We start from the raw sequence: 42,074 nt of genomic DNA, 5'->3' as shown, positions 1-42,074 counted from the left end.
CCCCCCCCCCCCCCCCCCCCCCCCCCCCCCCCCCCCCCCCCCCCCCCCCCCCCCCCCCCCCCCCCCCCCCCCCCCCCCCCCCCGGCGGCCGGGGCGCCGGTCACGGGACCCCCGGACCTCGGCGCGACGCCGTCAGGCCGGTGCACGACGGTCGCCGGCCGGTCCGGCGACGTGCCCGGCCCCGTCCGCGGGGAAGGCCAGGCCGGTCAGCTCCTCGGAGAGCCGCCAGATGCGCGCGGCGTCCTCGGCGCTGCGCAGGGTGCGGTACAGGCGCTGCTCGGCCGGCGGGCCGCTCACGTGCCAGAACCGGCTGGGGCCGTAGAACCGGCCGCCGACGGCGTCGGGCGCCGTCGCGGCGAGCAGCGCGGGGAGGGCCGCGGTCTCCGGCGTCCCCGCGATGCCCAGCGCCGACAGCCGGCGGATGATCCGGAGCTCGCGCCCCTCGTCGGCGCGGCCGATCTCCGGCCGCGCCGCGAGCAGGCTGGTCGGGGCGACACCGGGGTGGCTCAGGGTGCTCGTGATGCCCCAGCCGTGGGCGACGCTGCGCCGGTCGAGCTCGAGTGCGAACAGCCCGGCGGCGATCTTCGACTGGCTGTAGGCGCGCATCCCGTCGTAGGACCGCTCCCAGTCCGGGTCGTCCCAGTTGATCGCGTTGCTGTTCGCCGCGATGCTCAGCTGCGTCGTCACCCGGGCACGGCCGGCACGCAGCAGCGGCATCAGCCGCGCCACGAGGGCGAAGTGGCCGAGGTGGTTCGTGCCGAACTGCAGCTCGTGCCCCTCGGCCGTCGTCCGGCGCTCCGGCGGCGTCATCACGCCCGCGTTGGCGATCAGGACGTCGATCGGGCGGCCCTCGGCGAGCAGGACGCCGGCCAGGTCGTCCACCGACGCGAGGGAGGACAGGTCGAGCGCGTGCAGGGTGATCCGTGCCCCGGGGACGCGGGCGCGGATCTCCGCCGTCGCCGCCTCGCCCTTGCCGCGGTTGCGGACCGGCAGGACCAGGTCCGCACCGGCCTGCGCCAGGCGGCGGGCCAGGACCAGGCCGATGCCGTCGCTGCCTCCGGTGAGGACCACCCGCTTGCCCGACAGGTCGGGGACGGGGATGTCGATGGTGCGGGCCATCTCGGGCTCCTGTGCTCGTGGGGTCGGCGCTGTCCGCGCCGTGTCCCCACCGTCGGCGTTCCGGCCGGCGCGAGGCAGGACCTGCCGATCCCCCCGTCCGGGCCCCGCGAGAGGGGGATCAGCGGGCCGTGTCTGCGCCGGCGCCGCGCCGATAGACACGGCAGCGACCGCCCCGGCCGGGCCGGTCGCACCCCATCCCCCGAGGAGACACGTGGCCATCGACCGCACCGGGCTGGCGGAGTTCCTCCGCCGACGCCGGGAAGTGCTCCAGCCCGAGGACGTCGGCCTGCCCCGCGGGCCGCGCCGCCGGACCGCCGGCCTGCGCCGCGAGGAGGCCGCGGCGCTGTGCTTCATGTCGACCGACTACTAGTCCCGCCTCGAGCGCGAGCGCGGACCGCAGCCGTCGGAGCAGATGGTCGCCGCCATCGCGCAGGGGCTGCACCTGTCCGTCGACGAGCGCGACCACCTGTTCCGCCTCGCCGGGCACCAGGCGCCGCCCCGCGGCGCGGCGAGCGAGCACGTCAGCCCCGGGCTGCTGCGCATCTTCGACCGGCTGGGCGACACCCCGGCCGAGATCGTCACCGAGGTCGGCGAGACGCTCCGCCAGACGCCGCCCGGGGTCGCGCTCGTCGGCGACGCGATGCGCTACACCGGTCCGGCGCGCAGCCGGGGCTACCGCTGGTTCACCGACCCCGCGGCGCGGGACCTGTACCTGCCGGAGGACCACGCGCACATGTCGCGGACCTACGCCGCCGGGCTGCGCGCGCTGCTCGCGATGCGGGGACCGGGGTCGCGGGCCGCGTACCTCGCCGGGCTGCTCCTGGAGGAGAGCGAGGAGTTCCGCTCGCTGTGGGAGGTCCACGAGGTCGGGATCCACCTCGAGGAGCGGAAGCGCTACCGACACCCCGAGGTCGGCCGGCTCGACCTCAACTGCCAGACGCTGGTCGACCCGCACCAGTCGCACCGCCTCATGGTCTACACGGCCGAGCCCGGCACCGAGAGCCACGAGAAGCTCGAGGTGCTCGCGGTCATCGGGGCCCAGAGCCTCACGTCCTCGGGCGCCGGCGGCGAGGGGTCCGGGGGCCCGCGATGACCCGCCTGCTGCACCACCTCGGCCGGGCCACGGCCGCCCACCCGTGGCGCACCCTGACCGCCTGGGTGCTGCTCGCCGTCGTGGCCACCCTGACCGCCGGCGCGCTCGGCGGGACGCCCCAGGACGACTTCGACGTCGAGGGCGCCCGCGCTCTCACCGGCGTCGAGTCGCTGCGCGAGCACTTCCCCGGCTCGGGCGCGGCCGGCAGCTCCGCCCAGGTCGTCGTCCACGACCCTGCGGGCGGTGAGGTGAGCGACGCCGACGTCGCCGACCTGACCGCCCGGATCGCCGAGGTCGACCACGTGACGTCGGTGTCGCCGCCGCGCTGGTCCGACGACCGGGACACCGCCCTGCTCGGCGTCGTCCTCGACGTGCCCGTGACCGATCCCGACCTCGCCGGCGGCCGCGGCGTCGAGGCGCTGGAGGAGGCGGTGGACGGGGCCGCCGGCGGGCTGCGGGTCGAGCTCGGCGGCGAGCTGCCCAACACGTCCGCCGAGGAGGTGCAGGGCACCGGCGAGATCGCCGGCGTGGCGGTGGCCCTCGTGCTGATGGTCGTGGTCCTCGGCACCGTCGTCGCCGCGGGGCTGCCCCTGCTGGTGGCCCTCGCCGGGCTCGGCGTCTCCGCGGCCGGCATCAGCCTGCTGGCCGCCGTCACCGACGTCAGCAGCACCGCCCCGACGGTCGCGGTGATGGTGGGCCTCGGCGTCGGGATCGACTACGCCCTGCTGCTGGTCACCCGGCACCTGGAGTTCGTGCGGGCCGGCGTCCCGGTGGTCGAGGCCGCGGGCCGGGCGACCGCCACGGCGGGCCGCTCCGTGGTCTTCGCCGCGGCGATCGTCCTGGTCTCGCTGATGGGCCTCCCGCTCGCCGGCATCCCCATGTACACGACGTTCGGGTTCGCCACCGGGATCGCCGTGGTGGCCGTCGCCGCGGCCGCGCTGACGCTCGTCCCGGCGCTCTGCGGCCTCCTCGGCCGCCGGCTGCTGCCGCGCCGGGAGCGCCGCGGCCTCCCGCCCCGTCGGCGCCGGCCGGTGCGCGAGCCGTGGTCCGCGCGGTGGGCGGCGGCGGTCGCCCGCCGGCCGGTGCCCTGGGCGCTCGCCGCCGTGCTCCTGATGGGCGCGCTCGCCCTGCCGGCCCTCGACATGCGCACCTTCCCGCGGGACGTGTCGAACAACCCGGCCGACAGCACGACGCGACAGGCCTACGACATCGTCACCGCGGAGTTCGGGGAGGGGGCCAACGGGCCCCTCACCGTGGTGGTCGACCGCGCGGAGGTCGGCGACGCGGGCGTCGCGGCGGCCGCCGCGCAGCTCCGGGGGACCGACGGCGTGGTCGCCGTCAGCGAGCCGGTCGTGTCGCCGGACGGCGCGGTCGCCGTGCTCGAGGCGCAGCCCGCCTTCGGCCCCGCCGACGAGCGCACGCCCGGACTGCTGGAGCGACTGCGCGCCGACCTCGACGGAGCGGAGGTCACCGGCAGCACCGCCATGTTCACCGACATCGCCGGGATGCTGTCGGGACGGCTGTGGCTGGTCGTCGGCTTCGTCGTCGCCGTGTCGGTGCTGCTGCTCGCGGCGATGTTCCGCTCGGCCGTCGTGCCGCTGAAGGCGGCCGCGCTCAACCTGCTGTCGATCGGCGCCGCCTACGGCGTGGTCACCGCGGTGTTCCAGTGGGGCTGGGGGAGCGGGCTGATGGGTCTCGACGCGGCCATGCCCGTCTCGAGCTGGCTGCCGATCCTGATGTTCGCGATCCTGTTCGGCCTGTCCATGGACTACGAGGTGTTCCTGCTCTCGCGGATCCGGGAGCACTGGCTGCGCAGCGGCGACGCCCGGGCGAGCGTGGTGCGCGGCGTCGCCGGCACCGGACGGGTCATCTCGACCGCCGCCGCCGTCATGGTGGTCGTCTTCCTCGGGTTCGCCACCGAGTCCGATCTCGTCGTCCGGCAGATCGGCCTGGGGATGGCGGTCGCGGTGTTCCTCGACGCGACCGTCGTCCGGATGGTGCTCGTGCCCGCCACGATGAGCCTGCTCGGCCGGCGCAGCTGGTGGCTGCCCGGCTGGCTCGACCGGCTGCTGCCGCGGATCGAGGCCGAGGTGGCCGAGGACGCCGGGGACGCGGTCGGGTCGCCGGCGCCGGGCCGGGACCGCGAGGAGGACCTGCAGGGCGTGCGCGGCTGACCCCAGCCGTGTCCCGGGCCCGGTCCGCTCGACGTCGTCGGGTGGGCCGGGCCCCGGCACGCGGTCACCTCGGGCGGCGGGACGCCCCGGCCGTCAGCCGATCGACAGCGCGGTGCAGCGCCACACGCCGTGGTTGCCCTCGAGCCGGGCGGCGACCGCGTGCGCCCGGCCGGCCCGGCGGGCCACGGCGCTGATCTCCGCGACGCCGTCGACCGGCTCGCAGACCGACACCGGCCCGAGCAGGAGCGGTCCGGCGCCGTGGCTGCACCACGCCGGCCGGCGCCCGGCCAGCAGGGCGGCGTGCACGCCCGGCGAGGTCAGCCGCTGCACCTGACCCATCGGGCGGCGGCCGGCGAGCGCCTCGAGCACGGTGGTGAACAGCAGCCGCCCTGCCGCGCGCGGGTCGGGCAGCCCGGCGCGCACCGACCACGCGGGGCCGAGCAGGTCGGGCCGGCGCGCGGGCCCGCCGTCGGCCACCGGGCGGGGGCCCGGGCGGTGCGGCGGCCGTGGTGGCGGGGTGGTCGGGTCGACCAGCACGGCGGCGGGCCCGCGCAGCGGCGGGTGCAGGGCCGGGACGAGTGTGAGGCGCGGGGCGGCGACGGCCGGCTGCGGGCCGGCGGGGGAGGCGGCGGTCACGGAGGCTCCCGGGGTCGGGTCGGAGGGGCGGGCCGGGGGAGCGGCCGGGACGGGGCGGTGCAGGTGGTGCGGGCTGGCGGTGCGGGCAGGTGGTCCGGCGGGTGGTTCAGGCGGGTGGGCGCAGCACCTGGCCGGGCAGTAGGAGGTCGGGGTCGGTGCCGATGACGTCGGCGTTGACCGACCACCACCGGCCGACCGCCTCGGCCACCTCGGCGTCGGCCGGCTCGCGCCCGGTCCGCTCGCGGAGGTCGGCCTCGGCGATCGACCACAGGCACTCGCCGCGCAGGACGACGTGGTCGCCCGGTGCGGGGAGGGGCCAGTCGGGGACCGGCGTCGTCGGAGTGCCGGTGGGGGTGGCCGCCGGCGCGGTGGGCCAGTCCGGCACGACGGCCGGTGTGGTGGCGGCGGGCGTGGCGGCCGAGGCGGTGGCGGCGGCCGGGACGACGGCGGCCGGGACGACGGCGGCCGGGCCGGTGCAGCCGGTGAGCACCGGCGTCGCGGCGAGACCGACGCCGAGCGCGAGCGCGGCGGCCCGCCGGCCGGCGGCGGGCACGACCACCCGCAGGACGAGCGCGGCGGCCGCACCGGCGAGTCCGGGGAGCGCTGAGAGGGCGGTGAGCACCAGCCCGAGCGCGCCCCACGCCCACGTCAGCCACGCGGCGGCCGCCACCGCGGACAGCAGCACGGCCTCCGGGCCGGCCGTGTCGACGGCGTGCTGGAGGCTCCCGGCCGAGAGCCAGGACGTGTCCGGGGTGAGCACGGCCAGCACGGCCGCCACCGCCGCCATCGCCGCCGTCGTGACGACGAGCCGACGCATCGACATGTCTCCTCCTCTGCACGCGTCGGCGTACTAGAGCAGACAAACGCACGCAAACGCAACGAATGCTGTGGATCTACGCTCCGGTCATGCGCTGGCAGCAGCTGTTCACCGACCTGCAGGCGGAGTTCGAGGAAGCCGCCGCCGCGGAGGAGCGCGCCGAGCTGCCGTCCCGGTCGCGGGCCGAGACGGCGGCCGTCCGGCTGGTCGGGCGCCTCGGCGGCGCGGTGGGCGCGCGGGTGTCGTTGCGCTGCCGCGGGGCGGGCGAGGTCGCGGGCCGCCTCGAGGAGGTGGGGCCGGACTGGGCGCTGCTGACCGACGACGCCGGGCGCGAGGTGCTGGTGGCCCTGCCGGCGGTGCTGGCGGTGTCGGGACTGGTGCGGTCGACGGCGGCCGCGGAGCCGGCGTCGCCGGTGCGCGCGGCCCTGGACCTGCGGCGGGCGCTCCGCGGGCTGGCGCGCGACCGCGCCGCCGTGGCCGTCGTCCTGGACGACGGCGCGGTGCTCACGGGCGCGGTGGACCGGGTGGGCGCGGACTTCGTCGAGCTGGCCGAGCACGCGCCGGAGGACTTCCGGCGGGCCGGGGCCGTGCGCTCGGTGCGCGCGGTGGTGCTGGCGGCGGTGGCCGTGGTGCGGACGCTGACCCCGGGCGCCGCCTGAGGTCAGCGGCGGGAACGCCGTCCGCGGGTGGGGCCGGCCTCGGCCGGTGTCTCGGCCTCGGCGTCCCCGCCCGCCGCGGGGGCGTCGGCGGACGCGAGCTCCTCGGCGGCGGGGACCGCACCGGCGCGCGCCTCGGCGTACTTCCGCTGGATGAACCGCTCGAGCTCGTCGACCTCGACCCGCCACTGGCCGCGGCCGCCGATCTGGATGGCGATCAGCTCCCGGCGCCGCACCAGCGCGTAGGCCTGCGACCAGGAGACGTTGAGGACCTCGGCGACGTCGTCGAGGGTCAGGAATCGCGGTGTGGGCATGGCTCTCCGTCCGGTCGCCGCCAGTCTGTCAGCACCGCGACCGTCCGCGTGCATCCCGTCCACACCCGAACGTGTGGACAACCCGTGCGTCCATCCGCACCCGTACCGCATCATCTGCGTCCGACCGCGCGGGATGCCGGTCGTCACGCCCGCCGGTGCGGGGGAGCCGCACACGGCTCCGGGGACTGAGAGGAGCGCCCGGTGAGCGCTGCCACGCGCACGGTGCCGCCGACGGCCACGCCGGCCACGGGGACGGCGGCGGGCCCGGTGCCGCGCCGCGTCCGCCCGCCGCGGTGGCTGGACCTGCGGCTGGTCCTCGGTGTCCTGCTGGTGCTGGGGTCGGTGCTGCTCGGCGCGCGGGTGGTCGGTGCCGCCGACGCGACCGTGCCCGTCTGGTCCGTGGCCGCCGACCTCGCCGCGGGCACCGAGATCCAGGCCGCCGACCTCGTCGCCGTGCAGGTCCGGCTCGGCGACGCCGCCGGCGCCTACCTGTCCACCGGCACCGACCCCGCCGGCCGCACGCTCGCCCGGGCGGTGCGGGCCGGAGAGCTGCTGCCGCGCGCTGCCCTGGAGGAGCCGGCCGACCTGGTCCAGGTGGCCCTCCCGGTGCAGGCCGGCTACGTCCCGCCGGGCCTGACCCGCGGCCAGGTCGTCGACGTGTACGGCGTGACCGACCCCGCCGGCACCACGACCGGCGAGGGCGTCGTCCCCGTGGTCGAGGGAGCGACGGTGCAGGCGGTCAGCGGGCGCGCCGAGGGCGTGCTGTCGACGGCGACGACGACGGTGCAGGTGGTCGTCGGCGTCCCCGCCGCGGACGCGGCCGCGGTGCTCGGGTCGATCGGCGGGCGGCCGCTGGTCGTCGTGGTGCACGGCTCGGTGGACGGCTCGGTGGACGGTGCTCCCTCCGCGGCGCGGCCGTCGGCCTCCCCGTCCCCGGGCGCCCCGACGACGGGCGCCTCCTCGACGAGCACCCCGACGAGCACCCCGACGACCGGCGCGCCCGCCGCGGGCGGTCCGCTGCCGGCGCCCGCCGCGCCGTCGACGACGGCCGCGCCTCCCGTGGTGCAGCCCGCCCCGGCGCCGGTCGCCGGCCCGGGCGCTCCCGCCGGGCCCACCCTCTGATGGCGCTGCAGGTCGTCACCGCGGTCACCGGCGCCGCCTGGGAGGCCGCGCTGGTGGGCGCGCTCGACCGCGCCGACCACGGCGTCACGGTGGTCCGCCGCTGCGTCGACGCCTCCGACCTGCTGGCCACGGCGGCGACAGGCACCGCGCAGGCGGCGCTGCTGTCGGCGGACCTGCACCGGCTCGACGTCGACGCCGTCGCCCGGCTGCAGGCCGGCGGGGTGGCCGTCGTCGGTCTCGTCGACCCCGGCGACGACCGGGCCGGCGACCGGCTGCGCGCGCTCGGCGTGACGACCGTGCTGCCCGCGGACGCCGCTCCGGAGGAGGTGGTGCGGGCCCTGCGCGAGGCCGTCACCGGCGGTCCGGCAGGCGGGCACGACGTCGCCGACCCGCGTGCGGCGCTCCCGGGAGCCGGCGGGGACGGGCCCGGACCGGCCGACCGGCGGCCCGCCCGCGGCCGGGTCGTCGCGGTGTGGGGACCGACCGGGGCGCCCGGGCGGACGACGGTCGCGGTCGGCCTCGCCGACGAGGCGGCCCGGCTCGGCGTGCCGACGCTGCTGGTCGACGCCGACGTCTACGGGGGCGTCGTCGCGCAGGTGCTCGGGCTGCTCGACGAGTCGCCCGGGCTGGCCGGAGCCGCGCGGCAGGCGGCCGCCGGCACGCTCGACGAGGCGGCGCTGCTCCGGCTCGCCTGGTCGGTGCGGCCGCAGCTGTCGGTGCTCACCGGGCTCGCGCGGGCCGACCGCTGGCCCGAGCTGCGGCCCCGCGCGGTGGGCGCCGTGCTGGACGAGGCCCGCCGGGTGGCGGACCTGACCGTCGTCGACTGCGCCTTCAACCTCGAGGAGGACGAGGAGCTGTCCTTCGACACCGCCGCACCACGGCGCAACGGCGCCACCGTGACGGTGCTCGAGAGTGCCGACGAGGTGCTGTGCGTGAGCGGCGCGGACCCGGTCGGCCTGCAGCGCACCATCCGCGCCCTGGGCCAGCTGCGTGACCTGCTGCCCGAGGTGGAGCCGGTGGTGGTGGTCAACCAGGTGCGCCGCGGGCCGGTGCCCGGGGACGCCCGCCGGGAGATCGGGGAGGCGCTCGAGCGCTTCGCCGGCCGGCCGGTGCGCGCCTTCCTCCCGGCCGACCGCGGTGCCACCGATGCGGCGCTCGCCTCGGGCCGGACGCTCGCCGAGGTGGCGCCGGGCTCGCCGCTGCGGGCGGGCCTGCGGGGGCTGGCCGCCGCGCTGGCCCGGGTGCCCGAGCCGGCACCGGGACGCCGCGGGTGCCGCCGCCGGCGCGCCGGGTGACCCGCACCCCCGGCCGGGACGGGGACCGCCGCGTGGACTGGGGCGCCGCCGCCCGGCCCCGTAGCGTGGGGCACCGATCCGGAGGAGGACGATGGCCGAGCGGCTGACGACCCTGGACGCGTCCTTCCTGTACCTGGAGGACGCCGGGGCGCCGATGCACGTCGCGGGCGTGCTGGTGCTCGAGCCGGTCCAGGGCGGCCTCGACGCGCTCGCGGAGCTGCTGGAGGCGCGGCTGCCGCTGGTGCCGCGCTACCGGCAGCGGATCGTGCTGGTGCCCGGGCGCCTGGCCAACCCGGTCTGGGCCGACGACCCGGACTTCGACGTGGCCTACCACGTGCGGCGCTCGGCGGTGCCCCGTCCCGGCACCCGGGCGCAGCTGCTGGACCTCGTCTCCCGGGTGACCTCGCGGCCGCTGGACCGCGACCGGCCGCTGTGGGAGGTCTACCTCGTCGAGGGGCTCGAGGAGGGCCGGGTCGCGGTGGTCACCAAGACCCACCCGGCGCTGGTCGACGGGCTGGGTGCGGTGGACATCGCGCAGGTCCTGCTCGACACCACCCCCGAGGCGTCCGTGCCTGCCGCGGACTCCTGGGTGCCGCGCCGGCTGCCGGGCCGGGTCGGTCTGGTCCGCGACGCGCTCGTGGAGTCCGTGCAGCGGCCGACGGCGGTGCTGGAGAACGCGCGCGCGGCCGTCGGGGACCTGCGCTCGACCGCCGCCCGCGTGGCCGGGGTGGCCGAGGGGCTCGCCCGCGCCGCGCGCTCGGCGATCCTCGCTGCCCCGCACGGCCCGCTCGGCCGGACACTGGGCACCCAGCGCCGGGTCGCGGTGGCGCGCGCCGACCTCGAGGACCTCAAGGCCATCCGGAAGGCGCACGGCGGCACGGTCAACGACGTCCTGCTCACCGTGCTGACCGGCGCGCTGCGCGACTGGCTGCTCTCGCGCGGGGAGCCCGTGCTCGGCTCGACGGCGGTGCGCGCGCTGGTGCCGGTGTCGGTGCAGGGCGAGGAACAGCGGGCGCCCGGGGGCAGCGTCGCGGCCTACCTGGTCGACCTGCCCGTCGGGGAGCCCAACCCGTGGGTGCGGCTGGCCCGGCTGAGCTACGCCATGCGCGGCGTCACCGACTCGGGCCGCTCGGTGCGCGCCGACGCGCTCATCGCCCTGACCGGCTTCGCGCCGCCGACGCTGCACGCGCTGGGCGCCCGGGCGGCGCGGGGCCTGTCGCGGCGGATGTTCAACCTCGTCGTCACCAACGTCCCCGGCCCGCAGCAGCCCCTCTACGCCGCGGGCAGCCGGATGCTGGAGGTCTTCCCCGTCGTGCCGCTGGTCGGCGGCCAGGCGCTGTCGGTCGGGATGACCAGCTACGACGGCTCCGTGTACGTGGGCCTCAACGCCGACCGCGACGGCGTCGGCGACGTCGACGTGCTGGCCGACCTCGTCGAGCAGGAGGTCGCGGCCCTCGCCGAGTCCGTGCGCTGACCTGCTGCACGCGGCCGGCGCACGGGCGCGGGATACCGTCGCGGTCCCTGACAGGAGAGGAGCGGCCGGGTGCGGATCTACCTGCCGGCCACGACCACGGTGCTGCGGCGCCTGGTGGACGAGGGCCGCCTCGCCGGACCGCACACGGCCTTCGCCGTCACCGCCCGGCTGCGCGGGTACTACGTGCTCAGCGACGCCGCGGCCGACGTCGAGGAGCTCGAGTACGCGGCGCTGCTGGCGGCCGCCCGGGCGAGCCTGCGGCTGATCGACGTCGACCCGGGAGCCGCCCGGCGCCGGGTGGTGCTGGCCGCCGACGTCCCCGACACGGCGGTCACCGAGGTCGACGACGCCGACACCGACCCCGGCGCGGTGCGGGTGACCGGGGACGTCGCGCTCGCGGACGTGGCCAGCGCGCACGTCGACGGGGCCGACGCGGAGGACGACGTCCGGGCCGCGGTCGGTGTGGTCCTGGAGGCCGACCTCGGCAGCGACGAGGCGCAGTTCGTCGTCGACCAGGCCGAGGGGCACGAGCTGGCCTGGTACGCGACGCAGGAGATCGGGCCGGCGCTCGACCTGCTCTGACCCACCGGTCACGGCCCGCCGCCGGGGGCGTGCCGGGCGACCTGGACCCGCTGCGCGACGCCGGCGGCGACCAGCCAGCCCGATCCCGGGCGCACCGGCACCGGCGTGCGCGGCAGCCGGATGCCGAGCAGGTCGGCGTCGCCGGGACCCGGGCACAGCAGCAGCCCGCTGCGGCTGCGGCGCAGGTCGGCGACCGGGCCGCGGAAGGCGCCGGACAGCTCACCGGCGGTGCCGGCGGCGAGGGTGACGACGTCCCGCCCGGGGAGCCCGGCGCCGGTGGCGGCGAGGAGCACCGGTGCGTCGGCGAGGGGGCCGGCGTCGTCGACCACGAGGACCCCGGGACCGCCGTCGAGGGCGTGCAGCCAGGCGTGCCAGCCGGCGACGTCGTCGGCGGCGAGGGCCACCGCGCCCGGTGCGACGACGGGCTGCCGGCCGCGGACGAGCTGCGCCACCGGGACGCCGGAGCCCGCGAGCGTGCCGGCGACCGCCGTGAGTGCGCCGGTGCGGCCGCTGCGCGGCGGCCCGACGACGAGCAGCCCGCCGCCGCGGCGCAGGTCGGCGTGCAGCACGGTCCCCTCGTCGCCACCCGGTCCGAGCGGCACCGCGGCGAGCGGGTCGTCGCCGGCGCCGCCGGGCGGCAGCACCGGCGCCGGCGGCAGCTCGGGGATGCGCAGGGCCGTGGTCGCGGCCGCCCCGCGGTACGGCCCGGGAAACGGCGCGGGCAGCGGTCGCGGGAGGGCCAGCTGGCACTCGAGCGCGTCCTCGCCGAGCAGCGCCCGACCCGGCGGCCGGGAGGCGGGGACGGCGCGCACCGGCACGCCGGCGACGGCGTAGTCGGCGCGGTCGGGCAGCGGGAGCACCAGCCGGGTGCCGGCGACCGCGGCCAGCCGCCCGCCGGGGACCGCCCGGTCGGCGGTGAGGACGCCGGTCAGGCCCGCCGCGGCGCCGTCGCGCAGCAGCCGCAGCAGCTCGGCCGACCCCTGTCCCGGCAGGGCCTCGTCGAGCTGCGCCATCAGCGACTCGACGCCGTCGACGAGCAGCAGCACGGGGGCCCGCCGTACTTCGGGGACGCGCGGCGGGCCGCGACCGACTCCGCGAGCCGGGCCAGCAGCCGGACGGTGCGCAGGGCGTCGCCCGCGCCGACGACGGTGCCGGTGTGCGGCAGCCGGGCCGCCTCGGCGGCCAGCGCGCCGCCGCCGTGGTCGAGGACGTGCACGTGCAGCCGGTCCGGTGTGAGCCGGGTGACCGCCTCGGCGAGCACCGTCCGCAGCAGGGTGGTGCGGCCGCTGCGGGGCCCGCCGACGGCCAGCCAGCCCCCGCCGCCGGTCAGGTCCAGGGCGAGCACCTCGCGGGCCTGCCGGTCGGGGCGGTCGACGAGGCCCACCGGCAGGCGGGTGCCCGGGCCGGCCGGGGCCGGGAGGTCCGCGGCGGGCAGCCGGTCGGGCAGGGCCGGCTGCCAGGGGCGGTGCGGCGGTGCCCCGCCAGCCGACCCGGCCGCCCGCGTCACGGCCTCCGCGATGCGGGCCAGGTCCGTCGCGCCCCGCGGCGTCCCCGGCCCGCCGTCGGAGGCGGGCCCGGGCGGCCAGGGCCGGCGGCGCACGGTGGGACCGGTGGCCCGCGGCGGAGGGGTGCTCGCCACCCGGGCGGCCTGGAAGGCGACCGGACGCGCCGACCCGACGCGCAGGAGCCCGCCGCCGGGCCGGTCGGCCGGGACGCGCGCCGCCTCGGGGCCGCCCAGGACGTCACGGGAGTCGGCCTCGTCGGTGGTGCGCAGGCACAGCCGCAGCGAGCAGTTGGCCCGGATCTCGGGGGACACCACGCCGCCGGGCCGCTGGGTGGCCAGCACGAGGTGCACGCCCAGCGACCGGCCGCGCTGCGCGATCCCGACCAGCCCGCTGACGAACTCCGGCAGCTCCTCGGCCAGGCCCGCGAACTCGTCGACGACGATGACCAGGCGGGCCAGCGCCACGTCGTCGGGCAGGGTGGCCAGGTCGGCGACCCCGGCCGCCGCGAGCAGCGCCTCCCGCCGGGTGAGCTCCGCGGTGAGCGAGCGCAGCGCCCGGGCGGTGGCTGCGGCATCGAGGTCGGTCACCAGGCCCACGGTGTGCGGCAGGGCCGCGACCTCGGCGAAGGCGGCACCGCCCTTGTAGTCGACGAGCAGGAAGGAGCACCGGTCGGGCGGGGAGGCGAGGGCGAGCCCGGCGACCAGCGTCTGCAGCAGCTCGGACTTCCCCGACCCGGTCGTGCCCGCGACCAGCGCGTGCGGCCCGTCCCGGCAGAGGTCGACCACGGCGGTCCCGTCGGCCGTGCGCCCCAGCGGGACGCGCAGCGAGTCCCGCGCGCGCGTCCAGGCGACCGCCACCGGGCCGCCGTCGTCCGGCCCGACGAGGTCGAGGAGCCGGACCGTGCGCGGCAGGGGAGGGGCCGCGCGGCCGGCGTCGAGCGCGGCCAGGTCGCGGGCGAGCCGGGCGGCGACCGGCCGGGGCAGGCGGTCGGCGGTGAACTGGGCCCGGGCGGACCCGTCCCCGCGGTCGAGGAGACCGGTGTCGCCGGTCTCGCCCCCGACCTGCACGACGGCCCCGCCGGACACGGGCAGCTCGCCGATGCGCCCGGCGACCGACAGGAGCAGCGCCCCGGCCGCGCGGCAGCGGCGGAGGGCGTCGCGCTCCTCGTCGTCCACCGGGCGGTCGACGACGAGCAGCAGCCGCCCGCCCGGCCGGACCACCAGCGCCGCCAGCCACCCGGCCGCCGTGCCCGCCCGCGCGTGCACCGCGCCGGGCGCCAGGTGCGGCAGCCACCGCGCCCACGCCCAGTCGCGGGCACGGTCGGGCGCCGCGAGCAGCGCGACGTCGACGTCCCCGGGTGCGTGCAGCGCCGTCACCTGCGCGAGCACGCCCGCCGCGACGCCGAGGGCGGCCGCCCGCGGGCCGGTGACCCCCAGGCCGCCGGCGCGCAGCAGGTCCAGGGCGACGGGCAGGTCACCGGCGGTCTCCGGGTGCCGCCGTCCCTCCTCGACCCGGACCACCCGGGTCGGTCCGGGGCCCAGGCCCAGCCGGACGACCAGCTCGTCGGCGCTGCGCGACCACAGCAGCGCGGTGCGACGGCGGGCCGCGCCGGCCAGGGCGGCGAGGTCGGGCAGCGCCCGGGCGGCGGCCCGGACGTCGGCGCGGACGGCCTCGGCCACGCGGGCCCGCGTCGCCGCCACCTCCTCGGCGTGTGCGGCGGCCGCCCGGCGCCCCGACCGCCGGCCGGTCCACCGGTCGGAGGCCCAGGTGCCCACCGCGACCAGCGGCGAGAGCAGTGCGAAGACGAGGAACGTCGGGGTCGCCAGCGCCCAGGCCAGGCACGCGCCGGCGACGGCGGGCAGCAGCACCGCCACCCAGGCCAGCCTCCGGCGCGGTGGGTCCTCCGGCGGGCCGGGCACCACCACCTCGGTCTCGGGACGCCCGGCGGACGGCGCCACGCCCGGCTGCAGCAGCACCCGCCCGCCGGGGGACGGACGCGTGGCCGCCGGGGCGTCCCGCGGGCCGGTGACCGCCAGCGTGCTGGCGCCCACCCGCAGCGGCGCACCGTCGGGCCAGGCCGCCGGGCCGGTGAGGTCGCGGTCGTCGAGCCGGGTGCCGTTGGTCGAGCCGAGGTCGGTGACGGTGGTGCCGCCGGCGCCGACGTCGAGCCGCACGTGCCGCCGGGACACCCCGGGGTCGGGGAGCGGCAGCGTGGCGCCGGCGCCGCGGCCGAGCACGTGCCGCCCGGAGGCCAGGCCGACGGTCGTCCCGGCCGCCGGGCCGCCCACCACGTGCAGCTCCAGCGGGCTCGGCGGCCGCTCGTCGCGGGGCGCCGGCCGGCCGAGGCCCAGGACGACGCCGTGGGCGAGCAGCGGCGAGGTCAGCGGCAGGTCGTCGCCGAGCCGGGTCGACCCGGACCACACGCCGGCCGCCGGGACACCGAGCGCCGCGGTGAGCACGGGCAGCACGGCGCCGAGCGGATCGTCGTCGGCGGCGGAGACCTCGACGTCGACGGCGCCCTCGGGGCCGACCACGGTCCAGCAGCGCGGGGGGACGTCCGGCGGGGAGGCGGGCACCCGGCGACCGTGCGGTCCCACGCGCCCGGGCGGGGGCCGCCGGCGCGGACTGTGGACAGGAGGCGGGCTGTGGACGGGGGAGCGGGCGCCGTCGCGGTCCGGCCCTAGCGTCCGCCCCCAGGTCCCGGGAGGTGCCCGGGACGGAACGGAGGGGTCATGAGGGTCGACATCGCCACGCTGCAGTCGCTGGCCGGGCAGTGTCAGGCGGAGGCGGCCGACACCGCCGCCCGGCACGCCACCCTGTCGAGCAGCGTCACCGGCTCGGTGCTCGACGGGTGGACCGACAGCCAGGCGGCCGTGCAGTTCAGCGCGCTCTACGAGCAGTGGCGGGCCTCGGCGCAGTCGGTCAGCGACGCGCTCACCGGCATGGGCGGGCTGCTCACCGCGGTGGCGGCGTCCTACCAGCAGCACGAGGCCGACGTCGCGGCCCGGATCGGGGCGCTGGTCTGAGCCGGCTCAGCCCGGTGGCGCGGGCGGCGGGGGCGGCCGGTGCCCGTCCCCGCCCCAGCCGCCCGCGCACGGCGGCGACGGCGTCGGGGAACCGCTCCCACGGCAGGATCGACAGGATCGCGACGCAGTGCGGCAGGAAGATGATCCGCAGGCCGCCGAAGACCATGAGGTGGAAGCCGAGCAGGAAGAGCACCAGCGCGGTGCGCGCCCGGTCGGACCGCACGAGCAGCATCAGCGGCGCGGCGAACTCGAGCACGAGCATCGCCCACTGGACGGCGGTGAGCAGGCCGGGGACGTCGAGCGTCCACTCCGACAGGACGGTGCCGCGGCGGATGACCGCGCGGGTGATCGTCGAGCCGGTCGCCCAGTCCCAGCCGCCGAAGCGCATCTTCGCCCAGGCGGCCAGGAAGTAGGTGAGCATGACGGTCACCATCACCGCGGCCATCGCCCAGCCGGCGGCCTCCGACGAGCGGCGGTCCCGCCAGCGGGCGACGCCGATCGTGGGCAGCACCGCGAGCGCGACGAGGTAGGCGATGCGGTCGTGGTCGACCTTGCCGTAGCTCATCGCGATGACCATCCACTCGAGGTAGAGGACGAACACCGCGGTACCGAGCAGGCGGGGTGCGCGACCGGTCGCCGCCGCCAGCGCGCAGGCCACCAGGGCCCACTGCACGACGTGCACGACGGTCGAGGTCGGGGTGGGCAGGTCCAGCAGCCGGCCGATGACCAGCGGCTGGTAGTAGGCGGTCGGGACGTCGGCGTGCGCACTCACCCAGGCGGTGGTGAGGAAGACGTCGACCGGCACGAACAGGTAGGCGATGGTGCGGAACACCGCGATCCGGGCCAGCGGCACCGGCTGCGTCCAGAAGCCGCGCAGCGGGTTGCGCCGGCGCGGACCCGCGGGCGCCTCGGCGGGCAGGGTGGCGCTCACGGGCCGACCTCCAGCTCCTGCTCGACGAGCACCTCGTCGGTCCACGCGCCGGTGACCTCGCCGTCGACGAGCTCGAAGTGGCGCTGGACCACCTGCACCTCGACCAGCTCCGGACCGCCGGGGTGGTGCTCGGCGTAGGTGTCGGCGAGCAGGACCAGCAGCGCCGGGTCGTCGACCAGGCGCGGCAGCTGGCCCTCGAACTCGGCACGGCGCAGGCCCACCTCGCCGCCGGACAGCCGCACCTCGCGCCCGTCACCGGTCAGACCGACGACACGCGTGGAGACCACCGGGGCGTCGTTGGACGCGCGGGTCGAGTACATCTTGAACGGGCCGAACGGGAAGTGGGCGTCGGTGCCCCAGACCGTGCCGGCCAGGAGCAGCGCGAGGACCACGAGCGAGGCGGCCAGGCGGGCGCGGCGACCGGCGGGGGACAGCCTGATGACGTCGCCCTCCGCGGGGTCGCCGGTGCGGAGCGGGCGGACCACCGGGGCATCGTAGGATCGGCGGCCGTCCAGATGGGTCACCGGCGCCGCGTGGTGGGCAACTGGCCCCACCCGTCCCACGGGGCCCGTCCGCGCGCGTGCGCCGCGCCCTCTCACCGCACGACGACGTCGGGAGAGCACACGTGCAGTTCGGTCGGTACTACGAGGAGTTCGAGGTCGGCGCGGTCTACAAGCACTGGCCCGGGAAGACCGTCACCGAGTACGACGACCACCTGTTCTGCCTCATCACGATGAACCACCACCCGCTGCACCTGGACACCCACTACGCGGCGGAGACCACCGACTTCGGCAAGAACGTGGTGGTCGGCAACTACGTCTACTCGCTGCTGCTCGGCATGAGCGTCCCCGACGTCTCGGGCAAGGCCATCGCCAACCTGGAGATCGAGTCGCTGCGGCACGTGGCGCCGACCTTCCACGGCGACACCATCTACGGCGAGACGACGGTGCTCGACAAGACCGAGTCGAGGTCGAAGGACGACCGCGGCGTCGTGTACGTCGAGACGATCGGCTACAAGCAGGACGGCACGGTCGTGTGCGTCTTCCGCCGCAAGGTCATGGTGCCCAAGCGCTCCTACGGCGAGGCCCGCGGCGGCGAGCAGCCCGGGCGCCCGGAGCCGAAGCCCCGCAGCTGAGACCCGCAGCTGAGGTCCCGCAGCTGAGCCCCGCGGTCCAGGCCCGGTCGAGTCCCCCACAGCCGACGCGCCAGGGCGCGCCGCCCGCTCAGCCGGGCAGCGCGCCCCAGCCGCGCAGCGTCTCCAGCAGGCGCGGCGTGCAGGCCAGCCGGTCGAGGTCGGCCGCGTCGGCGAACACGACGGCGTCCGCGTCGTCGCCCGGCACCGGGTCGGCCGGGCCGGTGAGCGTGCAGGCGAAGTCCGCGACCTCGTAGACGACGCCGTCGCCGGGGATCGTCACCCGCCCGACCTCCGCGCCCACGGTCACCACCAGGCCGGTCTCCTCGCGGACCTCCCGGGCCACCGCGGCGCCCAGCGACTCACCCGGCTCCACCCGCCCGCCGGGCACCGACCACAGGCCCCGGCCCGGCTCGTTGCGGCGGCGCACCAGCAGCAGCCGCCCGGCGTCGTCGAGCACCACCGCGCCCACGCAGGCCCGCACCGGCGGGCCGGTGGCGGGGGAGTCGGGCGGCACCCGCGCAGGGTACGGCGACACGGACCGGGACCGTCCGCCCCCGCTTGACGGGAACCGCGCGTGACAGGACGGTGTCTCCGATGAGCGCCTCCCCGGTCTGCCCCCGCTGCGGCGAGCCGCTCGTCGTCCGGCCGGGGGACTCGGCGCAGGCCTGGTGCCACCTGCACGGCGCCGTCACCCCGCTGCACCACACCGCCGTCATCGCCCACGACGCGATCGCCGCCGTCACCGCCGACGCCCGCGTCCCCGCCTGGGTGCCCGACCCCGTGCCCGCCGGCTGGTCGGTCACCGGCCTGGCGTGGGGCGGGGAACCCGGCGCGCGGGCGATCGTCGTCGGCTGCGCCGGCCCCGCGCCGCTCGGCGGTCCCGCGGAGATGGTGCTGGTCGCCGAGGAGCCGGGCACCGGCGTCGGCTGCGGCTACGCGGGCCTGCCCGGGCTCGACCCCGGCGACGTCATCACCGGCCCGTCGGTCGCCTCCGTCGAGGCGGCCGGGCAGCACGCGCCGCTGTGGGCGGTCCCCACCTCCGACGACCGGGCCGCGTTCGTCGGCGAGGCCTACGGCGTGTGGCTGTGGCTGGTGATGTGGCCGATGGCGGCGGGCTGGCTCGTCGCCGAGCCGCTGCGCCTGCTCGACCTGCGCGACCGGCTCTACCCCGACCTGCCGCTGGGCCCGCCGAGCGAGCACTTCCTGCCCGGGGAGTGACCGCACCGGCGTGTCCGCCGCCGCCCCGGCTGGGACACGTGTTACCCATGGGGCAGGCCTCCGGGCCGACCCGCGCGGGCACCGTGCCCGCCGGTCCGCGCGCACTCCGGAGGTGGCGGTGAACCTGAAGAAGGTGCTCGTCTGGCTGGCCATCGCCTTCGTCGTCTTCTACGTGATCCAGCAGCCGGAGTCCTCGGCCGAGATGGTCAAGAGCGCCGGGGAGGCGCTCGGCGACGCGGCGTCCTCGATCGCCGACTTCGTCACCTCGCTCGGCTAGCCGGGCCGTGTCCGGCCCCGCCGACGGCCGCCCGCCGCGGTGGGCCAAGGACGCCGCCAAGTACCTGCTGCCCGGCGAGCAGGCGGTCGTCGCCACCCGCCGGCACTGGGCGGTGCTGCTGTCGCCGGCGGCCCGCGCGCTCCCGGTGTTCGCGATCGGCGTCTGGGTGCTCACCCTCGACCCCGACAACCGGTTCTCCGCCAGCATCGGCCTGCTGGTCGCCGTCGGCGCGCTGGGCTGGTTCGCGCTGCGCGCCGGCGAGTGGTGGATGCGGCACTTCATCGTGACCCGCCGCCGCGTGCTGCTGACCTCGGGGATCGTCGCGCGCACCGTCACCCTGCTGCCGCTGCGCCGGATCACCGACCTCACGTGGAAGGAGACGCTGCTGGGCCAGGTGCTCGGCTACGGCACCTTCCGCTTCGAGTCCGCCGGCCAGCAGCAGGCGCTCTCGCAGATCACCTACCTGCCGCGGGCCGACCTCCTGTACCACGAGGTCAGCGGGCTGCTGTTCGGCAGCGACCACGGCGGCGCGTCCAGCGGCGACGACGAGGGCAACCCCGAGCCGGCCGTGCCGCGGCGGCAGCGACCACGCGTGCGGCACGACACCCAGCCCATCCCCGGCGCCCGCCAGGACCCGCCCGGCGCGTGAGGCTCCCGGCGCGGGCCGCCGCGCTGGGGGAGGCTGGACGCCGATGCTGATCGACCTGCACACCCACTCGTCGGTCTCCGACGGCACCGAGACCCCCGCCGAGCTGCTGGCCACCGCCCGCGCCGCCGGCCTCGACGTCGTCGCCCTCACCGACCACGACACCACCGCCGGCTGGGCCGTCGCCGCCGCGGCCCGCCCGGCCGGGCTCACCGTCGTCCCCGGCATGGAGCTGTCCTGCCGCTGGTTCCCCGCCGACCAGCCGCCGGTCAGCGTCCACCTACTGGCCTACCTGTTCGACCCCGACCACCCCGAGCTGTCGGCCGAGCTCGGCCGGCTGCGCGCCGAGCGGCTCGGCCGCGGCGAGCGGATCGTCACCGCGCTGGCCGCCGCCGGGTACCCGGTGGTCTGGGACCGGATCGTGCAGGCCTCCGGCGGCGGGGTGGTCGGCCGGCCGCACGTGGCCCGCGCGCTGGTCGAGGCGGGCGTCGTCGGATCGGTCGACGAGGCGTTCGCCACCCTGCTGAGCCACCGCAGCCCGTACTACGTCGCCAAGGCCGACACCGACGTCCTCGAGGGCATCGCGCTGGTCCGCGCCGCCGGCGGGGTGCCCGTCTTCGCCCACGGCCTGGCCACCAAGCGCGGGCGGGTGGTCGACGACGCCGCGATCGCCGCGATGGCCGGCGCCGGGCTGCTCGGGCTGGAGGTCGACCACCCCGACCACAGCCCCGCCGAGCGCGACCACCTGCGCGGCCTGGCCCGCGACCTGGGCCTGCTGACCACCGGGTCCAGCGACTACCACGGCACGAACAAGACGACGCCGATCGCCGCCTGCCGCACCGACCCGGGACAGTACGAGGCGCTGCTGGCCGCAGGCTCCGGCAGCACCGTGTTCTCCGGCTGATCGTCGGCGCGCCCGGCTAGCGTGGGGGCGTGCAGTTGGAGATGCCCGGCATGCCGCGGCGGCTGTTCCCGGCCACCCCGAGCAAGCTCGCCGCCTTCGCCGACTGCCCGCGCCGCTACCGGTTCGCCTACGTCGACCGGCCCACGCCGCCCAAGGGCCCGCCGTGGGCGCACAACACGGTCGGCTCCGCGGTGCACGCGGCGCTGCGCTCGTGGTGGGAGCTGCCGCGCGACCGCCGCACCGCCGCCGCGGCCCGCCAGCTGCTCTACGGCGTCTGGTCCGACACCGGCTTCCGCGACGCCGAGCAGTCGGCGTCGTGGCGGGCCCGCGCGGCCGGCTGGCTCACCGACTACGTGCCCACCCTCGACCCCGACGACGAGCCGGTGGGCACCGAGCGCCAGGTCGCGGCGACGACGGCGGCGCTGGCGGTGTCGGGCCGGGTCGACCGCATCGACCAGCGCGGCGACGAGCTGGTCGTCGTCGACTACAAGACCGGCCGGGTGCCCAGCACCGAGGACGAGGCGCGCGGCTCACCGGCGCTGGCGCTGTACGTGCTCGGCGTGCAGCGGACGCTGCGCCGGCCCTGCCGCCGGGTGGAGCTGCACCACCTGCCCAGCGGCACGGTGGCGGCGTTCGAGCACACCGAGCGCTCGCTGGCCAACCACGTCCGCCGCGCCGAGGACATCGCCGCCGACATCGCCGTCGCCACCCAGCGGGTGGAGGACGGCGCGTCGCCCGACGAGGCGTTCCCGACGGCGCCGGGCCGGCAGTGCGGCTGGTGCGACTTCCGGCCCAGCTGCCCGACCGGCCAGGCCGCGACCCCGGCGCGGGAGACGTGGAGCAGCCTGCCCGCCGACGACGACGCGGTCGTCTGACCCGGTCGTCCGACCCGGTCGGTCAGACCGCCTCGGCCGCCGCGGTGCGGTCGAAGCCGGCGCGCACGATCGGCGAGCGCCGCGCCCGCTCCGGGACCGCGAGCAGGCCGGTACGGAACGCCTTCAGCGCCGCCGTCGCCGCGGTGTCGGTGAGCGCCAGACCCGGCATCGAGGCCAGCCGGCGGGCCCACGGCGGCAGGGTGGCGACCGCCAGCGAGGCCAGCGACCCCCAGGCCGGGCGGGCCGGCGTCAGGAGCTGCACCCAGCGCGGCATCGGGGGGACGACGAGGAACCGCCACGCCTCGCGGGCGGCGGGCGTCAGCGCGAGCTGCGGGCGGACCCGCGCGAAGTAGGCCTCGAGCTCGGCGACGGACGCCGGGACGTCGTCCGGGTCGACGCCGATGAGCGCCGCCGCGGTGACCTGCTCGGCCACGTAGCGGTCGGCCTCCGCGGGCGTGACGACGCCGGCGCGGCGGGCGACGTCGAGCAGCGAGTCGACCTCGCAGGCGTGCACCCACAGCAGCAGGTCGGCGTCGTCGACCCGGTAGGTGCGCCCGGTCGTCTCCTCGGTGCCGCCGAGCCGGCGGTGCAGGCCGCGCACCCGGCGCACCGCCCGGATCGCCTCCCGGCGGGTGCCGAAGGTCAGCGTGTCCACGTACTCGGCGGTGCGGGTGAGCCGCTGCCACGGCGACTCGCGGAAGACGGAGTTGCGGGCGACGCCGTCCATGGCGACCGGGTGCAGCGCCTGCAGCAGCAGCGCGCGCAGCCCGCCGACGCTGTACACGGGATCGGCGTGCACCCGCCAGGTGACGCTGTCGGGGCCGAAGAAGCCGAGCAGGTCCTCCTCCGGCGTCCAGTCCCGCGCCGACGGCCGCACGCCGCTCACAGCGACGTCCAGAAGTCCTCGAGCGCCTGCAGCGTGCGCGGTGGGTTCTCGACGGCGGGGGAGTGGATCGCGTGCGGGACCACCTCGTGGCGGGCGCCGAGCCGCCGGGCCATGTCGGCCTGCTCGGCCGGGGACCACGCGTCGTCGGCCTCGCCGTGGGCCACGAGCACCGGGACGCCGGTGGCGGCCAGCTCGGCCACCCGGTCGGGCTCGGTGGTCATCGCGTCGGCCATGCCGCGCAGCCCGGCGGCGGTGTTGCCGAGGAACCGGCGGGCGTAGAAGGCGCGGGTGGGCTCCGGCACGGCCTGGGCGCGCTCGTCGGTCATCGCCAGCTGCTCGAGGGTGGCCTGCACCAGCGGCACGCCGCCGGAGTCGAGCAGCGGCCCGAGGTGCTCCAGCAGCGCCACCCGCGGGCCGGTGAGCCGGGCGGGACCGGAGCCGAGCAGGGTGAGCGAACGGAACGCGGCGGGGTCGGCGAGCACGGCGGCGCGGGCGACCAGGCCGCCGAAGCTGTGCCCCACGAGGTGCGGGACGCCGGTCTCACCGGCGAGCAGGTGGGCGACCGCGACGAGGTCGTCGGCGAGCTCGGCGACGGTGTAGGCGGCCGGGTCGTCGGGGCCGGGGGACTCGAACTGTCCGCGCTGGTCGATCGCGACGACGCGGTAGCCGTCGGCGGCCAGCGGCGCGAGCAGCGGCGCGAAGTCCTCCTTGCTGCCGGTGTAGCCCGCGACCATCAGCACGGTCCCGCTCGGCCCGTCGCCGCCGGTGTCCAGCGCGGCCAGCGGGCCCGCCCGGCCCGGCAGGGTGCGCGGGGTGGCGTCGTGGTCGGCGAGCTGACGCAGGTCGTCGGTGGGGACGGCGAGGGTGGCGGACGGCTCGGGGCTCCCGGGCAGGACCATGCACCCAGTGAACCCCGACCCGGCGCGGCGTGCCGCCGAGGCCCCTCAGCGGTAGCCGAGCACCCGGTCCTCGAGCCGGTACACCAGCGCCGGCCCGGCCACGGAGGTGCGCCCGCCGGCCTCCAGGCCGCCGTCGACGTCGGCCCGTCCGGCCTCCTCGCCGGTGGCGAGGTCGCGGAGCACGAAGCCGCCCTCCTCGGGCACCCAGACGGCGACGTCCCCGGCCGCGGTCTTCGCCGCGTCCGCGGTGGCCGGCAGGCCCCGGGCGGGCCGCTCCCAGCGGACCTCGCCGGTGGCCGGGTCGACCGCCCACAGCGTGCCGCGGGCCCACAGCAGCGCGAGGTCGCCGGCGCCGCCCTGCAGGATGCCGCCGTCGCCGTCGCCGTCGCCGTCGCCGTCGCCGTCGCCATCGCCCTCGGGGAGGGGCAGCGCCGCCGCCTCGGAGCCGTCGTCGGGCCGGGAGGCCAGCAGCCTGCCGCCGGCGGCGACGGTGACCAGCCGGTCGGCGCCGACCAGCGTCACCTCGCCGCCGTCGGGCACGGCGACGTCGCGGCTCCACCGCGCCTGGCCGGTGAAGGAGTCGAAGAGCCGCAGCCGGACGGCGTCGGAGCCCGGGCAGCGCTGCAGGAGTGCCACCCCGGAACTGCCGACGGCGGTGTCGGTGAGCCGGCAGCCCTCGTCCGCGGCGGTGCGCCAGCGGACGTTGTCACCGGTCGGGTCGATCACCACGACGCCGGTGGTGCTGCTGGCCAGCACGGCCTGGCTGGTGCCCTGGATCGTCGCGTCGCCGCGCAGGCTCAGGTTGCGCGTCCACTGCCGGACGCCGGTGGCCGCGTCGAGGGCGAGTGCCTCGTCGCAGCGGCCGGCGGTGCGGAACACCGCCACCACGATCCCGTCGACGGCGGTGGCGCCGCACAGCTCGGCGTCGTCGCGGCGGTAGTGCCACGCCTCCTCACCGCTGACGGCGTCGTGGGCCACGAGGCCGCGCTCGCCGGGCACCACGACCCGGCCCTCCTGCACCAGCTGCACGGGCGGGTCCTCGCCATCGGCCGACCAGGCCTGCGCGACCTGCCCAGCCGGCGTCCCCCCGGGGAGCGGGGACGCCGGCGCGGTGGTGCTGTCGGTGGCCGCGACGCTGGAGCCGCGGTAGAGCAGGACGGCGACCAGCGCCAGCACGAGCGTGCCCGCCGTCCAGACCCAGACCCGCAGCGGCGGGGGACGCAGCGCCACCTGCGGACGCGGGCGCCGTCAGGCGGCGGACTCGGAGTCGCCGCCCGGGCCGTCGCCGGAGTCGCCGGAGGACTCGGCCCCGGCCTCGGCGCCGCCGGAACGGCGACGGGAGCCACCGCGGCGGCGACGGCGGCGGCGCGGGGTGCCGTCGCCGGCGGGCGCGCCGTCACCGGCGTCGGCGGCGTCGGACGGCGCGCCGTCGGCCGGGGCGACGTCCGACGCGGTGCCGGCCTCCGCGGGAGCCGAGCCGTCGGCGGACTCGCCGCCGCGGGTGCGGCGACGCGAGCGCGACCGCGAGCGGGCCGGCCGCTCGCCGTCCTCCCGGGACTCCTCGCGCGCGGGACCGCGGCCGGCGCCCTTCGTCTTCTTGCCGGTCTCACCGAGGTCCTCGAGCACCTCGGCGTCGAGGCCCTCGCGGGTGCGCTGCGCACGCGGCAGCCGGCCCTTGGCGCCCTCGGGCACGTCGAGGTCGGTGTAGACCCACGGCGAGGTGGAGTAGGTCTCCGGCGGGTCGGCGAACGGCAGGTCGAGCGCCTTGTTGATGAGCTGCCAGCGCGGGATGTCGTCCCAGTCGACCAGCGTGACGGCGACGCCCTCGCGGCCGGCGCGGCCGGTGCGGCCGATCCGGTGCACGTAGGTCTTCTCGTCCTCGGGGCACTGGTAGTTCACGACGTGGCTGACGCCGGTCACGTCGATGCCACGGGCGGCGACGTCGGTGGCGACCAGGACGTCGACCTTGCCGCTGCGGAAGGCGCGCAGCGCCTGCTCGCGGGCGCCCTGGCCGAGGTCGCCGTGCACGGCGGCCGCGGCGAACCCGCGGTCGACGAGCTCGTCGGCGACCTTCTGCGCGGTGCGCTTGGTGCGGCAGAAGACCATCGCCAGGCCGCGGCCGCGGGCCTGCAGCACGCGGGAGAGCAGCTCGGGCTTGTCGAGGTTGTGCGCCCGGTAGACGAACTGGGTGGTCTGCGGGACGGTCGAGCCCTCGTCGTTGCCGTGCGCCCGGATGTGGGTCGGCTGGGTCATGAACGACCGCGACAGCGTGACGATCGGGCCGGGCATCGTGGCGGAGAACAGCATCGTCTGCCGCTTCTCCGGGACCATCGCGAGGATCCGCTCGATGTCGGGCAGGAAGCCCAGGTCGAGCATCTCGTCGGCCTCGTCGAGGACGAGCACGCGGATTTTGCCCAGGATCAGGTGGCCCTGCTGCGCGAGGTCCAGCAGCCGGCCGGGGGTGCCGACGACGACCTCGACGCCGGCCTGGAGTGCCGCGACCTGCGGCTCGAAGGCGCGGCCGCCGTAGATGGCCTGCACCCGGATGCCGCGCTTGGCGCCGGCGGTGCCGAGGTCGCGGGCGACCTGCACGCACAGCTCGCGGGTGGGGACGACGACCAGCGCCTGCGGGACGCCGTCGCCGCCCTCGGCCGCGGGGGCGACGCGCTGCAGCAGCGGGACGCCGAAGCCGAGGGTCTTGCCGGTGCCGGTGCGCGCCTGGCCGATGAGGTCGTTGCCGGCCAGCGCGAGGGGGAGCGTCAGCTCCTGGATGGCGAAGGTGCGGGTGATGCCGGCCTCGGCCAGCGCCGCGACGACGTCGGGGTGGACGTCGAAGTCGCTGAACAGCGGGGCGGTCTCGGCGACCGGGGCGCCGCCCAGCGCCTCGACGACCTGCTCGACCTGCTCGGGAGCGGGCGCGCCGCTCTCGGCGTGGTCGATCTCGGGGGTGGTGGGGGTGTTCTCGGTGCGGGTGTTCTCGGTGGAGGTCAGGGTTCTCGCCTCTGGTCGGCTGGGGGAGCGGCCGGGGGCGACGGTGGCGTCGCCCGGGCGCTCCGCGGTCGGGTGTCGCGGGATGCGTTCCAGCGCCGACGCGGCCAGCGGACCGGGGAGGACCGGGACGCACCCGGTGCCCGGTGGGGGCTCCTCGGGGCGTCTTCCGACGTTCGTCAGCGCACAGATACCAGCGGACCTGGCGGCCCGCCTGTTCCCATGGTAGCGCGGGCAGCGGTTAGCCTCGGCTGCCGCGCGGGGCCACCCGCACCCCGACCGGCCCCGCGGCGGGCCCTGCGGCCGGTGCCCACCGGCCCCGACCCGCCCGGAGGTGGCCCGTGACCGCGGCCGACCCGCGAGCCGTCGTCGACCTGCTCGGCGTGCTCGCCTACGCCGAGCTGACGGCGTTCGACCGGCTGGCCGAGGACGCGCGGATGGCCCCGACGCTCGACGGTCGCGCGGCGCTGGCGCGCATGGCGGCCGCCGAGATGGACCACCACGACCGGCTCGCCGCCCGGCTCACCGAGCTCGGCGCGGACCCGGCCACCGCGATGGCCCCGTTCGTGCCCGCGCTCGACGGCTTCCACGAGGGCACCCGCCCGCGCACGTGGCTCGAGGGCCTGGTGAAGGCCTACGTCGGCGACGGGCTGGCCGCCGACTTCTACCGCGAGATCGCGGGCTCGCTGCCGGAGCCGGACCGCTCGCTGATCCTCGACGTCCTCGCCGACACCGGCCACGCCGACTTCGCCGTGCGCGAGGTCCGCGCGGCCATCGCCGCGCAGCAGGCCCTCGCCGGCCGGCTGGCGCTGTGGGGGCGGCGGCTGGTGGGGGAGGCGATCTCCCAGTCGCAGGCGGTCATCGCCGAGCGGGAGGGCCTGGTCGGCCTCATCGTCGCCGGCACCGGCGACCTCACCGGCATCGCGCGGCTGGTCGACCGGATCACCGCCGCGCACACCGAGCGCATGCGCACCCTCGGCCTCAACCCCTGACACCGCGATCCTCCGGATCGCACCGCGGCCAGGTGCCGTCCCGACCTGCGTGGAGCCCGTCCCGCGCACTCGTCGGGGAGCCTCCGGCCCCCGCTCCTCGTACGCGCCACGCAGGGCGGCTCACCTCCTGCGCGAGCCCATTCCCCCGAGACGGCGGGAGGGCGCCCCCGCGGATGCGGGGACGCCCTCCCGGACGACGTCGTCGGTGCTCAGGCGCCGCCGGCGACGAACCCGACCCGGCGCTGGTCGGCCTGGGCGATCTCGACGTAGGCGATCCGGTCGACCGGGACGAGGACGCGGCGCCCTCGCTCGTCCTCCAGGGTCAGCAGCCCGTCCTTGGTGCCGCCGGACATGGCGGAGGCCACGTCGGCAGCGATCTCGTCGGGGGTCTTCGGGCTGTCGACGACCAGCTCCCGGGGGGAGTGCTGGACACCGATCTTGACTTCCACTCGGGATGCCTCCTCGTGTTGCACGGCTGCCGACCACGCTAGTCCAGCGCGGGCGACCCGGCCCCGCCGCGGACCTGCGCCGAGAGCGAACGGCGCTCAGCCGGCGGCCGGCTCGCCCTCGACCCGGGGGAAGCGGGAGATGCCCCGCCACGCCAGCGCCGACATCAGCGACACGGCGTCGTCGCGCGAGACCGTGCCCTTCTGCGCCAGCCACCAGCGGGCGCTGCTCTCGGCCAGCCCGGTGAGCCCGGAGGCGAGCAGGTGGGCCTGCTCCGGCGAGCTGCCGGTGTCGCCGGCGATGACCTCGGCGATCGCCTCGACGCAGGCGCGGTTGCCGCGGTCGGCGAGCGCCCGCACGTCGTCGTCGTTGCGCAGGTCGGACTCGAACACGAGCCTGAAGGCGCCGCCCTCGGCGTCGATGAAGTCGAAGTACGCGCCGACGGCGCCGTGCACGCGCTGCCGGTTGTCCTCGGTACCGGCCATGGCCTCGCGCACCCGGTCGGTCAGCTCGGTGACCTGCTGCTCCAGCAGCGCCAGGTACAGCTCCCGCTTGCCGGGGAAGTGCTGGTAGAGGACGGGCTTGCTGACGCCGGCGCGGTCGGCGATGTCGTCCATCGCGGCGGCGTGGAAGCCCTGGGCGACGAAGACCTCCTGCGCGGCCTGCAGCAGCTGCAGCCGGCGCGCGCCCCGGGGCAGGCGTGACGTGCGGCGCACGGGGACCGGTCGGGAGGGCTGCATGGCGCCGGGCATGTTACCGGCGGGTCACCCGGCGCACGCGTCCCGGCCGCCTGGCATACCGTCGCCGCGTGCCCGAGGCCTCCCGCGCGCGCACCCGCCGGACTCCCGCGCCCCCCACCGTGTCGCCGTCGTCGACCGCCCGCTCCTCCGCCGCGGACCTCGCGCTCCCGGCCGAGCCGCCACCGGCCTGGCCGGGCGAGGAGGTCGCGGTGACCGGCGGGCGGGTGTTCGTCCGCGCCACCCCGTACGCCGGGCCGCCCGAGGGGCCGCGCGAGCGGGCGCTCTACGTGCACGGCCTCGGCGGCGCCTCCACCAACTGGACCGACCTCGCCGGCCTGCTCGCGCTCCGCTGCGAGGGCTGGGCACTGGACCTGCCCGGCTTCGGCCGCTCCCAGCCGCCGCCGCGGAGCTCCTACTCGGTGCGCGGGCACGTGCGCGCCGTCGTCGACGTCCTCGAGCACGTCGCCGCCCAGCCGGGGGAGGCCGCCGGCCGGCCGGTGCACCTGCTGGGCAACAGCCTCGGCGGGCTGGTCAGCCTGGTGGCGGCCGCGCGCCGGCCGGACCTGGTCGCGTCGCTGACGCTGGTCTCCCCGGCGATGCCGGTCTACCGGGTGCCCGCCGCGTTCAGCCGGGCGCTGCTGCTGCTCCTGCTGCCGGGCGTGCCCACGCTGGCCGAGCGGCGGCTGGCCGGCGTGACGCCCGAGCAGTCGGTGCGCGGGATGACGCAGATGTGCTTCGGCGAGCCCGCACGGGTGCCGCGCGAGCGCCTGGAGGCCGCCGTCGAGGAGGCGCGGGAGCGGGCGGCGCAGGGCTGGGCCAACCGGTCGCTGACCCGCAGCATGCGCGGCCTCATCACCTCCTACCTGCGGGTCGGCCGGGCCAACGCCTGGCGGATGGCCGCGTCGCTGCGCATGCCGACCCTCGTGGTGTGGGGCGACCGCGACCGGCTCGTCGACCCGCGCCTGGCGCCGCGGCTGGCCGCCGTGGTGCCCGGCGCGCGGCTGCTGGTGCTCGAGACGGTCGGCCACGTGGCGATGCTCGAGGCGCCCGAGGAGACGGCACGCGCGGTGCTCGGGCTGATGGAGGACGCCGCCGGGGAGGCCCGCGCCGGCTGACCCGGCCGACGCGCCCTCGCGGTCCTGTCCGATCCCCGCGCCGCCGTGAGAGCCTGATCCCCGGGAAGCGCGGCGTCGCCGTCCGGGTGCGCTGCGCGACGGCAGGACGAGCGGCGAGGAGGCGGCACCGTGGCACGTCCGCCGTCCGGCCGCCAGCCCGAGCCGCTGCGCACCCGCCCCCCGGTGCCGCCCCCGCCGCGCCCCCGCGACCTGCCGCCGTCCGGCCGGTCCCGGGGCGACGACCCGCGGGCGGACCGCGCCCGCCCCCCGGTCGTGCGCCGGCGGCCGGGCCGGCTGCGCCGCTTCGTCCGCCGGTACGGCTGGCGGGCCTACGCGATCCCGCTGCTCGCCGTGGCCACCGTGCTCACCCTCGTCGACGTCGTCGGCGCCCCGGACACCACGCCCGCCGCCTCCACCGGCGCCGCGACCTCGCAGGGGACCCCGGCGGAGGCCCCGGTGAGCACCGGGCCCGCCCCGGCTCCCGCCACGCCGACCGCGCCGGCCGAGGGCGACGCCGGCCCGACCGACGTCGTCCCCCCGCCCGCGGCGGCCACCTACGTGGAGCAGGGCAGCGGCGAGGTCGCCGTCGTCCCCGGCAGCTCCGGCGTGTACGGCAGCGGGCCGCTGCAGCGCTTCGTCGTCGAGGTGGAGGGCGGCATCGGCGTCGACGGGCCGACCTTCGCCGCCGCGGTCGAGGCGACCCTCGGCGACCCGCGGTCCTGGGGGAGCGGCGGGCGGATGTCGTTCCAGCGGGTCGACACCACCGACGTCGGCTCCTACGACTTCCGCGTGAGCCTGGTCAGCCCCGGCAGCATGGAGCGCTACTGCCCGGGCGTGGGCACCGGCGGCTACACCTCCTGCCGCTACGGCGAGCGCGCGGTCATCAACCTGGCCCGCTGGGAGACCGCCGTCCCCGACTACCAGGGCGACATCGCCACCTACCGCCAGTACGTGGTCAACCACGAGGTCGGGCACGCGCTCGGCAACGGCCACCAGCCCTGCCCCGGGCAGGGGCAGTTGGCGCCGGTCATGCAGCAGCAGACGCTGGGCCTCGAGGGCTGCACGAAGAACGCCTGGCCCTTCCCCTGAGCCCGGCGGGAACAGCGGCGCGTGCCACGCTGTTGTGCGCACGAACGCCGGCCCCCCGCGGGGCCGCTGGTCGCGACCCGAGGAGTCAAGCGTGTCCCTGCCACCCCTGGTGGAGCCCGCCGCCGACCTGTCGATCGACGAGGTCCGCCGCTACAGCCGCCACCTGATCATCCCGGACGTCGGGATGGACGGGCAGAAGCGGCTCAAGAACGCCAAGGTGCTCGCCGTCGGCGCCGGCGGCCTCGGCTCGCCGGTGCTCATGTACCTGGCCGCGGCCGGTGTGGGCACGATCGGCATCGTCGAGTTCGACACCGTCGACGAGTCCAACCTGCAGCGGCAGATCATCCACGGGGCCTCCGACGTCGGCCGCTCGAAGGCCGAGAGCGCGCGCGACTCGATCAAGGAGATCAACCCCTACGTCGACGTCCGGCTGCACGAGACCCGCCTGGACAGCGACAACGTGATGGGGATCTTCGAGCAGTACGACCTCATCGTCGACGGCACCGACAACTTCGCCACGCGCTACCTGGTCAACGACGCGTGCGTGCTGCTCGGCAAGCCCTACGTGTGGGGCTCGATCTACCGCTTCGACGGCCAGGTGTCGGTCTTCTGGGCCGAGCACGGCCCCAACTACCGCGACCTCTACCCGGTGCCCCCGCCGCCCGGGATGGTCCCCTCCTGCGCCGAGGGCGGCGTGCTGGGCGTGCTCTGCGCGACCATCGGCGCCATCCAGGCCACCGAGGCCGTCAAGCTGATCACCGGCATCGGCGAGACGCTGCTCGGCCGGCTGATGGTCTACGACGCCCTGGAGATGACCTTCCGCACGATCAAGGTGCGCAAGGACCCCGAGGCCGAGCCGATCACCGGGCTCATCGACTACGAGGCGTTCTGCGGCGTCGTCTCCGACGAGGCGCAGGCCGCCGCGGCCGGCTCGACGATCACCGTCGACGAGCTCAAGGACATGATGGACGCGGGCAAGGACTTCGAGCTCATCGACGTCCGCGAGCCGAACGAGTACGAGATCGTGTCCATCCCCGGCGCCACGCTCATCCCGAAGGACGAGCTGCTGTCGGGCCGGGCGCTGTCGCAGCTGCCGCAGGACAGGCCGATCGTGCTGCACTGCAAGACCGGCGTCCGCTCGGCCGAGGTGCTCGCCGCGGTCAAGAACGCCGGCTTCAAGGACGCCGTCCACGTGCAGGGCGGCGTGACGGCGTGGGCCACGCGGATCGACAAGACGCTGCCCACGTACTGACGGGAGGACCCCTCCAGGGGGTCCGCCCAGCGGCTCACCGGGGCCCGGCACCTGCGTCTGCGGGTGCCGGGCCCCCGGCGTCTGTGTTGACTGGGGCGCGTGTCCGCACCCGAACCCGTCGAGCTGCTGGAGCTCTTCCAGCGCGCCCAGGCCGCCTTCACCGACCGCGTCGACGCCGTCGAGCCGGGCCAGTGGGACCTCGAGGCCCTGCCCGGCTGGACCGTCGCCGACCTCGTCGCGCACCTCGTCGGCGAGGCCCACTGGGTCCCCGGCCTGCTGGCCGGCGAGCCGCTCGACGACGTCGCCGCCCGCGTGCCGGAGGGCACCGGCGCACTGCTCGGCGCCGACCCGCTCACGTCGTGGGAGGCGGTCGCCGACGAGGCGCTGGCCGCCGTCGCCGCCGCCGACCTCGCCGCGGGCACCGTGCACCTGTCCCGCGGCCCGACGCCGGCGTGGGAGTACGTCGAGGAGCTGACCACCGACCTGACCGTGCACTCCTGGGACCTCGCCCGCGCCACCGGCGGCGACGAGGCGCTCGACCCGGCGCTGGTCCGCGCCGCGGAGCGGCTGGCCGGCCGGCTGCCCGCGGACGGGGTGCCGGGGCTGTTCGACCCGCCGGTGGAGCTGCCCGACGGCGCGACCCCGCAGGAGCGGCTGCTGGCCCGCCTCGGCCGCCGCGTCTGACCCGCTGGGGTGTCGGCCGGTCCGGGACGGCCCGGCGGCGCCCGCGCGTCCCTATCCTGCGGGCTCACGCACGCAGGAGGTCATCCCATGAGCCAGCCGCCCTCGGGTCCGTTCCCCGACGGCTCCGGCCAGCCGCAGCCCGGCCCGTACGGCCAGCCGCAGCAGCCCGGGCAGTACGGCGCTCCCGGTCAGTACGGCGCCCCGGGCCAGTACGGGGCGCCCGGTCAGTACGGCGCACCCGACCCGTACGGCGGCCAGCCCCAGCAGCCCGGCCAGTACGGGCAGCCCGGCCAGTACGGGCAGCCGTACGGCCAGCCCGGCGGGCCCGGCGGCCCGGGCGGAGGCAAGAAGCGGCGCGGGCTGGTCGCCGGCCTCATCGCGGGTCTCGTCCTCGTGATCGCGGCCGCCGTCACGCTCTTCTTCGTCCTCCGCGACGACGACCCCGCGCCGACGGCAGACGACACCACGACGACGACGTCGAGCAGCTCCAGCAGCTCGTCGTCCAGCTCGTCGAGCAGCAGCTCGTCGGCGACCACCAGCGCGCCGCCGCCCGCCGGCGGGGCCGGGTCGGCGGACCTGCTGGCGATCGTCCCGGCGGACTTCACCGACTGCACCGAGGCCCCGCTGGCCGGCGACGGCGACGTCGCCCACGCGTCCTGCGGCGCGGCCACCACCCAGCCCGGGCCCCAGGTGGCGGAGTTCTTCGCCTACCCCGACGCGGCGACGATGGACTCGGTCTTCGCCACCGACACCGAGGGTGCCCCGGCCATCCCGGACGGGCAGGACTGCGCGACGACGCAGGGCGCCGGCACGTGGTCGTCGGACACCAACTCCGGATCGGTCGCCTGCGCGATCGACGCCGCCAGCGGCCAGGTCGGGATCATCTGGACCGACGACAACGCACTGGTCGAGGGCGTCGTCACCGCCCCCGGCAGCACGCAGGCCGACCTCGCCGCGCTCTACACGTGGTGGACGGCGAACAGCGACTACCAGCTGTGAGCCGCCGGGCGCCCGGGGAGCCGCGGCCCCCGGGCGCCCGCGCGGTCCCCGACCCGGCCGACGTCGACCCGGCCGACGTCGACGAGGCCGTGTTCGACGCCGTCGAGGCCATCCCGCCGGGCCGGGTGAGCACCTACGGGGCGATCGGCCGGCTGGTCGGCGTCGGCCCGCGGCGCGTCGCCCGCGCGCTGTCCGGCGGCGGGGGCGCGGTGCCCTGGTACCGGGTCGTGCGCGCCGACGGCAGCTGCGCCGAGCCGGTGCGCGTGCGCCAGCTGGAGCTCCTGGCCGGCGAGGGCGTGCCGCTGCGCGCGGGCCGGGTGGACCTCGCCGCCGTCGGCTGGCCCTGAGGCGATGAGTCCCGGGGCGCGGGCGGGTCCGTCCTGTGCCCGCCCGACCGAGAGGACCCCGTGGCCACGCTGCTCTACTCCGCGACCGCGTCGCTGGACGGCTTCATCGCCGGCCCCGGCGGGGACATGTCCTGGCTGACCCCGCACCTGGGCGCGCCGAACCCGACCGCCGACCGGCTCATGGCGCAGACGACGGCGATCCTCGCCGGCGCCGTCACCTTCGGCGGCGACGACCCGAACCGCGGCACCGACCGGGAGGGCGCCTTCGGCGGGCAGTGGTCGGGGCCGGTCGTCGTCCTCACCCACCGCCCGCCCGCGCAGGCGCCCGACGGCGTCACGTTCACCGACGACCTGCACCACGCCGTCGAGCTGGTCCGCGCGGCCGCCGGGGACGGGACGGCCAACGTGCTCGGGGCCGACGTCGCCCGCCAGCTCCTGGCCGCCCGGCTGCTCGACGAGGTGCTGCTGTTCTTCGCGCCCGTCCTCCTCGGCGACGGGACGCGGGTCCTCGACGTCCCGGGCGGGACGCAGGTGCTGCTCGACCGCGTGCCCGGTGAGACCGAGCACTGGTACCGGGTCCGGTACCCGGACGCGCCGGCCGGCTGACGCCGCGCCCCGCGCGCGCCCGCGGCGATGTCGGACCGCCGTGGTGTCATCGAGGGGTGGCACTGCGGGGGGACACGACGCACGGGGACGGGGCGCCGGTCTACCGGCTCGTGCAGCCGGCCGCCGAGCCGCCGCGGCGGCCGCGGCTGGACCCCACGCAGCAGGCCGTCGTCGACCACCCGGGCGGGCCGCTGCTGGTCCTGGCCGGCCCCGGCACGGGCAAGACGACGACGATCGTCGAGGCGGTCGCCGCGCGGATCGACCGCGGCGTGGACCCCGAGCAGATCCTCGTCCTCACCTTCAGCCGGCGGGCCGCCGCCGAGCTGCGCGACCGGGTCACCGCGCGGGTGGCGCGCACCATCCGCGAGCCGCTGGCCCGCACGTTCCACTCCTACGCCTACGGGGTGCTGCGCCGGGCGGCGCTGCTGCGCGGCGAGGCGCCGCCGCGGCTGCTCACCGCCGCCGAGCAGGACGCCGTCGTCGCCGAGCTGCTGCGCGGTGACCTGGCGGGGGAGGGCGCGGTCCGCTGGCCCGACCAGCTGATGCCGGCGCTCGCCACCGCCGGGTTCCGCGGCGAGCTGCGCGACCTGCTGCTGCGGGCCACCGAGCGCGGCGTGGACCCCGAGCTGCTGGCCGCCTGGGGCCGCGAGACGGGCACCGACGCGTGGCTGCACGCCGCGGCGTTCCTCGAGCAGTACGAGGCGGTCACCGCCTTCTCCACGGCCGGCGGCGGCGACGCCTCCGGCTACGACCCCGCCGAGCTCGTCCGCGCCGCGATCGCCGAGCTGGAGGACGACCCCGAGCTGCTGCGCGCCGAGCGCGCGCGGGCCCGCTGGCTGTTCGTCGACGAGTACCAGGACACCGACCCCGCGCAGGTCGAGCTGCTGCAGCTGCTGGCCGGCGGCGGCGGGAACCTGGTCGTCGTGGGCGATCCCGACCAGGCCATCTACGCCTTCCGCGGCGCCGAGCCGCGCGGCATCGTCGACTTCCCCGACGCCTTCCGCACCGTCCGCGGGGAGCCCGCGCCGCGCGTCTCGCTCGGGGTGTGCCGCCGGTCGGGCCCGGCCCTGCTCGCGGTGAGCCGCCGGGTCGCCGAGGCGCTGCCCGGGCCCTGGGAGCACCGCCGCCTCGCGGCCGTCGACGGCGCCGAGGAGGGCGCCGCGGAGGTGCACGTCTTCGGGTCCGCGTCGGTGGAGGCCGCCTACGTCGCCGACACCCTGCGCCGGGCGCACCTGGTCGACGACGTGCCGTGGGGCGAGATGGCCGTCGTCGTCCGCAACGCCCTGGCCATCGGCCCGCTGCGGCGCGCGCTGACCTCGGCCGGCGTCCCGGTGGAGGTCGGCACCGACGACCTCCCGCTGGCCGCCCAGCCCGCGGTCGCGCCGCTGCTCGCCGCGCTGCGCGCGCTGCTGCCGCGGCGGGCCGCCGAGCCCGGCACGCTCGACCTCGACGAGCCCGGCGCCGAGGCGCTGCTCACCTCGCCGCTCGGCGGGGCCACCGTGCTCGACCTGCGCCGGCTGCGGCGGGCGGTGCGCATCGCGCAGGCCCAGCGCGGCGTCGACGCCGACGAGCGCGGCGAGCCGCTGGCCGCCGCCCTCGCCGACGAGGCGCTGCTCGAGGAGCTGCCCGAGTCCGTCGCCCGGCCCGCCCGGAAGGTCGCCGGCGTGCTCGCCGCCGGCCGGGCGGCGCTGGCCCGCGACGGCTCGGCCGAGGACGTGCTGTGGGCGATGTGGCAGCGCAGCGGGCTGGCCGGCCGGTGGGCGCGGGCCAGCGCCGCGGGCGGGGCGGCGGGCGCGGGCGCCGACCGCGACCTCGACGCCGTCGTCGCCCTGTTCGACGCCGCGGCCGGCTTCGTCGACCGGCTGCCCTCGGCCACCGTCGGGGCGTTCGTCGAGCACCTCGCGGCGCAGGAGCTGCCCGGCGTCGCCGGTGCCGGCCGGGAGTCGGCCGCCGACGCCGTGCGGCTGCTCACCGCGCACGCGTCCAAGGGCCTGGAGTGGGACGTCGTCTGCGTCGCCGGCGTCCAGGAGGGCGTCTGGCCCGACCTGCGCGACCGCGGCACGCTGCTCGGCACCGAGCTGCTGGTGGAGCGCGTCGCGGGCATCGACGGCGCGGCGGTCGACCGGCGCGTGCAGATGCTCGCCGAGGAGCGGCGGCTGTTCTACGTCGCCTGCACCCGCGCCCGCAGGCGGCTGGTGGTCACGGCGGTGGAGGGCGCGCTCGACGGCCCCGACGCCGGCGCCACCGCCTCGCGGTTCCTCGACCTCGTCGCCGCGCCGCCCGACGAGGGCCGCCCGCTCACGCCGCTGCCGCGCTCGCTCACCCTGCCCGCGCTGGTCGCGGACCTGCGGCGCACGGTCAGCGACCCGCAGACCGAGCCCGCGCGCCGCTCGGCGGCCGCGGCGGTGCTGCGCCGGCTGGCCGACGAGGGCGTCCCCGGTGCCTCGCCCGCCGACTGGTGGGGGCTGGCGCCGCTGTCCGACGACGCGCCGCTGGTGCCCGAGGGCGAGCCGGTGCGGGTGCGCCCGTCGGCGATCGAGACCTTCCAGCGCTGCCCGCTCAAGTGGGTGCTCGGCGCGGTGGGTGCCGAGGCCTCGCCGGACTCGACCCGCACCGTCGGCTCGGCGGTGCACGCGGTGGCGCAGCAGGTGGCCGAGGGGTTGCCCGCCGCCGAGGCGCCGGCCGCGCTGGCCGTGGAGCTCGACGCTCTGGACCTCGGCCCCGGCTGGGCCGACCAGCGGCAGCGCGTGGCCGCCCGGGACATGCTCGACCGGTTCCTGCGCTGGCACGCGGGCAACCGGCGCGAGCTGCTGGCCGCCGAGGCCGACTTCGACGTCACGGTGGGCCGGGCGCGCATCCGCGGCCAGGTCGACCGGCTCGAGCGGGACTCCGCGGGCCGGCTGGTCGTCGTCGACCTCAAGACCGGCCGCAGCCAGGCCAAGGGCATCGACACCCACGGCCAGCTCGCCGCCTACCAGGTGGCGGTCGCGGCGGGCGCCTTCGGCGAGCACGGTGACGCCCCCGGCGGGGCGGCGCTGTTGCAGGTGGGGTCCGGTGCGAAGGCCAAGGAGCAGGCGCAGGACGCGCTCCCGGCCGACGTGCCGGTGGGGGAGACGTGGGCCGGCGAGCTCGTCGCCGAGGTGGGCGACGGGATGGGCGCGGGCACCTTCGAGGTGCGCACCGGCAGCCACTGCTCCCGGTGCCCGGCCCGCCGCAGCTGCCCGATGCACGAGCGCGGCCGGCAGGTCACGGCGTGAGTCGGCGTTCCACGCCGGCCGAGGACCAGCTCGCCTTCGACGACGCCCTGTTCGGCGGCGCGCCCGAGCCGGCGGAGCGGCGGCGGCTGCTCACCCCGGCCGAGGTCGCCGAGCGGTGCGGCCTGAAGTACGCGCCGTCCGACGAGCAGGCGCGCGTGGTGTCCGCGCCGGCCGACCGGCCGCTGGTCGTCGTCGCCGGCGCCGGGTCCGGCAAGACCGAGACGATGGCCGCCCGGGTGTGCTGGCTGGTGGCCAACGAGCTGGTCGCGCCCGACGCTGTCCTCGGGCTGACCTTCACCCGCAAGGCCGCCAGCGAGCTCAACGAGCGCATCCGCATCCGGCTCGGCGCGCTGGCACGGCACCCCGGCACCGACCCGGAGCTCAGGGAGCGGCTCGCCGTCGCGATGCCGACGGTGTCCACCTACCACGGCTACGCCGCCTCGCTGGTCAGCGAGCACGGGCTGCGGATCGGCGTCGAGCCGGGCGCCGGCGTGCTCGGCCCGGCCATGTGCTGGGGCCAGGCGGCGTCGGTGGTGTCGCAGTGGACCGGCGACATGGCCGACGTCCCGCTCACCCCGCTCACCACCGTCGAGGACGTGCTGGCGCTGGCCGGAGAGCTCGGCGAGCACGACGTCTCCGCGGACGCGCTGCGCTCATGGACCGCGCGCCTGGAGCGCCAGGTCGCCGGCTACCCCGACGCGAAGGGCAAGCGCGGCCCGTACGCGCCGGTGCTGGAGATGCTCGCCCGGCAGCGGGCCCGCGTGGCGCTGCTGCCGCTGGTCGAGGCCTTCGAGGGGCGCAAGCGGGCCGCCGGCGCCATCGACCACTCCGACCAGGTCGCCCTCGCGGCGAAGGTGGCGGTCAGCGCGCCGGAGGTCGGCCGCCGCGAGCGGGCGCGCTGGCGGATCGTGCTGCTCGACGAGTACCAGGACACCAGCGTCGGCCAGCTGCGCATGCTCGAGGCGCTGTTCGGCCGCACCAGCGGGCACGCGGTGCTGGCCGTCGGCGACCCGCGGCAGTCGATCTACGGCTGGCGCGGCGCGTCGGCCGGCACGATCGAGCGGTTCGCGCGCACGTTCCCCGGCCTGCGCGGCCGGGAGGCGCAGCGGCTCACCCTGGCCACCAGCTGGCGCAACGACGGCGCGGTGCTCGACGTCGCCAACGCCGTCGCCGGGATGCTGCCCGCGCCGGACGTGCCGCTGCCCGACCTCGCGCCGGCGCCCGGGGCCGGGCGGGGCCTGGTCACCGCCGGGCTGTACGCGACGGTGGCCGAGGAGACCGAGGCGCTCGCCGACCGGCTGGCCGCGTGCTGGGGCGGCGAGGACCCCGACGTGCCGCCGCGCCCCGACGGTCGCCCGCCCACCACCGCGGTGCTCGTGCGCACCCGCAAGCAGCTGCCCGGCATCGCGGCCGCGCTGCGCGCCCGCGGGCTGCCCGTCACCGTCGTCGGCCTCGGCGGGCTGCTCGAGGTGCCCGAGGTCTCCGACGTCGTCGCCACGCTCACCGTGCTGGTCGACCCCACCGCCGGCGACGCGCTCGGCCGGCTGCTCACCGGCGCGCGCTGGCGGATCGGCCCGCGCGACCTCGCCGCGCTCGAGGCCCGCGCCCGGGCACTCGTGCACGGCCGCCGCCCCCCGCGCGAGACCGACGACGAGGCGGCGCCCCGGCCCTCGGAGCGGGGCAGCATCGTCGAGGCGCTCGACGACCTCGGCGACCCGGCGGCCTACTCGCCCGCCGCGTACCGCCGGCTGCGGCGGCTCGGCGCGGAGCTGGGGCACCTGCGCGGCCGGCTGGGGGAGTCGCTGCCCGACATGGTCGACGACGTCGCCCGCGTCCTCGGCCTGGAGACCGAGCTAGCCAGCGCGCCCGGCGTGAGCCCCGGCGCCGCGCGGGCGCACCTCGACGCGCTGCACGCCGTCGCCGCGGAGTTCACCGAGCTGGCCGAGCTGCCCTCGCTGCCGGCGTTCCTCGGCTACCTCAAGGACGCCGAGGAGCGCGAGCGCGGCCTGGAGCCCGGCGAGGTCGCCGTCGACCCGGAGTCCATCCAGCTGCTCACCGGCCACTCGGCCAAGGGCCTGGAGTGGGACGTCGTCGCGGTGCCCGGCATGACCGCCGACCAGTTCCCCGCCCGCACCGACACCGCCGACTCGTGGGTGAAGGACCCGGGCGCCGTCCCCGTCGACCTGCGCCTCACCGACCGCGAGGAGCTGCCGCAGCTGCGCCTGCCCGTGCCCGGCTCCGGCGACCAGGCCGCGGTGCGCGCCGCGCTCGAGGACTACGTCGAGGAGTGGAAGCGCTTCGGCGAGGCCGAGGAGATCCGGCTGGGCTACGTGGCGGTCACCCGCGCCAAGCACCTGCTCGTGTGCTCGGGCAGCTGGTGGCGGGAAGGCGTGAAGCCCAACGGCCCGTCGGTGCTGCTCGACACCGTCCGCCGGGCGTGCACCGCGGGCGCCGGCGTCGTCGTCGCGTGGGCCGAGCGGCCCGAGGACGGCGCCACCAACCCGGCGCTGGAGGAGTGGCCGGTCGGCGTCTGGCCGGCCGACCCGCTGTCGGCGCCGCGGCGCCGTGCCCTCACCGCCGCCGCCGAGCTGGTGGCCGGCGCGGCGCCGCACCCGCTCGACCCCGGCGCCGACCTGGGCACCGCCGACCCCGAGGTGGCGCGCTGGGTGCGCGACGCCGACCTGCTGCTGCGCGAGCGGCGGCGCACGGCCCGGCCCACGGTCGAGGTGGCGCTGCCGTCGCACCTGTCGGTGTCGGAGCTGGTCACCCTGCGCCGCGATCCCGCCGAGCTGGCCCGCCGGCTGCGCCGCCCGATGCCCGCCGCGCCCGCGCCGCTGGCCCGCCGCGGCACCGCCTTCCACGCCTGGTTGGAGGAGCGCTTCGGCGCCGCCCGGCTGCTCGACCTCGACGAGCTGCCCGGCTCCGGGGACGAGTCCGCTGTCCCCGACGGCGCGCTCACCGAGCTGCAGCAGGCGTTCCTGGCCAGCCCGTGGGCGGAGCGCCAGCCGGTCGAGGTGGAGGTGCCCTTCGAGACGCCGCTGGGCCCGCTGACCCTGCGCGGGCGGATCGACGCGGTCTTCGGCGACGCCGAGGGCGGCTTCGAGGTGGTCGACTGGAAGACCGGCCCGCCGCCGTCGGGAACGGAGCTGTCGGCCGCCGCGGTGCAGCTGGCCGCCTACCGGCTGGGCTGGTCGCGGCTGGCCGGCGTGCCGGTCGAGCGGGTCAGCGCCGGCTTCCACCACGTCTCCGCCGGGGTCACCGTGCGCCCGGTCGACCTGCTCGACGAGGCCGGCCTGCTCGCGCTGGTCACCGGCCGGGCCGCGGCCGGCGGCGACCTGCCCGACGACCTGCCGCCCGAGCCGGACGACGACGAGCTCCCGCCCCCGCCGGACGACGAACCCGGTTGACGCCCGCGCCAGCCTGATCGGGTGGCCGTCGTCATCCGGGACCTCGAGGACACCGACGTGGCGGAGGTCGTCGCGCTGTCCCTGCGCGCGTGGGAGCCGGTGTTCGGCTCCTTCGGGTCGGTCCTCGGCCCGACGGTGTACCGGCAGCTGTACCCGGACTGGCGGAGCGCGCAGGCGGCGGCCGTCGAACGGGTGTGCCGCGACCCGGCGATGCGGGTCCGCGTGGCCGACGACGGCGGCCGTCCCGTGGGGTTCGTCGCCGTCGTGGTGCGCGAGGACGGCGAGCCGGAGGGCGGCGAGGTCGAGATGCTCGCCGTCGACCCGGCGGCCCAGCGCCGGGGCACCGGCCGCGCGCTGCTCGACGACGGGATCGAGCGGCTGCGCGAGGCCGGCGTGCGGCTGGTCGCGATCGGCACCGGCGGCGACCCGGGCCACGGGCCCGCGCGGCGCACGTACGAGGCCGCCGGCTTCACGGCGCTGCCGCTGGTCCGCTACTACCGGCTGGTCTGACCGCCGGACCTCGCCCCGCGGTGCCCGACCCCGCCCCGCAGCGCGAGGTCGGGCACC

General features: G+C 77.9%; 41 protein-coding genes. 26 read left to right on the top strand and 15 right to left on the bottom strand.

The window, feature by feature from the left end; genetic code table 11:
• Positions 1–132 precede the first annotated feature (132 nt).
• Positions 133–1,119 (bottom strand): SDR family oxidoreductase, encoded by a 987-nt coding sequence (locus ACI78R_RS21840; RefSeq protein ID WP_457042262.1) that lies wholly within the window; start codon positions 1,117–1,119, stop codon positions 133–135.
• Positions 1,120–1,330: 211 nt separating this feature from the next.
• Between ACI78R_RS21840 and ACI78R_RS21835 the strand changes: the two genes are divergently transcribed.
• Genes ACI78R_RS21835 through ACI78R_RS21825 form a run of 3 tightly spaced genes read left to right on the top strand, consistent with a single transcriptional unit; the run spans position 1,331 to position 4,386 of the window.
• Complete coding sequence (locus tag ACI78R_RS21835) at positions 1,331–1,489, top strand: hypothetical protein (RefSeq protein ID WP_457042261.1); 159 nt, start codon at positions 1,331–1,333, stop codon at positions 1,487–1,489.
• 42 nt (positions 1,490–1,531) lie between these two features.
• A complete protein-coding gene (locus tag ACI78R_RS21830; RefSeq protein WP_457042260.1) occupies positions 1,532–2,212 on the top strand; it encodes an MmyB family transcriptional regulator in 681 nt (226 codons plus the stop codon).
• Positions 2,209–4,386: an MMPL family transporter gene (locus ACI78R_RS21825; protein ID WP_457042259.1), complete on the top strand. Its 2,178-nt coding sequence runs from the start codon at positions 2,209–2,211 to the stop codon at positions 4,384–4,386. Before ACI78R_RS21830 ends, ACI78R_RS21825 begins: the two co-directional genes overlap by 4 nt.
• 93 nt (positions 4,387–4,479) lie before the next feature.
• Here the strand turns inward: ACI78R_RS21825 and ACI78R_RS21820 are convergent, their stop codons facing one another.
• Positions 4,480–5,022 carry an Rv3235 family protein gene (locus ACI78R_RS21820; RefSeq protein ID WP_457042258.1) on the bottom strand — a complete coding sequence of 181 codons (543 nt, stop codon included), beginning with the start codon at positions 5,020–5,022 and terminating at the stop codon, positions 4,480–4,482.
• Positions 5,023–5,128: 106 nt separating this feature from the next.
• Positions 5,129–5,845: a hypothetical protein gene (locus ACI78R_RS21815; protein WP_457042257.1), complete on the bottom strand. Its 717-nt coding sequence runs from the start codon at positions 5,843–5,845 to the stop codon at positions 5,129–5,131.
• Positions 5,846–5,928: 83 nt separating this feature from the next.
• Here ACI78R_RS21815 and ACI78R_RS21810 point away from each other — a divergent pair, with 83 nt between their 5' ends.
• Positions 5,929–6,498, top strand: coding sequence for a hypothetical protein (locus tag ACI78R_RS21810; RefSeq protein WP_457042256.1), 570 nt, complete (start codon positions 5,929–5,931; stop codon positions 6,496–6,498).
• A 2-nt stretch (positions 6,499–6,500) separates the two neighbouring features.
• Here the strand turns inward: ACI78R_RS21810 and ACI78R_RS21805 are convergent, their stop codons facing one another.
• Positions 6,501–6,809 carry a helix-turn-helix domain-containing protein gene (locus tag ACI78R_RS21805; protein ID WP_457042255.1) on the bottom strand — a complete coding sequence of 103 codons (309 nt, stop codon included), beginning with the start codon at positions 6,807–6,809 and terminating at the stop codon, positions 6,501–6,503.
• A gap of 201 nt (positions 6,810–7,010) precedes the next feature.
• On the opposite strand from ACI78R_RS21805, the gene ACI78R_RS21800 reads away from it, so the two are divergent.
• The 4 genes from ACI78R_RS21800 to ACI78R_RS21785 all read left to right on the top strand — a co-directional run bounded on the left by ACI78R_RS21800 (position 7,011) and on the right by ACI78R_RS21785 (position 11,282).
• Entirely contained in the window at positions 7,011–7,931 is a 921-nt protein-coding gene (locus tag ACI78R_RS21800) for an SAF domain-containing protein (RefSeq protein ID WP_457042254.1), read from the top strand.
• A complete protein-coding gene (locus ACI78R_RS21795) occupies positions 7,931–9,226 on the top strand; it encodes an AAA family ATPase (protein ID WP_457042253.1) in 1,296 nt (431 codons plus the stop codon). The genes ACI78R_RS21800 and ACI78R_RS21795 overlap by 1 nt, the downstream gene beginning before the upstream one ends.
• A gap of 91 nt (positions 9,227–9,317) precedes the next feature.
• Complete coding sequence (locus tag ACI78R_RS21790) at positions 9,318–10,700, top strand: WS/DGAT/MGAT family O-acyltransferase (protein ID WP_457042252.1); 1,383 nt, start codon at positions 9,318–9,320, stop codon at positions 10,698–10,700.
• A 69-nt stretch (positions 10,701–10,769) separates the two neighbouring features.
• The gene (locus ACI78R_RS21785) at positions 10,770–11,282 is read left to right on the top strand and encodes a DUF6912 family protein (protein WP_457042251.1); all 513 of its coding nucleotides are present in this window, start codon (positions 10,770–10,772) and stop codon (positions 11,280–11,282) included.
• An 8-nt stretch (positions 11,283–11,290) separates the two neighbouring features.
• Here the strand turns inward: ACI78R_RS21785 and ACI78R_RS21780 are convergent, their stop codons facing one another.
• Entirely contained in the window at positions 11,291–12,328 is a 1,038-nt protein-coding gene (locus ACI78R_RS21780; protein WP_457042250.1) for a hypothetical protein, read from the bottom strand.
• Positions 12,295–15,363, bottom strand: a complete 3,069-nt coding sequence (locus ACI78R_RS21775) for an FtsK/SpoIIIE domain-containing protein (RefSeq protein WP_457042249.1) — start codon at positions 15,361–15,363, stop codon at positions 12,295–12,297. The genes ACI78R_RS21780 and ACI78R_RS21775 overlap by 34 nt, the downstream gene beginning before the upstream one ends.
• A 156-nt stretch (positions 15,364–15,519) precedes the next feature.
• Between ACI78R_RS21775 and ACI78R_RS21770 the strand changes: the two genes are divergently transcribed.
• Positions 15,520–15,813, top strand: coding sequence for a WXG100 family type VII secretion target (locus ACI78R_RS21770; RefSeq protein WP_073421584.1), 294 nt, complete (start codon positions 15,520–15,522; stop codon positions 15,811–15,813).
• Here ACI78R_RS21770 and ACI78R_RS21765 read toward each other — a convergent pair.
• Both ACI78R_RS21765 and ACI78R_RS21760 read right to left on the bottom strand, forming a co-directional pair.
• Positions 15,743–16,744 carry an MFS transporter permease gene (locus tag ACI78R_RS21765; RefSeq protein ID WP_457042248.1) on the bottom strand — a complete coding sequence of 334 codons (1,002 nt, stop codon included), beginning with the start codon at positions 16,742–16,744 and terminating at the stop codon, positions 15,743–15,745. The genes ACI78R_RS21770 and ACI78R_RS21765 overlap by 71 nt on opposite strands.
• The gene (locus tag ACI78R_RS21760) at positions 16,741–17,229 is read right to left on the bottom strand and encodes a hypothetical protein (RefSeq protein ID WP_457042247.1); all 489 of its coding nucleotides are present in this window, start codon (positions 17,227–17,229) and stop codon (positions 16,741–16,743) included. The genes ACI78R_RS21765 and ACI78R_RS21760 overlap by 4 nt, the downstream gene beginning before the upstream one ends.
• Positions 17,230–17,369: 140 nt before the next feature.
• On the opposite strand from ACI78R_RS21760, the gene ACI78R_RS21755 reads away from it, so the two are divergent.
• Complete coding sequence (locus ACI78R_RS21755) at positions 17,370–17,879, top strand: MaoC family dehydratase (protein WP_073421586.1); 510 nt, start codon at positions 17,370–17,372, stop codon at positions 17,877–17,879.
• A gap of 88 nt (positions 17,880–17,967) precedes the next feature.
• Here ACI78R_RS21755 and ACI78R_RS21750 read toward each other — a convergent pair whose 3' ends face one another.
• Positions 17,968–18,393 (bottom strand): NUDIX domain-containing protein, encoded by a 426-nt coding sequence (locus ACI78R_RS21750; protein ID WP_457042246.1) that lies wholly within the window; start codon positions 18,391–18,393, stop codon positions 17,968–17,970.
• Between the two features lie 80 nt (positions 18,394–18,473).
• Here ACI78R_RS21750 and ACI78R_RS21745 point away from each other — a divergent pair, with 80 nt between their 5' ends.
• The 5 genes from ACI78R_RS21745 (at position 18,474) to ACI78R_RS21725 (ending at position 21,799) form a co-directional block, all read left to right on the top strand.
• Complete coding sequence (locus tag ACI78R_RS21745; RefSeq protein ID WP_073421587.1) at positions 18,474–19,097, top strand: DUF6758 family protein; 624 nt, start codon at positions 18,474–18,476, stop codon at positions 19,095–19,097.
• Positions 19,098–19,209: 112 nt separating this feature from the next.
• Positions 19,210–19,374, top strand: a complete 165-nt coding sequence (locus ACI78R_RS21740) for a hypothetical protein (protein ID WP_175562889.1) — start codon at positions 19,210–19,212, stop codon at positions 19,372–19,374.
• 7 nt (positions 19,375–19,381) lie between these two features.
• Positions 19,382–20,023 (top strand): PH domain-containing protein, encoded by a 642-nt coding sequence (locus ACI78R_RS21735; protein ID WP_457042245.1) that lies wholly within the window; start codon positions 19,382–19,384, stop codon positions 20,021–20,023.
• Positions 20,024–20,066: 43 nt separating this feature from the next.
• The gene (locus ACI78R_RS21730; RefSeq protein WP_457042244.1) at positions 20,067–20,924 is read left to right on the top strand and encodes a PHP domain-containing protein; all 858 of its coding nucleotides are present in this window, start codon (positions 20,067–20,069) and stop codon (positions 20,922–20,924) included.
• A gap of 29 nt (positions 20,925–20,953) precedes the next feature.
• Entirely contained in the window at positions 20,954–21,799 is an 846-nt protein-coding gene (locus ACI78R_RS21725) for a RecB family exonuclease (protein ID WP_336027790.1), read from the top strand.
• A gap of 22 nt (positions 21,800–21,821) precedes the next feature.
• Here ACI78R_RS21725 and ACI78R_RS21720 read toward each other — a convergent pair whose 3' ends face one another.
• From ACI78R_RS21720 to ACI78R_RS21705, 4 genes are read right to left on the bottom strand one after another with little or no spacing between them, the layout of a single operon-like run.
• Positions 21,822–22,685 carry an oxygenase MpaB family protein gene (locus ACI78R_RS21720; RefSeq protein WP_245794696.1) on the bottom strand — a complete coding sequence of 288 codons (864 nt, stop codon included), beginning with the start codon at positions 22,683–22,685 and terminating at the stop codon, positions 21,822–21,824.
• Entirely contained in the window at positions 22,682–23,584 is a 903-nt protein-coding gene (locus ACI78R_RS21715) for an alpha/beta fold hydrolase (RefSeq protein ID WP_457042243.1), read from the bottom strand. Before ACI78R_RS21715 ends, ACI78R_RS21720 begins: the two co-directional genes overlap by 4 nt.
• A 45-nt stretch (positions 23,585–23,629) precedes the next feature.
• On the bottom strand, positions 23,630–24,814 hold the full coding sequence (locus tag ACI78R_RS21710) for an outer membrane protein assembly factor BamB family protein (protein WP_457042242.1): 1,185 nt from the start codon (positions 24,812–24,814) through the stop codon (positions 23,630–23,632).
• A gap of 18 nt (positions 24,815–24,832) precedes the next feature.
• Positions 24,833–26,389 carry a DEAD/DEAH box helicase gene (locus ACI78R_RS21705; protein ID WP_457042263.1) on the bottom strand — a complete coding sequence of 519 codons (1,557 nt, stop codon included), beginning with the start codon at positions 26,387–26,389 and terminating at the stop codon, positions 24,833–24,835.
• Between the two features lie 524 nt (positions 26,390–26,913).
• Here ACI78R_RS21705 and ACI78R_RS21700 point away from each other — a divergent pair.
• Positions 26,914–27,564, top strand: a complete 651-nt coding sequence (locus ACI78R_RS21700) for a ferritin-like fold-containing protein (RefSeq protein ID WP_073421592.1) — start codon at positions 26,914–26,916, stop codon at positions 27,562–27,564.
• 209 nt (positions 27,565–27,773) lie between these two features.
• Here ACI78R_RS21700 and ACI78R_RS21695 read toward each other — a convergent pair whose 3' ends face one another.
• Together ACI78R_RS21695 and ACI78R_RS21690 are read right to left on the bottom strand one after the other, a co-directional pair.
• On the bottom strand, positions 27,774–28,013 hold the full coding sequence (locus tag ACI78R_RS21695; protein WP_073421593.1) for a DUF3107 domain-containing protein: 240 nt from the start codon (positions 28,011–28,013) through the stop codon (positions 27,774–27,776).
• Between the two features lie 96 nt (positions 28,014–28,109).
• Positions 28,110–28,751 carry a TetR/AcrR family transcriptional regulator gene (locus tag ACI78R_RS21690; protein ID WP_073421594.1) on the bottom strand — a complete coding sequence of 214 codons (642 nt, stop codon included), beginning with the start codon at positions 28,749–28,751 and terminating at the stop codon, positions 28,110–28,112.
• 68 nt (positions 28,752–28,819) lie between these two features.
• On the opposite strand from ACI78R_RS21690, the gene ACI78R_RS21685 reads away from it, so the two are divergent.
• The 10 genes from ACI78R_RS21685 (at position 28,820) to ACI78R_RS21640 (ending at position 42,017) form a co-directional block, all read left to right on the top strand.
• Positions 28,820–29,866 carry an alpha/beta fold hydrolase gene (locus ACI78R_RS21685; protein ID WP_457042241.1) on the top strand — a complete coding sequence of 349 codons (1,047 nt, stop codon included), beginning with the start codon at positions 28,820–28,822 and terminating at the stop codon, positions 29,864–29,866.
• Between the two features lie 129 nt (positions 29,867–29,995).
• Positions 29,996–30,955, top strand: coding sequence for a DUF3152 domain-containing protein (locus tag ACI78R_RS21680; protein WP_457042240.1), 960 nt, complete (start codon positions 29,996–29,998; stop codon positions 30,953–30,955).
• 91 nt (positions 30,956–31,046) lie between these two features.
• Positions 31,047–32,207 (top strand): adenylyltransferase/sulfurtransferase MoeZ, encoded by a 1,161-nt coding sequence (gene moeZ, locus ACI78R_RS21675; protein WP_073421596.1) that lies wholly within the window; start codon positions 31,047–31,049, stop codon positions 32,205–32,207.
• 99 nt (positions 32,208–32,306) lie between these two features.
• Positions 32,307–32,891, top strand: a complete 585-nt coding sequence (locus ACI78R_RS21670; protein WP_457042239.1) for a TIGR03086 family metal-binding protein — start codon at positions 32,307–32,309, stop codon at positions 32,889–32,891.
• An 87-nt stretch (positions 32,892–32,978) separates the two neighbouring features.
• Entirely contained in the window at positions 32,979–33,890 is a 912-nt protein-coding gene (locus ACI78R_RS21665) for a hypothetical protein (protein ID WP_457042238.1), read from the top strand.
• Complete coding sequence (locus tag ACI78R_RS21660; protein WP_073421599.1) at positions 33,887–34,237, top strand: MGMT family protein; 351 nt, start codon at positions 33,887–33,889, stop codon at positions 34,235–34,237. The genes ACI78R_RS21665 and ACI78R_RS21660 overlap by 4 nt, the downstream gene beginning before the upstream one ends.
• A 60-nt stretch (positions 34,238–34,297) precedes the next feature.
• Positions 34,298–34,843 (top strand): dihydrofolate reductase family protein, encoded by a 546-nt coding sequence (locus tag ACI78R_RS21655; protein WP_457042237.1) that lies wholly within the window; start codon positions 34,298–34,300, stop codon positions 34,841–34,843.
• A gap of 56 nt (positions 34,844–34,899) precedes the next feature.
• Positions 34,900–38,100, top strand: a complete 3,201-nt coding sequence (locus ACI78R_RS21650; protein WP_457042236.1) for an ATP-dependent helicase — start codon at positions 34,900–34,902, stop codon at positions 38,098–38,100.
• Positions 38,097–41,507 carry an ATP-dependent helicase gene (locus ACI78R_RS21645; protein ID WP_457042235.1) on the top strand — a complete coding sequence of 1,137 codons (3,411 nt, stop codon included), beginning with the start codon at positions 38,097–38,099 and terminating at the stop codon, positions 41,505–41,507. Before ACI78R_RS21650 ends, ACI78R_RS21645 begins: the two co-directional genes overlap by 4 nt.
• 21 nt (positions 41,508–41,528) lie before the next feature.
• Complete coding sequence (locus tag ACI78R_RS21640) at positions 41,529–42,017, top strand: GNAT family N-acetyltransferase (protein WP_457042234.1); 489 nt, start codon at positions 41,529–41,531, stop codon at positions 42,015–42,017.
• Positions 42,018–42,074: the final 57 nt, after the last annotated feature.

This window comes from Geodermatophilus sp. SYSU D01106 (genome assembly GCF_054049995.1).
Note: the sequence above shows the minus strand (reverse complement) of the source record. Positions and strands in the feature narration are given on the sequence as shown.

Excerpts from the sequence above, each read along its gene's own strand:
- ACI78R_RS21840 (WP_457042262.1), bottom strand. The coding sequence starts at position 1,119 with ATGGCCCGCACCATCGACATCCCCGTCCCCGACCTGTCGGGCAAGCGG.
- ACI78R_RS21830 (WP_457042260.1), top strand. The coding sequence starts at position 1,532 with ATGGTCGCCGCCATCGCGCAGGGGCTGCACCTGTCCGTCGACGAGCGC.
- ACI78R_RS21825 (WP_457042259.1), top strand. The coding sequence starts at position 2,209 with ATGACCCGCCTGCTGCACCACCTCGGCCGGGCCACGGCCGCCCACCCG.
- ACI78R_RS21815 (WP_457042257.1), bottom strand. The coding sequence starts at position 5,845 with ATGTCGATGCGTCGGCTCGTCGTCACGACGGCGGCGATGGCGGCGGTG.
- ACI78R_RS21810 (WP_457042256.1), top strand. The coding sequence starts at position 5,929 with ATGCGCTGGCAGCAGCTGTTCACCGACCTGCAGGCGGAGTTCGAGGAA.
- ACI78R_RS21805 (WP_457042255.1), bottom strand. The coding sequence starts at position 6,809 with ATGCCCACACCGCGATTCCTGACCCTCGACGACGTCGCCGAGGTCCTC.
- ACI78R_RS21795 (WP_457042253.1), top strand. The coding sequence starts at position 7,931 with ATGGCGCTGCAGGTCGTCACCGCGGTCACCGGCGCCGCCTGGGAGGCC.
- ACI78R_RS21790 (WP_457042252.1), top strand. The coding sequence starts at position 9,318 with ATGGCCGAGCGGCTGACGACCCTGGACGCGTCCTTCCTGTACCTGGAG.
- ACI78R_RS21770 (WP_073421584.1), top strand. The coding sequence starts at position 15,520 with ATGAGGGTCGACATCGCCACGCTGCAGTCGCTGGCCGGGCAGTGTCAG.
- ACI78R_RS21745 (WP_073421587.1), top strand. The coding sequence starts at position 18,474 with ATGAGCGCCTCCCCGGTCTGCCCCCGCTGCGGCGAGCCGCTCGTCGTC.
- ACI78R_RS21730 (WP_457042244.1), top strand. The coding sequence starts at position 20,067 with ATGCTGATCGACCTGCACACCCACTCGTCGGTCTCCGACGGCACCGAG.
- ACI78R_RS21715 (WP_457042243.1), bottom strand. The coding sequence starts at position 23,584 with ATGGTCCTGCCCGGGAGCCCCGAGCCGTCCGCCACCCTCGCCGTCCCC.
- ACI78R_RS21690 (WP_073421594.1), bottom strand. The coding sequence starts at position 28,751 with ATGCAGCCCTCCCGACCGGTCCCCGTGCGCCGCACGTCACGCCTGCCC.
- ACI78R_RS21665 (WP_457042238.1), top strand. The coding sequence starts at position 32,979 with ATGAGCCAGCCGCCCTCGGGTCCGTTCCCCGACGGCTCCGGCCAGCCG.